Genomic DNA, 57,671 nt, shown 5'->3' with positions numbered 1-57,671 from the left:
GCGCAATGCCGGCAACTACTAGACAAGACCATAGGGCCCAGCCAAGAGCCGGCCCCGGAGCTAGGAAAAGATGTAACCCATGCTGCCCCACACCGGGCTGCAGTCAGGACCCGCCCGGGAACTTTGCGGAGCCGGCCTGACAGGAAGCGGATACCCGACCGAGAAGCGGTATCCAGAGTTAATAATGTATGTACGCACAGGGACCCCAAATGGTGCCCTGCAAAGCGTGCCTACTGCACGGCGATAGTTGAAGGGCACGCCCTCCCCTACCCCGTGAACACCAATGCCTGCGAGCTTCAGCGGTGTTTTTGCCTTTGCGCAACGCAAGGAAAAAATAGACGCATGAAGAGAATGCTGATCAACGCAACCCAGCCGGAAGAGCTGCGTGTTGCACTGGTCGACGGCCAATGGCTGTACGACCTGGATATCGAAAATCGCACCCGCGAACAGAAAAAAGCCAATATCTACAAAGGTAAAATCACCCGCGTAGAACCCTCCCTGGAAGCCGCCTTTGTTGACTACGGTGCTGATCGCCATGGCTTCCTGCCGCTGAAAGAAATCTCCCGCGAATACTTCCTCAAACAGCCCAAAGACATCGAAGGCCGCATCAAGATCAAGGATGTGGTCAAAGAAGGCATGGAAGTGATCGTCCAGGTCGACAAAGAAGAGCGCGGCAACAAGGGTGCGGCACTGACCACCTTTATCAGTCTCGCCGGCCGATACCTGGTATTGATGCCGAACAACCCACGTGCTGGCGGCATCTCCCGTCGCATCGAAGGTGACGAACGCAGTGACCTGCGCGACGCCCTCTCCAGCGTGGAAGTGCCTTCCGGCATGGGCATCATCGTGCGCACCGCTGGCGTGGGCCGCAGCGGCGAAGAACTGCAATGGGATCTCAACTACCTGCTGCAGCTGTGGGACGCCATCAAAAAAGAGGCCGACGACTCCAAAGCGCCACACTTCCTGTTCCAGGAAAGCAACGTCATCATCCGCGCTATTCGCGACTATATGCGCGATGACATCGGCGAAGTCATCGTTGACGAAAACGGCGCATACCAGCTGGCTGCAGAGTTTGCCCGCCAGGTAATGCCGAACTACGCCAACAAGGTGAAGTTCTACGACGACAATATCCCGCTGTTCAACCGCTACCAGATTGAAAGCCAGATTGAGACCGCGTTCGAACGCGAAGTGAAACTGCCCTCCGGTGGCTCCATCGTTATCGACGTGACCGAAGCGCTGATCTCCATCGACATCAACTCCTCGCGCGCCACCAAAGGCGGCGACATTGAGGAGACCGCGCGCACTATCAACCTGGAAGCCGCGGACGAAATCGCTCGCCAGCTGCGCCTGCGCGACATGGGTGGCCTGGTGGTCATCGACTTTATCGACATGCAGAACAAGTCCAGCCAGCGCGAAGTAGAAAAGCGCATGGAGAAGGCCCTAGGTATGGACCGCGCCCGCGTTCAGGTCGGCCGCATCTCCCGCTTCGGCCTTCTGGAAATGTCTCGCCAGCGCCTGCGTCCGTCCCTGAGCGAAACCACCCACCGCGTATGCCCCCGCTGTAGCGGCCAGGGCACCATTCGCGGCACCAAGTCCCTCGCCCTCTCCATCCTGCGACTGGTTGAAGAAGAAGCGAAGAAAGAGCGCAGCGCAGAGATCCGCGCGATCACTCCGGTGAACGTGGCCACCTACCTACTCAACGAGAAGCGCAAGGCCATCTCCAATATCGAAGCGCGCAACAACACCCGTGTTGTCGTTGTACCGAATGCAGATTTGGAAACCCCGCACTTCGAAGTTCTGCGCCTGCGTGACGACGAGACCACCCTGGAAACCTCTTACAAGATTTCCGGCACCATCGAAGAGTCCGTTGAGAAGAACAAGGAAGACGAGCCCCAGCGCGCTCCGGCCCAGCCTGCGGTACAGCAGATTGCGCACACCGCGCCGGCACCGACTCCTGTAGCCAAGCCCAGCCCCAAGGCCAAGGCGAAAGAAGAAGCCAAACCCGGACTGTTCAGCCGCCTGGTCAGCGCGATCTCCGCCCTGTTCAGTGGCGAAGAAGAAGAGACCGACAAGAAGCACAAGAAAACCCGTGGCCGCGGTAAGAACTACCAGCAGCAACGCAACCGCAACCAGCGCGGTGGACGCGGACGTGGCCGTGGAAATCGTGGCGGCCGTCGCGATGACCAGCGCAGCGATGAGCGCAAGGACGATACCCGCTCCAAGCGCGGCGACAAGCGTCGTGACGACAGCGAAGCGAAAGAGCGCCGCAGCGAGAGCCGCGATGCCAATCGTGAAGGTGCACGCGACAGCGCTCGTGACAGCAACCGCGAAGGTCAGCGCGAAGGTCAGCGTCGCAGCCGCAGACGTCGCGGCGGTGATCGCCGCAACGAGCCGCAAACCACCGCAGCTGAGGTTGAAAGCACCAACCTCGACAACACGGCGGAAGCGGTAGAGTCCGGTGATGATCATCAGCGGCCCGCGCGTCGCCCGAGTAACGTACGCGGACGCCCGCAGCCCCGTCGTCGCGGCCGTCGCGGTGGTGACAGAGGCGAAGAAACTACCGCTGCAAGCGAGCAGCAGGCAAAGTCCGAGTCCTCCGCCAGCACCGAAGGCGAAGTGACTGCGAAGGCCGAGCAAGCCGCCGAGCCGCAGCAGCGTAAGCCGCGGGCCAAGCGTGAAGACAAGCCTGTGACCAAGGTTGAGCCAAAAGCTGAACAGCAGCAGGCTGAAAAGCCGACCGAACAACCCGAAAGCGATGCCAAGAGCCAGGAAAAGGCAAAGCAGCCGTGGGCTGACGCCCAGGTTCCTTCAGAGGTGAAGGCAGAAGCCACCACCGAAGAAGCACCGAAGGCAAAAGTAGAGTCCGAATCCCCCGTCGTGGAGGAAGCGACTCAGGCCGCCAAACCGGAAGTCACTGCAGAACAGGGTGAGCAGGAAGCCGCCAAGCAGCCTACAACCGAGACTCCGGTAGAGACCAAGGCCGAGGCGCCTGCTGAAACCAATGTCGCCCAGGCGCCAGAAGCAGAAGTGAAGGCCGAGGAAACCGCCGAAACCCAGAAAACTCACGTGGAAGGTGACTTCCTCGCGGAAGATCAGGAAGAAGTGGCAGCCAAGCTGGCTGGTGATACCGAGCAATCAGCAGAGACCGCTGCCGTTGCTGACACCAGCATCGAGGCCTCCAACGAAGAAGCGCCGCAGAGTGAAGCTGAAGCGAGCGCGCCTGCGACTAAGGCCACGGCGCCCAAAACTCGCACACCCGGCCGCGCCAGTAACGACCCGCGTATCAACCCGAAGCCTCTGGTTGATTTCAAAGTCGTCACTGCCCGTCCAGAAGTTGGCGAACTGCGCCCGCTCGATACTGCCCAACCGGCAAATATCGAGCACAGCCCTCGCCCACTCCAGCGCCCGGCCAACGACCCGCGCACCAAGCGCAGCGCCAGCGTTGAAAGCAACTCCGACTCCACCGAAGTAGGCTGACAGGAGTAGCGGGGATAAAATGGGTTGGCTGCTCAAAAATGCAGCTAACTCATTGAAGTTCCTAAAAAAAGTTTCTGCGCACTTGTACCCGCAAAACAGCTCGGTATAATGCGCAGCACAATTTGGTGGGGTGGCTGAGTGGTCGAAAGCGGCGGTCTTGAAAACCGTTGACTGTAACAGGTCCCAGGGTTCGAATCCCTGCCCCACCGCCATATAAAAGAGCCCGGCTATATGCCGGGCTTTTTTGTATGGTGCTGGGGTAGATTTGGATGAGAACCCTGATCGAGCCGGAGCGGGCACAGCCCGCGGAGACCAGCGAGCACAGCGAAGCTAATCCCTGCCCCACCGCCATATAAAAGAGCCCGGCTTCATGCCGGGCTTTTTTGTATCTCACAGGAAAAGGTTTCGCTGAGAACCCCAACCGAACCAGCAAAATTCTGCGCGCCCTACACCGCTCCATCATGTCAGTGTACTTAATGTGATGAAACATAAGTGCGCCAGGTGTATTCCCACCTTTAAAGCAATTCGAAAATCAAAGCCATCAGCATAAAGGTGCAATGCCTGCAATCGCTGCGATATCGCCAAAAGAGCTAAGCTCGTTACTGTCCAAGTCTGTAGGCGATACATATTTCTTCCGTCTTCTGCAGAGGATATAGAGGACAGGGAAAGCCCGATGAACTACACCGACCTCACCATTCTGGCGCTGTTTATTTTTTTATATTGCGTTATCAGTGGCCGCGCTGATCGCACGCCAATTAATGGCGCCTTGGTATACACGCTGTTTGGCCTGGCGTTTGGGGCCTGGGGGCTCGGGCTGCTCAGTTTCGAAGTGGATTCAGAGAACCTGCGTACGATCGCCGAGTTGACTCTGGCACTTGTCCTGTTTTCCGATGCGGCCAAGTCCGATCTCAAAGTGTTGCGACAGACGATCGCGGTGCCGAGGCGCCTGCTACTGATCGGCCTGCCACTGACCATTGCGCTGGGCATCCTGTCCGGCGTCTTCCTGTTTCCTCACCTTTCCTTTTTCGAAGTTGCCGTGCTTGCGATCATGCTGGCGCCCACGGATGCTGCACTGGGAAAAGCCGTCGTTTCCAATCCGGTGGTGCCGGCTTATATCCGCCAGGGGCTGAATGCCGAGAGTGGTCTGAATGACGGCATCTGTGTACCCATTCTCTACGTGTTTCTGGCGCTGGCCACCGGGCAAACCACCACAGAGGCCTCTGGCGGGCTGGCGCTCAAGCTGGTACTGGAGGAATTGGGTATCGGCGTCTTGGTGGGTGTCGGTTTGACCGCGCTGTTGACCACAATTCTGCGCGCTGCCGCGCACCGCGGCTGGATTATCGATACGTGGCAACAGTTGCCGGTGATTACCATGGCACTGAGCTGTTTCGCCGCGGCTCAGTGGCTGGGTGGCAGTGGCTTTATCGCCGCATTCAGTGGTGGATTACTGTTCGGACGACTGGCGCAAGCGGAAAAAAATGAACTACTGATAGCGGCCGAAGGTACCGGGGAGGTGCTGGCATTGCTGACCTGGGTCGCCTTCGGGGCTGGCGTGGTGAGCAAAGCCCTACCCCAGTTAAACTGGGAAGTTGTGCTGTACGCCATCATGAGTCTGACGGTGATCAGGATAGTGCCGGTGTATTTGTGCCTTGCGGGAACCGGAGCGAACCTGCGCGAAAAGATGTTTATAGGCTGGTTTGGCCCTCGTGGGCTCGCGAGTATTGTATTCGGCGTGATAGTGATGGATCAGCACCTGCCGGGAAATGACACGCTGACGCTAACGGTAACGGTCACCATCCTGCTGAGTGTGATCGCGCACGGAATCACCGCCAACCCCTTTGCCACGCGCCTGGGGCGAGATGACGCTCCATCTGGCGGCGCAGCGCCTTAGCGATGCCCCCCTTAGTGATTTTTCCGGCATTAAAATCCAGGGCCACACGCGAGGCCCTGAAAACAGCACTGGCGCTGGTGTTGACCTACTGGATCGCTCTTCAGGCCAACTGGGACAAACCTATGTGGGCGGGGCTGGCCGTGGCGCTGGTCAGCTTGGACTCCCTCGGCCTATCCCTGAACAAGGGATTGATGCGCATGCTCGGCACCTTGGTCGCTGCGGTCGTGGCATTGGTACTGGTGGGGCTCTTTCCTCAGGATCGATGGCTATTCATGGCAGCACTCTCTATGTGGGTGGGTTGCTGCACCTATCTGGCACTGGGATCGTCGCGCGCCTATTTCTGGCAGGTCTGCGGATTTGTCAGTGTCATTATTTGCGTGGGCGCCGCAACGTCACAGGGCGGTGCATTTGAAACCGCGGTATTGCGTGCGCAGCAAACCGGTCTCGGAGTACTGGTTTACAGCCTGGTAGCCATACTGTTATGGCCAAGTCATAGCGGCGACAAATTCCGCGACACCCTTGCAGCGCTGCACCAGAAACAGCGCGCGCTTCACCAGAAAATTATTTCGGCACAACAAGGCGTACTAGATATCGCAGACACAACCGCGCTTGCCGGAGAACTGGCTGCGGCCCATCGAAATCTGAGGAGCCTCCTCGAAGCGGCAATCGCAGACAGCTACGACGTCTGGGAAGCACGCAATACTTGGAAGCAGTACCTTGCCCGTTGCGAGGCCCTGACCGAATGCCTTGAACAGCTGGCCTTACTCGCACCGGGGCAGGCCCTGCAGCGAATAAAAACGCTAATTCCTTCATTACCTGGGTTTGACCTGACGATTCAGCAGCGCTTTGGCGCGCTCTTGGCGCCCCCGAAAACGTCCTTTGAAGGCGCAGACGAAGAGCCACTGACCTTGAGCGTGGAAAAACCAGCTGTGGATTCGCTGTCGTTTTACGACGCCGGAAGTTTCGCGGTGGTTCGCCGCCAGCTCCGGGAACTCGACAGGATAACGCGCGAACTGTTATCGCTGCGCACATCCATTGATGGCCACGAATCAGCTGAACAGCAAACTGTACCTGCCTACGAACCCTATTCGAGCAATACCGAGGGCATGGCCAGTCGTTTTTTCGCGGTGGATGGAGATCGTCTGATCGCGACCCTCCGGGTTATTGCGACCCTGTGGGCCGCTTACCTGATTTACATTTATGTGGAAGGTGTACCGGCAGGGTCGGCGCTGGTTACCCTGACCGGATCGCTGGCAATGGCGCTGGCAACAGTACCGCAGGTCGCGCCCCTGCGGCTGGTCTTGCCGGTACTATTGGCCACGACGCTGGCGGGGCTGATCTATTTGCTGGTTATGCCGAAGCTGTATGCCTTCTGGCAACTGGCGCTGCTGCTGTTTAGCGTCAGTTTTCTTCTATGCCGGCTTTTCGCTAGCCCGGCAACGCAGGGCGTAAAGGCATTGGCTTTTTCCATGTTCATTTCGGTCTGCAGCATCCAGAACGCGCAAACCTATAGTTTCATGGCCATCGTCAATATTTCGATGGCCTTTGTCATGGTTTTGCTGTTGCTGTCTCTGGCGGCCTACGTTCCCAACTCGCCAAGGCCCGAACAGGTGTTTCGCCGCCATCTCAAACGTTTCTTCTGCACTGCGGGGCGCATGACGCTGAGCTGCGGTAACACCGCCGGTGCGCGGGGGCACTATAGGTTAGGGAGAGGTGCGTCAGGAAAAAGTGCATCAGGGAAAAGCTGGCGGGCGAACTCTCTATATCAGGCGCTGACTACACTTCCTGTGAAAATTTCCGAATCCGCTTCCCGTGTGCCTGCGGGGCTATTGCCCGGCGCGTCGCGCGATATGTTGGATACATTGATTGGGCGCATCAGTGCGCTGGCCTTCTTCATGCAGACACTGGCGTTACATTCCACGAGAGATAACCTGGAGTCGGATGCACTGCGACAGTGGCGAAAGTCCGTTGCCAACGCTCTGTTCGAGATTGCCGCGTCGCTTGGCGAGCCGGACAAACAAGTGGATTACCGCGCGCTGAGCGCGCACTTGCAGCAATTGCTGGATGATATGGAATCCAAGGTACGCAGGGATGTGGCGCAGTTCGGTGCCCCCAGTGCCGACGAAGTCGAACTATGGCTTTGCCGCGCAGGACTGCTCCGCGGGATAGGCCTGGCCCTGGTGGATGTCAGCCGGGTGGCCGGTAAATTTAATTGGACGCGATGGGATGAGCAGCGTTTCTTTTGAACGACGAGCGGAGCGAGTCGATGCCAATCCCTCATGAACTTTCCATCGCTGGTATCTACCTGTCTCCGTTGCTGGTTGCGTCACTAATTGGATTGCTGATTGCACTTGCCGCAGCGCGACTACTTGACCGGTATCGACTGTCCCGCTACTTCGCGCACCCCGCGCTCGTACTGACGAGTATGAGCGTGATTTTTACCTTGCTTGTGGGAACTCTGTTGATCGGAATCTGACCTTTGGCCGTGCCAACAAGAATACTGTATACATCGCTGGTTGTGCTCGCAGCCGCAGTTGCCGCGCTGCTCTGGTACTGGCACGCATTGCAAAACCCCTGGACGCGGGATGGCCAGGTGCGCGCGGCGGTTATTCAGGTAACGCCGAATGTTTCCGGTCAGGTAGTTGAGATGGGCATTAAGGACAATCAGTTTGTCGCGCAAGACGCCCTGTTATTCCAGATTGATCCGCGTCCATTTGTCGCACGACTGGAACGGGCGCGTGCAGAATACGACCGTACCGATGACAATTTTCTGGCACAGGAGCAGAACGTCGCATCGATGGCGGCGCAGCTCGAGATGGCGAGTGCGGCAGTCATTCAAGCCGAAAGTGCGATTCGCGAGGTCGACGCGGTCATCCAGAAAAATGAGGCAGAATTGCAGCGCCAGCAGCGCCTCCTCCCACAGCGCGCGACATCGCAGAAGCAGGTTGAGCGCGCGCTGGCAACACATGCCGTTTCGCTTGAGCAGCGCAAGGGGGCTGAAGCGGCATTGGTACAGGCTCGCGCGAACTATACCAGCGCGTCCGCACGACTGGATGAAGCCCGCGCGACCCTCGGTGAACTGGGGGATGCCAACCCAAATATCCGCGCGGCACGCGCAGCACTCCGTGAGGCGCAATTAAATGTTGAATTTGCCCGCGTCACCGCGCCGGTCTCCGGTTTCGTCACCAACCTGAATCTGCGGGTCGGCAGCCACGCCGTGGCGAACCAGCCGGTGCTGGCACTAATAGACTCCGGAAGCTTTTACATCGAGGGCTTTTTCCGTGAAACCGCCGTCGCGAGAATCCAACCGGGCGACCGCGCAGTGGTGACCTTGATGAGTTATCCCGATCAGCCGTTGCGGGGACGGGTGGAAAGCATAGGCTGGGGCATCGCCCAGCAGGATGGCGCCACCGGGCGTGACCTGTTGCCGGAAGTCCGCCCCACGTTTGAGTGGATTCGATTGGCACAGCGCGTGCCCGTGAAAGTCGTCCTGGACAAACTGCCTGAGGGCGTCCTGCTGCGTGTCGGCACCAGCTGCTCCGTGCAGGTACTCGGGGGTACCGCAAAACCGGATGGCGCCGCACGTGTTTCGGAACAGCGCTAATCATCCGCCTGGGTGCCGCGGGCGGGCAAAACCGCCAGCGACCGTCATTTTCGCCCCAATGGTGATCGTCGCCGCCTCCATAGCCGGATGCACGCTCGGCCCGGCTTATCATCCGCCTGTTGCACCGGCGGCCGACAGCTGGATCGAGAGCGGCAACACGGAAATCAACGCCAATGCGCGGGTGACACCCGCCTGGTGGGAGAAGGCTTTTTCCGATCCGCTGCTGGATGAGCTGGTGGCCGTGGCATTGGAGCAGAACCTCAGCCTGCGCTCTGCCACCCTGCGCATGATGCAATCGCAACAACTACTGGCTATTGCGGTGGGCAACCAGTTTCCTCAGTTGCAACAGCTCAACGGCTCGGCCGCCCGCTTCAAGGAAAACAACCTGATCCTCGAGTCTTACGATATTGGCTTCAACCTGTCCTGGGAGCTGGATATGTGGGGGCGCTTTCGCGGCGAGGTGCGGTCCGCTGCCGCATCCATGGAAGCCAGCGTGGCGGCCTACGACGGAGTACTGGTATCGCTGGTAGCGCAGGTGGCGCAGGTCTACGTGCAGATCCGCACCACCCAGAGTCGGCTCGAGGTCGCTCGCCAGAATATCCAGCTGCAGTCACAAAGCCTGCACATTGCCCGCGCCAAGGCCAATGCCGGTGAGGTAAGCGACCTGGATGCCGAGCAGGCGGAGTCGTTGCTGTATAACACCAAGGCAATTGTGCCAGGACTGGAAAGTACATTGCAGCAGCTCAAGAATTCGCTCGCCGTACTCCTGGGGCGTACGCCCTACTCCCTGGGTGGATTGCTCGACGCGACCGCGGCTATTCCCACCGTGCCACCTCAGGTTGCGGTCGGGATGCCGCAGGATTTGCTGCGTCAGCGCCCGGACATCCGTGTTGCCGAGCGCTTGTTGGCAGCACAGGGGGCGCAGATCGGTGTCGCGCGCGCTGAGTTGTATCCATCATTTTCGATCGCCGGCGCGATCGGCTCACAGGCTGTGGACATTGACAGGCTGTTTGAAGGAGAAAGCGAAACCTGGAGTATCGCGGGTGGCTTCGCCTGGAACCTGTTCAATTACGGCAGGCTAAGAAGCAATGTACGGCTGCAGGACGCGCGCTTCCAGCAATTGCTGGAGGACTACCGGCAAACCGTCCTCGAGGCTCAGGCGGACGCCGAGAATGCCATTGTTGCCTACCTCAAGTCACACCAGCAGCTGGCGCTGATAGAGCGTGCGGCCGCCGCATCACGACGTTCGGTGGAGCTGTCCACCGCGCAATACACCAATGGGCTGGTGGGTTTCAATACCGTCATCAACACGCTCACGTCAGACGCGGACCAGCAGGACCAGCTGGCGCAGTCCCGCGGCGCGGTTGCGGCCAACTTGGTGCAGGTATACCGCGCATTGGGCGGCGGCTGGGAAGTGCGAGAAAACCTGGTGCCGGTTGAACTGGTGCCACCGGAAACCCGCGACGAAATGCAGCAGCGCACTGGTTACTGGCACAAGGTGTTCCCGAAATGAACACTGGCTAGGATGAGAATATGCTAATCAAGGTTCTGTTAATCGCCTCGGCACTGCTGGTGGTAAACACGATGATTCACGCCGTGGCCATGATTCTCGCCATCCGCTGGAGTCGACATATTGCCGGGTTACATCCGACACATCCATTTCTCCCCACCGGCAGACCCATGGTGGTTTCCGCAGTGGTTCTGCTGATGTTCTTTGCCTCGGTTGCCGAAGTGATCACATGGGCTGTGGTATACGGCTGGCTGGGCGCATTCAGTGAAGCGGAGGCTGCACTCTACTTTTCCATGGTGACATACACCACGCTCGGTTACGGCGATATCGTGCTGGAAAGCAACCTGCGCTTACTGTCATCGTTTCAGGCCGCCATCGGCATCATTATGTTTGGCTGGACCACCGCGGTGGTATTGGCCGTTGTACAGCGGCTTTACCGGAACACTGATGGAGAAGCACCATAGCGACTCGGTATGTGAGATAGCTGGCAGCTATTGCCAGCGTCCCCCAATCCTGGCGGAGAATCACATCCCAACCTGGTCTGGTGTCTTTTGGAAGCCAGTCATCGCATCCAACACATATCTCAAGATTCATTTCCGGCACCAATTTGAACGCCGACAAATGAATACACGCTAAATTCAGAGTGCTCCTGACACCAAGGGTTATCCGGAATGAAAGCGTCAACGCAATGGTGGCTGAACATCTTCTCTTCAGCCTTACTGAGCACCTGCCTATTGCCCCCCACCTACGCGGAACAAGAATTTACATCCATGCAGATGAAGGACGTGGCGCCGGTGACTGTCGAGATTGACGTAGATGCCGCCGCAAAGCGATTGTCCAGGGCAGCACAGTTCCCAACGATTTCCAACCAGGACCGGAGCGACTTCGACGTTAAAGCATTCGAGGGATACCACCGCTATCTGGAAGAGACTTACCCAAACGTACACAAGACCCTGAAACGGGAGAAACTGGGAAAACCTCGGGCTTACAGCCTGCTCTACACCTGGGAAGGCAAGGACCCCTCGTTACCGCCTGCGGTGTTTATGGCACATCAAGATGTAGTACCTGTCCCAGAGGAGTCCCGGGATCAGTGGAAACAAGATCCCTTCTCCGGGGCAATCGTTGATGGCTATATCTGGGGGCGCGGTGTGTTGGATGACAAGAACCAGATTCACGCAATCCTCGAAGCCACAGAGATGCGCATCAAGGAGGGCTTTCAGCCAGAGCGCACCATCATGTTCGTTTTCGGTCACGACGAGGAGGTCGGTGGCCCTGAGGGCGTGAAACATGTGGTCGACGTGCTGGAACAGCGGGGCCTTAAAGAAATTGCCTTTGTCATCGATGAATCTGCACCGCTGATACCGAACCTATTCCCCGGCATTGAGGAAAACTCCGCACTTATCGGCATTGCCCAAAAAGGCTATCTAAGCCTGGAGCTTGCCGTTAACGGCGAAGGCGGCCATTCGTCCCAACCTCCTGCCCAGTCCAACATCGGTATCCTGGCCGCTGCCATTGCCAGGCTCGAGAAGGCCCAGTTCCCCTACAAAATCAATCAGGCGGTGCGCTACCAATATCGCTTTATGGGGCCTGAAATGGATAAGGAGAAGCAGCCAATGTATGAGGCTGTTGCTTTCGGTGATGACAACAAAACCACTGAACTCGAGCAGGCATTTATCGACGAGATGGCCGAGGATCAGGTAACCAGGGCCATGCTCCATACCACCATCGCGGTGACCATGTTCAATGCCGGCATCAAGGACAATGTACTGCCGCCGTCAGCCACAGCCGTTGTCAATTTCAGGATTGCCCCTGAGGACAGCAAGGAGACGATCATAGAACACGTGGAAAAAGCGATCGATGATGACCGAATCACCATCAAGGATATCTCTGCCTCCACACCCCCTACCAACATCGCCGACCCGCACGGCAAGGGTTACAAGATGCTCGAAAAAACCATTCGCCAGACCTGGGGGAATGATTTGATTGTCTCGCCCTTCTTTGTCATTGGTGGTTCGGATTCAAAGCACTTCCAGGCACGGCCGTTTGCACCAAATGTCTACACCATTACTGCAATACAGCTTGAATCAACAGCTGAGTTTGCTGGCTTCCATGGGGTGAATGAACGAATCAAGGTGGATGAATATGGCAAGTCCATCGCCTTCTTTTACCAATTGATGGGTAATTTGAATGACCTTTAATTCAGGGCATGCATTGGCCTGTCCCGCTCTTGACCTGAAATCCCCCAGCACCCATTCAGATCTAGCCCTGACAATTTCACAGCAAACATTCAATTTAACGGCTTGCCAACACTGAACCCAGAGTGGTCAAGGAAGGTCGCGTTAGTTACGAAAAAGTTACTAGCCATATGACCATCTGTGGAAACGCTTCCCCCGTCACTACCCGAAGGCCCTGCGCTGGTCATTCAGTGTTAGCCTGCTTGTGAGCTGGGGCGTATCCGCATTTGCCGCGCAATTAAAAAACGACCTACCCCAACTCTACGAGGCTATTTTTCGTGGATCAATGCTGGGTCAAAATCCCCATTTTGAAGAACTGGAAATAGAGGCATGAGCTAACGCCAAAAAAGAAAGTGCGGCCGTAAAACACATCTTGGCTAGGCCACCCGCAATCTATTGGCAACCCTCCAAAAACCACAATCTGATTCCGATGGTCGACTTGAAATTCTGCAGAAAAATACGCATCTGAGTCCCAGCGCATTGAAATTTCACCGCGCTCACCAGAAACACGAACTAATTTAGGTTCAATTTGCGCAAAGCAGCCGACAATATCAGCTTGTGCAATTTTTGGGATTCGATACGTAGTCCCTCTTAAAGAAACCGCCAAGTACTCAGGATTTACGCTCGGAATTTTTTTCAGGTCGCGAAAAAAGTCATCTCTCTCTACCCCCCGCATATGAAAACCAAGTAGGGTTGCTGAGAGACAAGCCAAGAATATAAAAAACTTTAAACTATTGGACATTATTCAATCATTCTTGGGATTTTAATAAGACTGTATGGGGCTTGGTGAGTATCGACTCATGCGATCTACCCCTGCTAGACTACGCCCTGATATCGAGTCTTACCAGCTCCCTAGTTTCTCATCCTTACCGATCACTCCGAACCCACATCAGGCTACCCAAAGCCCCAAAATTGATTCCTTTTTCTAGTGAAAAGTCCAATCCGCGAGATTATTCGAGATACAAGATTAAATATCAGAAGATTGATCCACTCTCTTCTATTTTGGTTTACCGCTAGAACTCAACTTTTGAACTCACTCGCAATAATTGAATACATGCAATAGCTAATACCGTTAAAGCTGGGATCTTTATAATAGACACCCAACTTTGGCCTATCATAATTTATTCCTTGATTCCCCAAGACGGCGACCTCCTGCTCATGGAACAAAATTAAGTTCAACCTCAAAGAACCTCCATCCCGAAATAAGACATCAAACTCAGCAGTCAAACCACCAGTACGCACGAGACGCTTTTTGACACCCCCTAAGCACTGAGCCACCTCCTCATACCTCATTGGATTGAGAATTTTCTTATTGCCGTTAATTTCAATACTCACCTGATTAAAATCACGATAATCGAGCTTCGATAAATCATCTAGAAACTGATTTCCTTCCCGAGCCCAATTGATACTTCCGAGAGATACGAGCACAAAAAAAATAAAGACAAAAATGCCCCTCTCAACCTTATTGAACTTCAAAATTCATCCCCATAGAACTTTTCTGGAAAAGTATCAACCGCCTTGCCTGTAATGGTCAACCACTACTGGACAGCAAATTCCATCACTGTGCACAACGCCGACGGACACCTTGAAGCGGACGAACAGGGCTTCAACAGCTACAACAACTATTCTGCCATGTCTACACCACAACGACTTCCGTGTAAAAGCATACAACGAAGAACCATTACTGAGTTCGCCGGGCCCTTGATGTGAAGGAGAGAATCAAAGTGGAAAATTACAGGGAGACTACCGCCTTCTTTCGCTAGCTGATAAGAATTCTGATAGATTCTTGGTTCAACACAGCTGACTAAAAACGTAGGTCCGACTGAGAGGCACTGAATGGCCATATATGCTTCATTCCCCGCGATACTGGCATTGTGCTTCATTTGTATCACTCTCCCATATTGGCGCATTTTCCAACAAAAGGGTCACCCGCCAATATTGAGTGTTTCGGCCGGCGTGGGTCTTACCTACGTGTTTCTCGCTCTTCTGCCAAAATTGGCTGAAGTCCAAGCTTCATTTCAGTCCGGCGATACTCAGGAACCGCTACTAGCAATCGGACTCCAGGCATACCTAGCTGCCCTGGCTGGGTTCGTCATTTTTCTTCTCATAGCAAACCAAGGATTCTTTGAAGACGCTGATACGCCGGTCCAGAGCACGTCATTGGGCGAGATGGTGGTTTTTCTGGTGTTTGCAATTTACTACATCCAGATTGGCTTTCTGCTGGGTGAATGGCCCTTGGTCAATTGGTTTGCGTATCTCGCACTAACGTTTGCTTTCGGCATGCACCTGGTGGGCATCAATTATCACTTATTGAAACGTTTCCCGCGCCGATACCCCAAATTTTTGCGATGGCTGTTCGGCGTCTGCTTGCTAGTAGGCTGGGGAGCATCCGTATTTGCTGAGCAATTGTCCACGCTAGTGAAGCTCTCGACAATGTTCGTCGCAGGAGGAATCATAATCACCGCATTAAGAGAGGAGATTCCCAGCCAGAAAGATGCAAATATTCCATATTTCCTGGCTTCGGTTTTGGCAACCACCCTATTTGTTGTGGCGACTGAGGCGCTGCTACTAAGTTAAGGCTGGCAAGCTTACTCAGTCATACATTAAAAATTTCATCTGCCTTGGCGTTGGACAGGATTAGTGTACCGGCTGAGGGTGCGAACTAAGGCGTAACACCAGGCACACGATTAGAATCAGCGTAAGGAGCAATATGCCACCCGGTAGCCAACCGGAAGCCAGCAAAAAGGGCACCGTGAATAGCATGATCCAGCAACGACTGTCTTTTGTGGCGAACTGGTCCCGTACGATCCATAAACCAAGTACATAGGTTGCCACAGCCATAGCTGTGGTCATCGAGGCCACGCTGGAGATTTCCCCTTTTGCGCTGATATCTTCTACCGCGACAACCAGACCGGAACCCACAGCCGCACCACCGGCGAAAATAAGAAAGTGTCCGTATGCCCATACGAACACATGCTCTAACTTCTCTGACGCAAGATGCCCATCCACAGAAAAATAGAGCCACCACATACAAAATGCGAGCACCGCACCGCAGGCAAACACAAGCAAGTATCGCCCCCAGAAACCGGTATGAATAGCTTGTGAAAGCGCCTCACTACTCCCTAGCAGTACTTCCCCCAGTACGATGATATTCAACAAACCAAATCGCTCAACAATATGGTGTCGGTGCCACTGAGTGCTACCGGCCTTTTCCCCCAAGAACGGGATTACCATTTCAATGCCGATACCCAGCAGAAAAAACTCGGTAAATAGAGCGTCTTCTCTAGGAAACCAAAAGACCAGCCACGCCCAGTAGACCTGCATCAGAACCTGCCCGCCCGCATAAATCAGCGCAGTGGTACGGTAACAGGGTTTCGCCAGTGCCACCCGCACCCACATGGAGGCAAAGACGATCCGCATAACAAGGTAGCCGCTGAACATATAGCGCAGATCATGACCTTCAAAGAATCCGCGAGTGCTGGCCGCGATGAACAATGCCCCCAGCATCAAAACCATCACAGTAATCCGGTAGGCCACATCGTCGTTATCAAAACTGGAGGCGAACCAGGTGAACAGGTTCCAGGGCCACCAGACACACCAGAAAACCAGCAGGAACTTGATCAACCCGTCCTGCCAGTGCCCGGCGGAAATCGCGTGCCCAAGACCGTGGGCAGCCGCAGCGATCGCGATCACGAAAACCAGATCAAAAAGCAGTTCAAGCTGCGTGGCGGAACGATGCTCTTCACTTCGGCTACGTGGCAACAAGGGACGTAAGTATCTCGACATCCTCATCGAAGCTTCTCTATGGATTGCGGCTATTTGCAGCATAGCCCCAACAAACTTCCTATCTGGCGGGAAGACGCACCTGCTGCAAAATGGGAGTCGTACTATTAAGGCATCACTGGCGATGTTGCCGCCATTTCACTTAACCCCGGCCCCCGCTACCAACAAAATAGCTGCACAGCTGCCCCAGGAGCCAACCCATGAAAGCAATGATCATAAATTCCTACGGCGCCAGTGACGTCTTCGAGCCTGCTGATATACCAAAGCCGAACGTCAGACCCGGGCACATGCTGGTGAAAATAGCCGCTACGAGTGTGAATACCGTGGACACAATGATCCGCCAGATGGGAAAGGAACTTCCTCTGTCCCCTGACCTGCCCGCCCTGTTGGGAATGGACTTTGCGGGCACCGTTGAAGAGGTTGGTGAAGGTGTATCCAGCTTTAACGTTGGCGACGAAGTGTATAGTTGCCGCGGGTGACCTCGCGGACATCCCCAGGGCACTGGCGGAGTACATGGTCGCGGACGCCAGGCTGGTGGCCCTGAAACCCAAGACCATCTCGATGCGCGAGGCTGCCGCCCTCCCCCTGGTTGGCATCACGGCCTATGAAGGCCTGACTCGCGCCAACGTCGGCAAGGGGCAAAAGGTACTGGTACACGGCGGTTCCGGCGGTGTCGGGCATGTGGCTCTGCAGCTGGCGAGATCCTTTGGCGCCGAAGTCTATTCAGCGGGCGGCGGTGACAAGCAAACAGCCCTGATAGAAGCGCTGGGCGCTACGCCTATTAACTATCGGAGTGAATCGGTTGAAGACTATGTCGCGAAGCACACAAACGGGAACGGATTCGATGTAGTTTTTGATTCGGTTGGCGGCGCCAACCTAACCAAGTCCTTCGGGGCGGCCGCACTGAATGGCCAGATTGCGACGACGGTTTCCATGCTGGAGCTCGACCTGAACCCAATGCACTTCAAAGGCTTGTCATTGCACGCCGTTTTCATGTTGATACCGATGCTACACGACTACAAGCGTGAAGAGCACGGACACATTTTGCTCGAGTTGGCGAAGATTGTAGATTCCGGCCAATTGCGACCTATCGTAGACGACACACCATTCAGCCTCGAAGACGCCGGTAAAGCCCACGACCATCTCACTAATGGTGATGCTATCGGGAAAGTTGTGATTTCTGTACCGTGACCTTCGCACTATGCGCGGATAAGGATTGGCCACAGCTCCAAAAGATAGTCGACCCGCCTGTTTGGCCTGGACATCTACTACACTGATGGGATTCTCTTCGCCACTCTGCAAGCATGGATCCCATAGAGGAAGCCACCTCCACTACCGCACAGTTTCTGGATGCAGAAAGCATCAGCGCCTTCGCAATTGCTCTCGGCCTGGGCCTGCTAATCGGCCTGCAACGGGAGCGCACTACCGACCGCCTCGGTGGCATCCGCACATTCCCCATGATCGCGCTATTTGGCGCCCTCACTGCACAACTGAGCCTAAACCCCGGCATGAGCTGGCTGATGCTAGCTGGGCTACTGGCAATGACGGTATTGATTCTGCTCGGCAATCTGGACCGGTTTCGCGGTAAAGACGATCACCTTGGCGTAACCACAGAGGTAAGCGCCCTGCTCGTATTCCTGCTTGGCGCCTACCTTGTACTTGGAGACAAGGCTTTAGCGGTCGTTGTCGGCGGCACCATCGCAGTGCTACTGCAGTTCAAACCCGGCATGCACGCATTCGCAGAAAAACTTTCGGAGAAAGATCTCCGCTCGATCATGCAGTTTGCGGTATTGTCATTAATTATCCTGCCAGTGCTACCCAATCACACCTTTGGCCCCTATGACGTTTTAAACCCTTTCTCCATCTGGCTACTCGTAGTTTTGATCGTGGGCATTGGCCTCGGTGGTTACGCCGTCTACAAAATCGTGGGCCGCCGAGCGGGCATCTTATTGGGCGGACTGATCGGTGGGCTTATTTCTTCTACGGCCACCACAGTCGCTTATGCCCGAATGGCGCGCAAACAACAAAAAGCCGTCGATCTTGCAGCTCTGGTTATCCTTATCGCTTCTACAAGTATGTTTATCCGCATGTTTGTTGAGATTACAGTGGTCGCGCCACGTATCCTGGGTGCACTCCTTCCGCCACTGGCTTTGCTATTCGCGGTCAGTCTGGTCCTCTGCGCCTTCGCGTACCTGCGCATTCAGCAGCGGGATAGCACCATGCCGGAGCCAGGCAATCCCGCAGAATTGAAGCCGGCGCTGATATTTGGCGCGCTCTATGCCCTGGTACTACTCACCATCGCCGCGACAAAAGAACACTTCGGTAACCAGGGTATCTATGTGGTCGCATTAATTTCCGGATTTACCGATGTGGATGCAATCACTCTATCTACGGCAAACCTCGCCGGATCCGGTGCTATGGAGGTGGATACGGCCTGGCGCGCAATGGTCATCGCGAGTCTCGCCAACCTTGCGTTCAAGGCAGGTGCGGCTGGCTTTCTGGGTGGTTTACCCTTGTTACGCGGCGTACTGGCATTGTTTGGGGTTCCGTTAGTCGCGGGGCTGGGACTGCTCTGGTTGTGGCCTTAGGAGATTGCCACGTAGGGGGTTGCGCGCCTGGCGTTCCGAGAACGGGGTGACGATTACAAGACCGATGCCGAGTAGAAAAACGCGACAACAGAGTTTCGCAAAAGGCATGAATTGAATGGCAACTTGCCTGTAACGAGATCGCGCGGGGACGGCCTCGGAACCATCGTTCCGGTGCTGAAATCGACTGCTATGCTACTTGCACCGAATCCCCCTCTAAGGCGCCCCTCTCTACTTCCAACGATCCGCCGAGATTCATGCTCGCGTCACCAGCCCTGCTCGGCACGCTTTTTACCTAAAGGAGTATCTGTCGATGACCAATAAGCCCGAACTTCTGATGCCGGGAAACTGCCAGCTGATCTTTATCGACCAACAGCCGCAGATGGCGTTTGGCGTGCAATCGATTGATCGGCAGATGTTAAAGAACAATGTGGTAGCGCTCGCCAAGGCTGCGAAAGTATTCAAGATCCCAACCACCATCACCACTGTTGAGACCGAGAGCTTCTCCGGACACACCTACCCGGAATTACTCGCGGTATTTCCGGATCACCCTCTGCTTGAGCGCACCTCGATGAATTCTTGGGACGACCAGAAAGTGCGCGATGCGCTGGCGAAAAACGGCCAGAAGAAAGTCGTGGTCTCCGGACTCTGGACCGAAGTCTGCAACAACACCTTTTCCTTCGATGCCATGCGCGAAGGTGGTTATGAGATCTACATGGTCGCCGACGCTTCCGGCGGCACCAGCAAGGAAGCACACGACTACGCTATGCAGCGGATGATTCAGGCAGGCGTGGTTCCCGTCACCTGGCAGCAGGTAATGCTGGAATGGCAGCGGGATTGGGCGCACAGGGATACCTACGATGCGGTGATGGAGATCGTCAAGGAGCACTCTGGCGCCTACGGGATGGGCGTTGATTACGCCTATACCATGGTGCACAAGGCGGACGAGCGGGTGAAGCACGGACCGGTACAGGAGCCGGTTGCTGCAAAGAAAAGCTGACAGGCACAAATTTACGATGTACAGGGCTGGTGTCGGTTGAAACCTGCCACCTATCCGAGAGAGCCGTGACATGGACGATACAACCGACAACAACTCGAAGCGACGGACCGCCGGCGTGTCCCGCAGAGACGTGGTCAAAAGTACCGCGGCTCTGGGCATGTTCGCCCTGTTCGGTCCACTTGCCAGACAGGCCGCATGGGGAGGAGAAAAATCCGTGGCAGATACAATTCTTCGCAATGGGATTATTACCACCCTCGACCCACAAATGCCGGAGGTCACGGCAATCGCACTGCATGATGGGCGCGTGCTCGCTATCGGGGGCGACAAGGAAGTCATGCAACTGGCCACAGATAGGACGCAGGTTATTGATCTTGCCGGCAAGCGCGTTATTCCTGGCCTAAACGACAGCCATACGCACCTCATTCGTGGCGGGCTGAATTACAACATGGAGTTGCGCTGGGAAAATGTCCCGTCACTGGCTTACGCCCTGCGGATGCTAAAGGAGCAAGCCGCACGGACCCCTGCACCGCAGTGGGTGCGGGTTGTCGGCGGCTGGTCGGAATTCCAGTTCGCCGAGAGGCGCATGCCCACACTGGATGAGATCAACAAGGCTGCGCCCGATACGCCGGTTTTTATTCTGCACCTGTATTCGCACGCCCTGCTGAACCGCGCCGCCTTAAAAGCCGCAGGCATCGATCGCAACACGCCAAATCCACCCGGTGGCGTCATTGAGAAGGACAAGAAAGGCGAACCCACGGGAATGCTGATAGCCAAGCCATCGGCTTTGATTCTCTACTCGACCCTGTCCAAAGGGCCCAAACTACCCCTGCAAGACCAGATTAATTCCACAAGACACTACATGCGCGAGATGAATCGCCTCGGCATTACCTCTGTGATTGATGCTGGCGGCGGTGGCCAGAACTATCCGGACGATTATGAGGTGGTGCAAAAGCTCGACGAGGATGATCAGCTCACCGTGCGCATTGCCTACAACCTGTTTGCGCAGAAGGCAGGCTCCGAACTCAGCGATTACGAGCGCTGGGTCGAAATGACGGAACCGGGTGCCGGTTCGGCCATGCTGCGCATGAACGGCGGTGGTGAAAACCTGACATGGTCGGCGGCGGACTTCGAGAATTTTCTTGAGCCACGCCCCGATCTGGCTCCCACCATGGAGAAAGAACTGGAGCCCATCGTCACTCTGCTTGCGGAAAATGAGTGGCCATTCCGTATCCACGCAACTTATAACGAATCCATCGACCGGTTTCTTACTCTGTTCGAGCGTGTCAATGGCAAAACCCCGTTCAAGACCCGCTTTATCATTGACCACGCGGAAACCATCAGCGAGCGCAATATCGAGCGCATCAAGGCGCTCGGCGGCGGTATTGCCACCCAGCACAGGATGGCATTCCAGGGCGAATATTTCGTCGACCGCTACGGCGCGGAAGCGGCAAAAACGACACCGCCGATCGCAAAAATGCTTGCCATGGACCTGCCGGTGGGCGCAGGTACCGACGCCACACGCGTAGCCTCTTATGACCCCTGGACCGCACTTTACTGGCTTGCCACCGGCAAAACCGTTGGCGGGCTGAGCCTCTACGACCAGGAAGACATATTGGATCGCGCTACCGCGCTGCGACTGTGGACCCAGGGTTCGGCCTGGTTTTCGGGGGAGGAAAAGGTCAAAGGTTCGCTGACTCCGGGTCAGTATGCCGACCTTGCGGTGCTCTCGGATGACTATTTCAAGGTTTCCGACGAAGCGATCAGAAGAATCGTTTCCGAGTTGACCATTGTGGGCGGCAAGATCGTCTACGCGGCCGGCCTTTTCTCCAAATTTGATCCTCCGCTGCCTCCAGCCAGCCCTGACTGGAGTCCGGTCAACCGTGAACCTTCACCGGCCATGCGCCAGGCGGCCGTCGCGGGAGCGCAAATCCAGCAGCGGGCGGCGCGCGCCTGCAGCGATGGCTGCGCCAGTGCCTGCACGCTGCATGGTCATAACCACCAGATTGCCTGGAACTCACCGATTCCAGTGCGCGACCCAAGGGATTTTTGGGGCGTGCTTGGTTGCTCTTGCTTTGCCATGTAAGCACGCAGGCATTTTCCGGTGACAACGGACGAAACCACAGCCAGCCATTCCGCGTGGTCGCCCTTCAAGCATTTGGCGTTCGCGGTGCTGTGGACCGCCACGGTAATCTCCAACATCGGCACCTGGATGCACGACGTCGCCTCCGGCTGGCTGATGACCTCGCTGTCGCCCTCCCCCCTCATGGTGGCATTGGTGCAGGCAGCAACCAGCGCCCCCGTATTTCTCTTTGCCCTCGCCGCCGGCGCCCTCGCGGATTTGCTCAGTAAACGTAAATTATTGATCGCTGTCACTATCCTGATGTTTTGCAACACTCTGGTGCTTGCAGGTCTAGTACTCGCAGATCGGGTAACCCCGTCCGCACTACTGGTATTCACTTTTCTCAACGGCACCGGGGCGGCATTTGTGGCTCCGGCGTGGCAGGCCATCGTGCCGCAGTTAATCCCACGCAGCGATCTGCAATCCGCGATTGCACTGAACGGCGTGGGCATCAATATCAGCCGGGCAATCGGCCCTGCGCTTGCCGGCGCAATCATCGCCGCTGTGGGTATCGCATGGCCTTATCTGATGAATGCCCTCAGCTTCCTCGCCGTTATCGCTGCACTTTTATGGTGGAAGCCGCCGACTGCGCCCACCAGCGACTTGCCGGCCGAACGTTTTCTCAGCGCAATGCGTGCAGGACTGCGCTACGTCCACGCGAGTGGCGCCATGCGTGCGACACTGGTGCGGGCGGTGGCCTTTTTCCTGTTTGTCAGCGCCTTCTGGGCTTTGCTACCACTGGTCGCGCGCCAAGAATTAAAGGGAGGGCCACAGCTATACGGATTTATCCTCGGTGCAGTAGGTGTGGGCGCGGTGGCCGGCGCCCTATTCCTACCGAAGCTTGCAAAGAAATTTTCAGCGGATCAGCTCGTGTGGATGGGGACACTGGGGACCGCACTGGTGCTCGTCGTTCTAGCGCTAGTAAAACGCACCGATGCCGCAATAGGGGCCAGCTTGCTGGCGGGCGTATGCTGGATAACGGTTCTGTCGCGCCTCAACATTTCGGCGCAACTGGCGCTGCCGGACTGGGTGCGTGCGCGCGGGCTTTCGATATTTATCACCGTATTCTTCGGAGCCATGACGATTGGCAGCATCCTCTGGGGGCAAACTGCCTCCAAGATCGGCATTCCTTTAACCCAACTGATCGCCGCCGGTGGCGCCATTATCGCGGCCTTGTTGAGCTGGCGTTTCAAATTGCTTCAGGATGAGAAATTCAATCACTCGCCGAGTGGCTATTGGCCGCAGCCGGTGGTGGCAGATGAGGTTGCGCTGGACCGGGGCCCTGTCATGGTCACCGTGGAGTATCGCATCGCCCCGGAACATACCGCTGCATTCATGGATGCCATGCATAACCTGAAAGCCTCGCGAGAAAGACATGGGGCTTATGCATGGGGTCTTTTCGAAGATGTGACCGAGCCCGGCAAAATGCTGGAGTACTTCATTGAGGAGTCCTGGGTAGCGCACCTGCGCCATCACCAGCGCGCTTCTGTATTGGACAGTCAGATCCAACAGAACGCACTTCAGTTTTTACAGCCCAATACGGAACCCGTTGTGACACACATGCTCGCACCGGAGCGGAACCGGCAAGTTCCCTCCAGTGAGACTCCGGAGCCCGGCACACTGCAATGAGCGTACGGCACGGTTGCGCTCCCGCATGACGACCTCCACCCCGAAAATTGGCGAACGCAAAATGGCCAAGGTGCTTTGCCGCGCATTAACACTTGCTATGGCGCTTTCGTTATCTTTCGCGGCCGCCGACGAGTTACCTCCACTAAAAAAGCTGCGCTACGAAGAAGACTATTCTGCGCTTCTGGAACAACCCACCCCACATTGCTGGCCGAATTGCTGGAAAGCGCTGCCGCTCTACAACCAGCATGGCGGCTTTCTCTCAATCGGCGGAGAAGTACGCCAGCGCTACGAGTACACCAACAACCCGACTTTTGGGCAGGACCCGCAAGACCGCCACGGCGTGTGGTTTCAACGTTACTCGCTGCTGGCAGACCTACACTGGAACTCCCAGTTTCGCCTATTCGCGCAACTCAACAGTGCGCTCGAAACGGGCCGCCGCGAAGGACCAAGTCCGGTCGATGAGGATCAGTTGAGCTGGCAAAACCTGTTTATGGATATTTCCTGGCGAACCGGAGACAACCAGTCCCTGACATTACGGCCTGGACGCCAAGAGGTCGTCCTCGGTTCGGGGCGCCTGGTAGACGTGCGCGAAGGCCCGAATGTTCGCCGTACTTTCGACGGCGCACGCGTGTTTTTCCTTAATCCAACCTGGCGCCTGGACCTGTTGGCAGCACGCCCGCGAGAAGACAACCCAGATATATTCGATGATGGAACCAACCATCAATTTGCCCTATGGGGGCTTTACACGAGCGGCGACCAGTTATTCAATTTTCCCGGCAAAGTCGATCTGTACTATCTCGGTTTCGAGGACAAAACGGCGGTGTATGTACAGGGTACCGGCAATGAAAGACGGCACTCTTTCGGAATGCGGATCTGGGGGGAACAAGCCAACTGGATTTGGAACTGGGAAACTCTGTACCAGAACGGGACTTTTGCTCATGGCGATATCCGGGCCTGGACGCTGGCGACAGAAACCGGCTATCGCTGGAACGATGTGAACTGGAAACCGCAATTGCGCTTGAGCATCAATATCGCCAGCGGTGACGACGACCCATTCGACCCAAAGTTGGGCACATTCAACCCAATGTATCCACGGGGCAACTACTTTTCTGAAGCCGCGGTGTTCGGACCACGCAATTTTTACAACTTCCACACCTTTCTCAATTTGATGCCCCATGACGCTTGGTCACTGACCGCCGACCTGAATTTCTTCTGGCGCCTGGAGACGGAAGACGGCTTGTACAGCCCGAGTGGACAGATCATTCGTCGTCCCAATGGGAGCGACAGCCACTTTGCTGCCAGTGCGCTCTCGCTTACGGCGGAATACACCTTTTCACGCGGTCTCGTATTCACTGCCATCCATACTTTTGGCCATCCAGAAGCCTTTCTGGAGGAAACCGGACCCAGCGATAATCTCGACTTTACCGAACTCACGCTGCAATACCGGTTTTGACCGGTCACTCGTCTGACTTCCGACCATGGTCTATACATTGGCCGTGTCTGCACTCATGATTCAGACCGAGTGACTCAGGTGCCGGGTGCTACTGACCACGGTGTCGGGGAAATGACCCAGCAGTGCCAGAAATTGCGCAAGATTCGACTAGGCTAAGAGAAAGCCGCGCCCTTATAGAGTGCGCTCCTCACGAGATGAAACTATGAAAGGGAAGCATGCCTCAGTGCTCTTCCTGGCGGCTTGCGTCGCCGGTGTCTGTGTCGGCCTGGGACTAATTTACTACTTCGACCTCGACGACCAGATCCTCGCGGTCCTGCAATGGCTCGAAAACCAGGGCTGGCACGCCAGTTTACTGTTCATTCTGATTATGGCGGCCGCCATCATTTGCCTGGCGCCAGGGGTAATTTTCACCATGGGGGCTGGCTTTGTATTTGGCGTGATAAAAGGCACCGTACTCGTGGTTGTCGGAACGGTGCTCGGTGCCGCAATTGCCTTTCTTATCGCACGCTATCTGTTTGGCCCGAGACCATCCAAATGGATCATGTCCAAAATCAAACCGGATAACATCGGTGAAATTATTCGCGATGAGGGCTGGAAAATGGTGATGTATACCCGCCTGGTGCCTCTATTCCCGTTCAAGCTTTCCAATTATTTCTTCGGCTTAACACCTGTCCGCTTCAAGGATTTCGTGCTGGGCAATTTTTTCGGCGTTATTCCGCTCACATTAACCAACGTATACATCGGGTCCATCGCTTCCGATCTCACAACACTTGGCAGCAGCGAGGTTGAGCGAACGCCGGTGGAGTGGGCACTCTATGCCACGGGCTTTGTATTGGCGATCGTGGCGTTGGTGGGGCTAACCCGCATGGCACGACGTGCGCTGGCACCACTGAAGGAGCAACGCCAGCGCGATACCTAGCTGACACAGGGGGCGTCACGCCCTCTTCTGATTGTCTAACCTAAAGAATGACGCCTGAAGTAATTCAGATCCCCCAATTGACCCATGGATAGCCAGGTACGGGAGTGGCGTGAAATTTAACCCACTATGGTTGGTGGTCATCTGTATCACGACGGTTGGCGTGGTGCTGGGCCTCCTACACTACTTCGATTTAGATGACCGTCTCATCGAGTTGATGCAGTGGATGGACACGCTCGGCTGGCAGGCTGGCGTTTGGTTTATGCTGGCTATTGCCGTGGCCATTGTCTTTCTGTTCCCCGGGGTGATATTCACTATGGGGGCAGGTTTTGTGTTCGGCGTGATCAAGGGCACCATCTATGTTGTGCTCGGTACCGTGCTCGGCGCCGCGATTGCATTCTTGATATCGCGCTACCTGCTCGGTGAGCGCGCTTCCAACTGGCTGCTGTCAAAGGTAAAGCCCGCCAACCTGGGAGAAATTCTGCGCGACGAAGGTTGGCGGATGGTGATGCTGACACGCATGGTCCCGTTGTTTCCATTCAAGCTGTCGAACTATTTCTTCGGTCTGACCCCGCTGAAATTTCGGGATTTTTGCATCGGGAACTTCATCGGCGTCATTCCCATCACAGTGAATAACGTCTACGTGGGCTCGATTGCCGCTGACCTGGCGAGCATTGGCACAGAGCGCAGCACCCGCACAAACACAGAGTGGGCGCTGTACGGCCTGGGCTTCTGCCTCGCCATCATTGCGATTATCGGCCTCACCCGAATGGCTCGCCGCGCCCTCAATCAGAAAATCGACGAAGGAGAGCTCTGATGCCCTGGATGAAATGGCTTCCCTGGCGGTTCTTCGTGCGAAAATTCGCCACCTCTCATGGATTCCTCGATCCGCTTACCCTGATGGCAAGAATGCAGAGATTTGCAGAGCCCTCTGAAGTAAGCGAACCGATAGAACTGTTGCGCGCGGGCGCGATTTTTCATGCACGCGCGCTGATCAACAGTAAGGTGATTCAGCACAATCTCGACTGGGTATGGCCCTATTGGATTGAGCGCCAGTTCGACCCCGCCGATGTTTCGTTCATTCCGCGCGCTTTTTCCATTACCCACTGCAACCTCAGCCATCGCAACTGGACAGCGGTTGGCGTGCCAGACAGTGAGGAAATGCCGATTGTCGATCCCCGCGGGCTGCTGATCCCCCACTACGACGGCTGGTCCATCGACAGCTGGGTGATCGGCGACGATGGCAGCGCCCTCTACCCGTCGCAAAGAGACGATGTTGACCAGCAGCTGGTGATGGACGATAAACTTGGGGTTGCCATCGATACCACCTCGTCCACAGAGTCCGCCGAGCTGAACTGTCGCGTGTGGGCGGAACTGAGCGACCGTAACAACAACTGCCACATGCGGCTGCGAGCGCAGCATCAGAGTGGCGGCTGGCTGGTGGTGTCCCTCAGGCCCTATAACCCTGAAGGGGTCGCCTTTGTGCACAAGGTGGTGCTTGGTGAAAACCGCGATCAGTGGCTGGTGGACGGCCGGAACAAGGTACTGTTTGATCGAGCGGTCGACCGCCACCATGCTTCCGACTATCGCCGCGGGGACATCTCTCTCTACCTGCGCGATGAATCCAATGAAACCCATGCGGAATGCGATGTGGGCATGGCAACAGCCGCGGCGCTATTTCGTATCGAGCCAGGCGAGACCGTCGACACGCTGTTGACGATCCCGCAGCACTGCAAGCTCACCACCCGCAACGCACGCACCAGCTGGAAGGAAAACCTGCAGAAACACTGCGTCATGAGTGTGCCCGACAGGGAAATGCAGTTCCTCTACGATGCCGCAGTGCGCTCGCTGATTTTGCATTCCCCCCACGACGTCTATCCCGGGCCCTACACCTACAAGCGATTCTGGTTCCGCGATGCGGCGTTTATGATCCAGTCGCTACTGCATGCGGGATTGCTGGACCGTGCCGAACGTGCGCTGGAGCGCTTCCCGTCGCGTCAGAAACGCAATGGCTATTTTCACTCGCAGGATGGCGAGTGGGATTCGAACGGCGAGGCCCTGTGGATCATCGACCAGTACTGCAGGATTACCGGTAACAATCTGAAAGCGGAGTGGGTAGACCCGGTTCTGCGCGGGACCCAGTGGATCCATAACAAACGCCTGCCGAAAGATGGCAGCCTGACCGGCGGACTATTGCCCGCGGGGTTCAGCGCGGAGCACCTTGGGCCCAACGACTGTTATTTCTGGGATGATTTCTGGGGTATTGCCGGGCAGTTATCCTCCGTCGCCATCTGCCGCCGCGAAGGACACACACAGGATGCGGACATCTTCCAGCATCAGGCCGATGACTTCATGCTCACCGTAGACCAGGCACTGGAGAAATGCGCCGAGCGCCTGAATCGCCCGGCCATGCCCGCCTCCCCCAAGCGCAGGCTGGATGCCGGTGCCATCGGCTCGATTGCCGCAGGCTACCCGCTGAAGCTGTACCCGGAAGACGATCCGCGCCTGCTGGACCTGGCGGAATTCCTGATGGAGAACTGCTTTGTTTCCGGTGGTTTTTTCCAGGACATGATTCACTCGGGCATTAACGCATACCTCACTATTCATGTTGCTCAGGTATTACTGCGCGCAGGTGATCGCCGCTGTATTGACCTGATGCGCAACGTGGCCAAACTGGCCTCTCCCACCGGTCAATGGCCGGAGGCGATACACCCGCACTCTTTCGGCGGCTGTATGGGCGACGGCCAACACGCGTGGGCGGCGGCGGAATGGGTCACCATGCAACGAAATTGTTTTGTACGCGAAGAAGGTGACACCCTGATTCTGGCCTCTGGCCTGCCTCCGGAATGGCTGAATGACACCGGCGCGCAGAAACCAATCCGCTTCGGTCCGGCTCCCACGCATTTCGGATCTATATCTCTGGAAATCACTCCGGGGGAGAAGCCCCGCATCTCCTGGACCGGGAAATGGCACGGTGAGGCACCGACAATTGAGGTTCGCGCCTTCGATTATCAGCCTGTGGTCGCCGAGAGCGGTGTTGAAATGCTGGAGTTGCAGCCCAAGTGAACATCGTCATGCTCACCAATACCTACCTTCCCCATGTGGGCGGGGTAGCACGCTCTGTGGATGCTTTTTGCCGGGAGTACCGCAAACGCGGGCATCAGGTGCTCGTTGTGGCGCCCGAGTTTTCGGAGAAAGTAGAAAACGAAAAGGATGTGGTGCGCATTCACGCGATACAGAATTTTAATGGCAGCGACTTTTCCGTCGCCTTGCCGCTTTCTGGAGAGCTGACCGAGCAGCTGGACTTTTTCGAGCCGGATCTGGTGCACTCGCACCACCCCTTTCTGCTGGGTATGACCGCCCTTCGCATCGCCCGTGGCCGCGAACTGCCGCTGGTGTTTACCCATCACACACTGTACGAGCGCTACACCCATTACGTACCCGCAGATTCCGAAGCGCTGAAGAGGTTTGTGATCGAACTGGCCACGCGTTATGGCAATCTCGCAAGCATGGTGTTCGCACCCAGTGAAAGTGTTGCCGACCTGCTGCGAGAGCGCGGCGTCACTACGCCGATCAATGTGGTGCCGACTGGGGTGAAACTCCAGGACTACCAGAATGGCGACGGGCCGGCCGCACGCGCGCAGTACGGCATTCCCGAGGAAGCCTTTGTAGTCGGCCATCTGGGTCGACTGGCGGAGGAGAAAAACCTCGGCTTTCTGTCTGAAGCGGTGCTGGAATTCATGGTGCGCAATAAACATGTGCACTTTCTTGTGGTTGGAACCGGCCCCATGCAATCTCAAATCGCCGACCTGTTCACCGCCCAGGGGATGAGCGATCGCCTGCACCTTACCGGGACGTTACAAGGCGAAGCTCAGCGGGATGCCTACAGCGCGATGAATGTGTTCGGCTTTTCCTCCACCAGTGAAACACAGGGCATGGTACTCACCGAAGCCATGGCTGCCGGCGTGCCCGTGGTCGCACTGGACGCAAGCGGCTGCCGGGAAGTCGTTGACGACCGGATCAACGGCCGCCTGGTACTGAAGCACAGCACCCGGGATCTGATAGCCGCGCTGCAATGGGTCTACGACCTCCCCGAAGACGACTATGAAAGACTGTGCAACTCAGCACTGATTACCGCAGAGCACTTTTCCATGGAGAACTGCGCCTCTGCGGCGATCAAGCACTACGAATCACTGGTGCACCAGCATTGGCCGCTGGACGACTCTCTCTACGCCCAGTGGATGCGCTTGCGCAATATGATCGGCGCGCAGTGGGAAATACTCGAGGGTGTCACCAGCGCCGCCACCGCCGCGCTGGATCCGGACCATTCCGGAAAAAGCGGCACACAATAACCACCATAAACCGAAAACTGTAATGGACTGCTCCCCATGATGACCCGTATCGAGAGCACCCTGCGCCGCTGGCGCCGCCGAATCAGCCGCAGCGAGTGGCTGGCGCGGATGCTCAAGCTACAGATCAATGAACGGGAACCGGATGCACCGGCGCTGGTACTGATCCAGATTGATGGTCTCGCCCGTCCGCAGCTCGACAAGGCACTGGCAGACGGAAAAATGCCCTTCCTGAAAAAACTGATCGAGCGGGAGCATTACCATCTCGACCATATGTATTCCGGAGTCCCTGCCACGACTCCCGCGGTGCAGGCGGAAATTTTCTACGGTGTAAAGGCGGCTGTACCTGCCTTCGGGTTCATGTCCACTGACTCGCAGGAAATGCTGCGAATGTATGAATCCAACGCCGCCAATAAAGTCGAGAAACAGCTAACCGATGCCGGGCACGAACCGCTGCTGAAACATGGCAGCTGTTACGTGAGCGTATTCCGTGCCGGCGCAGAGCACGATGAATCGCATTTTTGCCCCGCTTCTCAGGGCTGGGGGTCGTCCCTGAAAGAAGCCGGCCCACTGGCGCTAATTATGATGGTGCTGGCAAACCTGTGGAGCGTGATACGCACCCTCGGCCTGTTGCTACTCGAGTTTGTACTGTCGCTGGTGGATTTTTTACGCGGTCTTGTCTCCGGCGAGGACTTTCTGCGCGAGCTGATGTTTATCCCCACGCGTATCGCCATCACCATTCTGATGCGTGAGCTCTCCACCGTTGGGGTAAAAATCGATATCGCCCGGGGTCTGCCGGTCATTTACATCAACCTACTCGGCTACGACGAGCAGGCCCACCGGCGTGGCCCCAGCTCCAAGTTTGCGCACTGGACGCTCAAGGGTATCGACGATGCCATCGGGCGAATCTGGCGCGCCGCACACCGCTCGTCGCGCCGACACTACGACGTGTGGATCTACTCCGACCACGGCCAGGAAGACAGCATCCCTTACGAGACGCAACAGGGGCGCAGCTTCGCCGATGCGGTAAGCGATGCGCTGTCTGAGTTGCCGGAGAATCCCAAAGGCTATCGCGCCAGCGGAGAACAGGGCGTGCAGCTACAGCGGGTGCGGCTATTTGGCGGCCAGTGGGTGCAGAAGCTGTTTCCAATCAAAGACCCGGAAGATCGCCTTGAGGGCGAGGCGCCCATGGCCCTGTCCGCCATGGGCCCCCTCGCCCTGCTCTACAACATCCATTGCAAGGGCACCGCGCCGGAAAAAATCGCTCAGCTGATTGTCGAGAAAACCCACGCCCCGATGGTGCTCTATGAGGACAAGAGCGTAACCGAGCCAGGCCCCGATGGCGAAGCCCTCACCAAAGTGCGTGGCTGGTGGCGCCATGGGGCCATTTCGCTGCCGGAAGATGGCCTCAAAATCATGGGCGAGGAACACCCCTTCGCGAGTGAAGCCGCAGAAGATTTAGCCAACCTCTGCCGCCACCCGGACGCCGGCGACTTCGTCGTAAGCGGGTGGTGCGCCGGGCACCAGAGCATCAGCTTTGCCATAGAGTCCGGCAGCCATGGCGGCGCCGGCCCAAATGAAACCCATGCGTTCGCACTCATGCCGGGCGACATCCACTTTCCAGACAATGGACTGGATCACTGGCGTCCGAAGGATATCCGTAACGCGGCGCTTGAATTCCTGAAGGCGCAACCGGCACAGCAATTAAAATCACCACCCGCAGTCAGCTTCTCGCAGGATGCCTCGACCTCATCCACCGCGCAAAGCACAACGGCCAACGCATCCTTGGCCGCGGAACCGAAACAGCCGGATCCCGATGAGAATGCATCCGCACAAAAACAGGTAACCAGCAAAAACCTGCGGGTGATGACCTACAACGTGCATATCTGCAAAGGCATGGATGGCAAGATATCGCCAGAGCGGATCGCGCGCGTCATCGCGCGCTACTCGCCGGATATAGTGGCACTTCAGGAAGTAGACGTGCGTCGCAAACGCACCGGAAAGATTGACCAGGCGCATCAGATCTCGCGCCTGCTGGCTATGGACTGCCACTTTCAGCCGGCCATGCATCTGGAAGACGAGCGCTACGGGGATGCCATCATGTCACCGCACCCACTGCGCCTGATCCGCAAAGATATTCTTCCCGGCCCTTCAGAGCGTTCCTTCCATCACGGACGCGCGGAGCCCCGCGGCGCACTGTGGATGGAAGTGGACTTTCACGGTACGCCCATTCAGATCTTCAACACCCACCTCGGACTGTCCAAAGGCGAACGCCTGAGGCAAGTGGATGCGCTGATTGGTGAGGGATGGATGGGCGGTGCAGACTGCCCGCGCCCAAGGATACTGGTCGGCGACTTCAACGCCCTGCCCGGCTCCAGCGAGATCCGCAAGCTGACCGAAGTCCTCGACGACACCCAGCTCAAACTGCCGGGCCACAAGCCCAAAGGCACATTTTTCAGTCGCCTGCCAAAGGCACGCATCGACTATGTGTTTGTGGAGCGCGAGCTGGCGGTCAACAACATCCATGTGCCACGCAGTGAGCTCACCCGCCTGGCGTCAGACCACCTACCGCTCATCGTCGATATCAAGGTCGACGTGAGCGTTCAGGACGACCACTAAGTTTCCGCCTCACTGAAACAGTGCGCGGACCTGAGCCTCACGGGATGGACGCATGCCGGTGGTACGACCTTCCTCGATAGCGATCTCCAGGGGGATGCCCTTGCGCGCACGATAGATAGCCCAGGCCGCACCCACGCGATTACCACTGCCGCAGTGCAGCAGTATCGGCGCCGCATCCTGGTCCTCCAACAGCTCTGCCAGGCGGGCAATCTGCTCGCCGGTGGGCGCGCCTTTGGCAATCGGCAGGTTCACATAGGTCATCCCGGCCGCCTCCACCGCAGTGCGTTCTTGCTCTGTTCCCTCTTCCGGCGTGCGCAGGTCAATGATCGTACGAAAGCCCTTCTCCTTGAGAGACGGCACCTCCTTGAGATCTATACTGCCACCGGTGGCAAGAAAGGGACGCAGGCGATTGTAATTCGCCACTTCCGCCCCCATCTTGTCTCCAAATGGGACCTGGGTGGACTCCGCGGTATCTGCCGCCTGAGCGTGACCCCAGGTGGTGGCCAGTACGGCCAGCATGATGAAAGAAAGCAGGGTTTGTAGTGATTTCATTTTCTATACTCCCGTTTGCGCGCTATTTTGCCCCAAATTTTGTAATACAGTCGAACCCAGCGCCTACTTGAAGGTCTAAAGCGCTGGTTATATGATCCCGAAAGATTTCATATTCACTTCCAGGAGACGCTAATGCGCCAAGAAGTCTATACACAGTCCGCCGGAGCGCTGGATCGCTCAGAATCCGCCAAGGTACTGCGTAACACCTATGCACTGCTAGCCATGACTGTACTGTTTAGTGCGGTCACCGCAGGTGTATCCATGGCCATCGGCATGGGCCGCGGCATGAGTCTGATCTGCTCCATCGCCGCCATCGCCCTGGTATGGTTTGTGCTGCCACGCACCGCAAACTCCGCTTCTGGCGTCGGTGTGGTATTTGCCTTCACCGGCCTGCTGGGCGCCTCCCTCGGCCCAATGCTGAACCATTACCTGGGTCTCGCCGGCGGCGGCCAGATCGTAATGCAGGCACTGGGTACCACCGCGCTGATCTTCTTTGCCCTGTCCGCCTATGTGCTGACCACCCGCAAAGACTTCAGCTTTATGGGCGGCTTCCTGTTTGTTGGCCTGATTGCGGTACTGGTGTGTGCACTGGGCCTGATCATCGCCAGCTTCTTCGGTGTACACATGCCGTTGGCAAGCGTTGCCCTGAGCGGCGTAATTGCCCTGCTGTTCTCCGGCTTCATCCTGTATGACACCAGCCGTATCGTGAACGGCGGTGAGACCAACTACATCATGGCCACCACCTCACTGTACCTGAACATCCTGAACCTGTTCACCAGCCTGCTGCACATCTTCGGCTTCGCCTCTGGCGACGACTGATCAGCCCGCTGAGCAAGTTCACACAGTGCCCCGCTCCGCGGGGCATTTTTTTATCGGTACGCAACGCGGATCTGCCATGAAGTTCACCCTGGTCGTCTACGGCGCCCCCCACGCCTCCGAGGGCGCAGCAACCGCTCTTCGGTTTGCCCGCGCGCTTTTACAATCGGACCACGGCATCTACCGGGTATTTTTCTATGGCGACGGCGTGCACGGTGGAAGCGCCCTCTCCGCCCCGCCACAGGATGAGCAGAACCTGCTAGGTCAGTGGCAGGAGCTGCAAAGCGCACATGACCTGGACCTCACCATCTGCATTGCTGCTGCCCAGCGCCGGGGTGTACTGAGCAGCAGCGAAGCCTCGCGGCTGGAAAAGCCGGCGGGCAATCTGGCGGACGGTTTCGAACTGGCGGGGCTCGGTCAGCTGGCGGAAGCTGCTGCGGTCAGCGACCGCCTTGTGACCTTTGGAGGCTAAGCGCATGCCCCAAAGCAAATCCATTCTCGCCCTCTGCCGCCACGCCCCTTACGGTAATGCCCTTGCCCGCGAGGGACTGGAAGCCGTGCTCGCCTGCGCGGCTATGGACCAGATTCCCGAAGTGCTGTTTATCAACGACGGCGTTTTCCAGCTGCTGGAACAGAACCCCGAAGCCATCGGTGAGAAGAACCTGCGCAGAAATCTTCAGGCTTTGCCCATGTTCGGCGTAGAGACCCTGCATATCTGTAAAAAGAGCCTGGAGGATCGGGGATTAACGCCAGACCAGATTACCGTCGCCGGCGCGGAGCTGAAATTTCTGGACAACCCCGGTGCATTTATTGCCAACTTCGACCAGGTACTGAGCTTTTGATATGACCCTGCATATTGTTAATCAGTCTCCCCACGCCAACAACGCGCTCGGCGACTGCCTGCAAGCCTATGTCGAGGGCGATGCACTATTGCTGATCGAAGATGGCGTATACGCTGCGACGGGCCAGCATGACTTGCCGGAAAGCAATGTCTATTGCCTGAAAGCCGATGCCGAAGCGCGCGGGATCTCGATCAAGTCCCCCATTGAAGGTGTCGACGAGGTACGCTGGGTATCCCTATGTACCGAGCACAATCCTATCGTCAGCTGGTTCAAGTGAGTGCAATGAGCAACCTGATAATAGACGGGCGTGAGATCCCGCTGGACAAAGAAGGCTTCCTGCGTAACCTGGAAGACTGGAGCCCGGCAGCGGCCGAGGCACTCGCGGCGCAGGAAGGTATCGAACTGACCGAGGACCACTGGGATGTGATTCGGCTGCTACAGGCGTTTTACAAAGAATTTGAGCTGTCCCCTGCCATGCGTCCGCTGGTGAAATACGTCGGACAGCACCTGGGGCCGGAGAAAGGTCGCAGCATCTTCCTGATGAAACTCTTCCCCCCTAGCCCCGCCAAGATCGGCAGCAAGATTGCCGGATTGCCCAAGCCGACCAATTGTCTCTGAGTCACAACCTGCTAAAAACCCTATACGCCTGCTGTTTGGGTAGCAGCTTGCCCTGCAAGCGAATCTACCGTGTGGGCCTTTGTTCGCCTGCAAGGCAAGCTCCTATGGGGAGTGTTGTTTAACTTCCAAGATGCGCAATCACCCGGCGCTTGCCCGCATGGTAGCGGTGTTCCCAAAGGTATATTCCTTGCCAGGTTCCCAAGGCCAGGTGTCCGTCAATCACCGGGATACTCAGGCTGCTCGCGGTCAGCGCGGCCTTGATATGCGCAGGCATATCGTCAGGCCCCTCTAGCGTATGCGTGTACAGCGGGTCATTTTCTGGCACCAGCCGGTTCAACCAGTTCTCGAGGTCCACCCGCGCACTGGGGTCGGCATTCTCCTGAACCAGCAGGCTCGCGGAAGTATGCTGTATAAACAGCGTACAGAGGCCGTCGCCGCCATAACTCTGACCTGCCAGCCAGCGCTCTACCTCCCGGGTAAATTCGTGCAGCCCCTGGCCGCGCACTACAATTTCCAGCTGACCTACGGCCATTGCCCTACTCCTGTCACTCTTCGCGTATAATCCGCGCCCGATTCAATCCACCTGTTACGGCTCTTTCTCATGGCTCTTCACCGCGTAAATACCGACGACTACCAGCAGCAACTGGACCAGAAAGTAGACCGTCTGCGCGAAGCATACACCCCGTTCACCAGCCTGACCCCGGAAGTGTTCCCCTCCCCACCCAGTCATTATCGCCTGCGTGCGGAATTCAAAATGTGGCAGGAAGGCGGCCGCGTGGACTACGCCATGTACAAACAGGGTGAATACAAAAAGCCGTTTGTGATTGAAGAGTTTACCGTGGGTTCCCGGCGTATCAACGAATTGATGCCACCACTGCTCGATGCCATCAACCAGAGCGAGATATTGCGCAAGCGGCTGTTCTGCACCGAGTTCCTGACCACCCTCAGCGGTGACGCCCTGATCACGCTTATCTACCACAAGCCGCTGGATGAGACCTGGGAACAGGAGGCGCGTGCACTGCAGGACCTACTGGGCGTGCCCATTCTTGGCCGCTCGCGCAAGCAGAAGCTGGTACTGGACCGGGACTATGTCATCGAGAAACTGGACATTGACGGGCGCACCTATCAATACAAACAGGTGGAAGGCAGCTTCACCCAGCCCAATGGTGAGATCTGCCGCTCCATGATCCAGTGGGCGCGGAGCTGCTGTGAAGACGAATCCGGGGACCTGCTGGAGCTCTACTGCGGCAACGGCAATTTCACGATCCCCCTGGCGGAAAAGTTCCGCAAGGTGCTGGCAACGGAAATTTCCAAGGTGTCAGTGAACTCAGCGCAGGAAAATATCGCGGTAAACGGCGTGGATAATCTTTCTATTGTGCGCCTCTCGAGCGAGGAGTTTACCCAGGCCATCGACAAGGTGCGCCCGTTTCGCCGCCTGAAAGATTTCGACCTGGACAGCTACGACTTTTCAACCGTGCTGGTTGATCCACCCCGTGCGGGGCTGGATGCGGATACCTGCGCGATGATTGCGCGCTATCCGCGTATTTTGTACATCTCGTGCAATCCGCAGACACAGCTGGAAAACCTTGAAGAGCTGACCAAAACTCACAAGATTGAGCGGTTTGCAATTTTCGATCAGTTTCCTTACACAGATCACACCGAGTCGGGCGTTCTGCTGGTCAGGAAATAATCTCAAGAAAGCGACTGTAAAAAAGATCTTAACAAGAGTCACCCACAACGGCTCACTGTATAGCACTGGATCCCGGCATTGCCGGGATCCACATCAGAAATTCCGCCCAAGAATCCGCTTGGCTGCGTCCAGCGCAAAGTCCCGGTACTCGGATTCCACCCTCGCCATCTCTTTCTCGAACGCAAACTGTTCTTTGCGCGACAGCTTTTTCCAGTCCTCGAGAATCGGGATGTGGCTGGTCTGGTCCGCCACCTTGTAAAACGCCACGAATTCCTCTTTAACCGTCGGCGCCACCTGCAGGGAATCCAGCAGCACGCGGATCCGCAGCGAGGCTTCTGTTACCCCGACACCTTCGTCGAGTAGCGTTTTGGCAATAATCTGAATACTGGTGTTCACGCGTTCACGCTGCGCCTCGGCCGCCGCGTCAATTTCCTCCAGCCGCTGTTGCTGGCGTTTGCGCGCATTGCGCAATTCCAGGCAGTAGTAGGTCGCCACCGCAGACAGTACAAAAATGATGAGCCCGGCAATTACCAGTATCCATACAGGGACTTCAGTCATGGGAGATACACCTTCAACAATGCCAGCCCGAGGCTCGCAGTAACAATAGAAAACAGGGTGCTGATCGCGACGATATTGGCGGCAAGTTGGCTATTCCCACCCAGCGCGCGCGCCATGATAAACGATGCCGATGCGGTAGGTGCCGCCGCCAACAAGAACAGGATTGCCAGCGCCTGCCCATCAAGCCCGAACACCAGCCCGACACCTACAAGCACCGCGGGTACTACCAGCAATTTAAACGCACTGGCCATAAACGCGCCGAAGGAGCTGCGGCGTAACATACTGAGATCCAGGCTGGCGCCAATGCACAGTAGCGCCAACGGCAGGGTCACGGAGGCCAGGTATTCTCCCGTCTGCACAATCATCTGCGGCAGCTGGAGGCCGACCGCCTTCGCTATCAAAGCAAGTACAATCGCCACGATCAGCGGGTTGCGCAGAATATCCTTGCCGAGTTTCGCCCAACTGAACTTCGCTTTCTGGCTATAAACCGCAAACAGAGCCACAGCGGCAACGTTATAAAAAATGGTGATCACCGCCATCAATAGTGCGGCCTGCGCAAGCCCCGAGGGGCCATAGGCGTTCGCCGCCCAGGCGAGCCCGATAATACCGAGGTTGCCGCGGAACGCGCCCTGGATAAAGGCACTGCGATCGCCATGCTCCAGTGGTCGCGCGAATACCCACGCAAGGGGCACGGTAAGTACCGTGCCGATCAAGCCAGCAAGCAATAACGGCCACTCATCACCGAGACGCGCTTCAGAGGCGAAGATATTGAAAAACAAGAGTGCCGGCAGGGTAACCAGAAATACCAGCTTGGAGGCGTCGTCAACAAAAGACTCACTGAGCAGCTTGACTCGCGCGAGCCCGTAGCCCACCAGCAATGTAAGAAAAATCGGCGCGGTAACCGAGAGCGCGAAGGAAAATGTTTCCAGGATGGCGTCCAAGGCTTATTCCACTTCGCTCTCTGCAAGTTCTTTTACCGCTTCTGTCTCTCGCTCCGGCGCCGGCAGTTTGTGGCTGTCCTCCGCCTTCTCCCGCAGGTCCGCTGCAATCTGCTTGCGGGTCTTGGCACCGAGCTTACGCAGGCTGTCGATGCGCTTCACCGCATTACCACGGCCAGTGGCCAGGCGCTTGTAAGTCTCCTGGAAGGCCTCATCGGCCTGGCGGATACGGCCGCCCAGGTTATCCAGGGATTCCAGCACCAGCGCGAACTGGTCGTGGAGTTTGCCGGCTTCATCGGCAATTTTTTCCGCGTTTTTGTTCTGCTTTTCGTACCGCCAGATATTTTCTACGGTGCGCAGGGTCGCCATCAGGCTGGTGGGGCTCACCAGTACGATCTGACGCTCATAGGCGTAGCGGAACATCTCCGGGTCTGCCTGCATGGCGAGCATATAGGCCGCCTCGATGGGCACGAAGATGAACACGAAATCCAGGGTGCGCACCCCTTCCAGCTGCTCGTAGGCTTTCTTGTTGAGCCCGGTGATATGGGCACGCAGGGAGTTGACGTGCTGCTTGAGAGCCTGGGTACGCTCTTCGTCGGTCTCGGCGGAGGCATAGCGCTCATAGTCCACCAGCGAAACTTTGGAATCGATAATCAGGTCCTTATTTTCCGGCAGACGCACAATTACATCCGGCTGGCGGCGGCGCCCATCCGCAGTGCTGTCTTTCAGGGAAACCTGGGTTTCGTACTCGCGCCCCTTCTGCAGGCCCGATTCTTCCAGAAGACGTTCCAGTACCACCTCGCCCCAGTTGCCCTGGATCTTACGGTCGCCCTTGAGCGCTGAGGTCAGGTTCAGGGCCTCGTCACTGATACGCTGGGTCTGCTCACGCAGAGCCTTGATCTGACCCAGCAGGCTATTGCGCTCCGCATTCTCGCGGTCGTACACATGCTCCACCCGCTTGCGGAAATCGCCGAGCTGGCGCTCCAGCGGATCCAGGCTCTTGCGCAGGCTGTCTTCGCTGCGGCGCTGGAAGGCCTGCTGCTTCTCTTCAAAGATTCGGTTGGCGAGGTTTTCGAACTGCTGGGTCATGGCAGCTCGAGTCTGCTCCAGCTGCTGTTTCTGCTCTGCAAGGGCCGCCTCACCCTTTTCCACCAGCACCTGATAGCGCGCCAGCTGCTGGGACTTGCTGCCCGACTCATCCCGCAACTGCTGTACCTCCAACCCCAACTTGGCCTCGCGCTCCAACGCGCTGGCCAGCTGCGCCGCCCCGATCTGCTGCTCTGCCTGCAGTGCGCGCAGCTGACTCAGCAGCCGCGACCGCCCGGCCCACACCGCCAGCAACAGCACGGCGAATACCACCACGCCGGCCACAATGGCTTGTTCCAGGGAGATTTGCAGGGGAAACCAGGTCATAGAAATCACTTAAACTTATTAGAAGTCGCCGGCTCAGGTATCCTTACCGGCGCCAATCCAATACGGGACACAGGCATTAGCGGGGAAGCAGGACTTTAGATGCCAAACACAAGCGGCCATTTTAACAGGGCCCCAAGTGCATTGATATTCGATTCCGGGGTCGGGGCGATCAGTATCGCGCGGGAGATCCGCCGTCAGATCCCAGGCCTGACCTTACACTTTGGTGTCGACAACGGATTCTACCCCTACGGCAACAAGTCCGAGGAAGCCCTTCGCCCGCGTATCGTCCAGTTTGCCAGGGCCATGATGGAAAAAAGCCAGGCGGACATGCTGGTAGTCGGCTGCAACACCGCCAGCACACTGGCGCTGCCAGAGTTGCGCGAAGTTCTCGACCGGCCGGTGGTCGGTGTGGTGCCGGCCATCAAGCCCGCCGCTGCCGAAACCCGCAGTGGCACCATTGCCCTGATCGCTACCGAGGGCACCGTCAACCGCATCTATACCCGGGACCTGATCCGGCAGTTTGCCAATGGCCAGCGGGTGATCAATGTCCCGGCGCCGGAGCTGGTCCGGCTTGCAGAAGCCAAACTGCGCGGGGAGACGATAACCGCCGAAGACCTGGCACCGGTACTGCACCGCATCTTCGATACCGCCGGTGGGGACAAGGTGGACATAGCCGTGCTTGCCTGTACCCATTTTCCTCTGCTGCGGGAAGAACTGGACACTTTTGCACCACGACGTATTCGCTGGCTCGACTCAGGGACCGCCATTGCCCGTCGCGTACGCTGGTGGCTCAACGAACTTAACATGGATCTGCCGGACCGCCCCGCACCAAGCATGCTGCTGACCAGCGCAGAAGACACAGACCAGCGGATTGCCCTCGCCTTCTCGGAGTTTACTCCGGAGTGCCATGTAGTTACCGACTGCGCAAAATAACGAGATACACGCTCCAAGGTTGACACCGCGCCGCTAACACGAGACTGTCAAAAGGCGATAATTTCTGCTTTTGACAATGCAACACCAGCACCCTAAAACACAACAACAAGCAACGAATAATCAGGCCCACCAATCCCATGCTGCAACCGGCATTTCCCGTACTGGAAATCTTTTCACAACAGCCCGACGGTGCTCTGCTGCTGACACCCAACAACCGTCTGCGCAATCGCTGCCAACAGGTCTTCGCCAGTCACCAGCCGACTAACGCCTGCTGGACACCGCCACCGGTGGAATCCCTGCAGGGCTGGCTCGACAAACAGTGGTTCCAGTTGCAACAACAGGGCTGGCAACCCGCGCTCAAACAGGTACTCAATCGTGAGCAGCGCCAGCTGCTTTGGCAAAAGGCCCTGGACGAGGCGCTGGACCGCGCATTACTGAACAGTACGCAGCTCTGTCGCGATGCCGACACCGCACTTTCCCAGCTACTGCAATGGAAATTGATTGAGGACCTCAACCAGCTTGATAGCGCCCTCGAACCGCTGCTGGATCAATTTGCCCTGTCACTGGATCTCACCGCCTTCCCGTTGTTTGCCATGATTCGCGCATTTGCCGCGCAGATGCTGCCACACAATGCCATCACGCCGGACCAACGGGATGTCCTGATCCTGCGAGCATTCGAAGAAGGCGTTCTGGAAAAACTACCGCACATCGACACGGCCGGGTTTGCGCAGATATCGCCTTTGCACCGCTCGATCATCGACAGTGCGGCAACCGAGGTTGTGGACCACGCGGGGATGAAGCGCAGCGCGCGGATCGCCGCAGCTCCGTGCCAGAACCTGGAGCAGGAGCTGGTACAGGCCGCGCGCTGGGCCGCTGACAAGCTGCAGCAGAATCCGCGCGATAGCGTGGGAATCGTAGTCAACAACCTGGGGCAATGCCGCGGCCTGGTAGAGTCGGTGTTTGCCCGTATTCTCGAGCCGCAATTCCTCGACCCCGCACAACCGCGATACACCCTGCCCTTTAACTTTTCTGCCGGTACGCCGCTGGCACAGACTCCAATTGGCAGCGCTGCGCTGCAATTGCTCGATCTGCTGGCAGACGAGTGGGACTACTCGCAACTGCGCAACCTGCTGTTTAACCCACTGTGGGGCGGCGAACAGGAACTCTGCCTACGCACGGCGCTATTCCGCCGGCTGCAGAAAATGGAGCTGCGCCGCGTGGACGGTGCCACACTGCGCTATTGGGCAGAGCGTATTACCGAGGAGCTCCGAGCTCCAGACGCGCAACTTCCCGCTCCTGAATTGCCCGGGCAACTGGAAAAACTTGGAGACTGGCAGCGCCGCTGGCAAAAAGCACCCGCAGAAATCTGGGCCGCACGTTTTTCGCAGGTACTGGAAACCCTGGGCTGGCCCGGCAACCGCAACCCGGACAGTCAAGAATACCAGCAATTGATGCACTGGGAGAGTGCCCTGGAGGACTTCGCCGGGCTATCCGGATTCTCCGGTACCCTGACCCTGACCCAGGCCTTGCAGCAGCTGCGCCAAATTGCAAACCGCACCCCCTTCCAGGCTGAGACCCGTGATGGCCCGCTACAGATTCTCGGTGTACTGGAGGCCGGCGGCCTCGCGTTCGACCACCTGCGCCTGGTGGGTTTTGGCCAGCAGCAGTGGCCCACAGCACCCGCGCCCAACCCTTTGCTCCCCATTCAATGGCAAAAGCACTGGAAGATGCCGCGCGCCAGCGCAGAGCGCGAGCTGGAGCTTGCCCGCGAGCTAACCCACGACCTGCTGAACGCCAGCACCGATATCGTGGTCAGTTATGCCGCAGAAGAGGACGGCGTCCACCAGGGACTGAGCACCCTGTTTGGCGAACTCGAATCCACCGCAATACTGGATACCGACGCGCTTTCGACACATCTGCACGACCTCACCGATGCCGTCGTCTTAGAAAAAGTACCGGACGCGCAGCTGCCACCACTACTGCCCGCGGAATGCGAGCGTGTGCGCGGCGGCGCGTCGGTTCTGAAAGCCCAGGCGCTTTGCCCCCTGAACGCACAATTGCGCTACCGCCTGGGTGCACAGCATTTTATGGAGCCAACCGTCGGACTCAGCCCCGCCGAGCGCGGCAATGTCGTTCACCAGGTACTGGCAGAATTCTGGCAGGCATGCGGCACGAGTGAAAAACTGCACGCAATGGGAGAGCAGGAACGCACCGAACAGATCCATTCTGCGATCGAAAGTGCGCTGCGCAGTGCGCGCAAAAAACACGGCCACCTTCCCATCGGTTTCTGGGAGATCGAGCTGCAGCGGCTTGAGCGTCTGGTGCAACAGTGGCTAGATCTTGAAACAAACCGCCCAGCATTTACCGTGGAAAAAATCGAGTGGGACCAGCAGGTGTCCATTAACGGGCTGCAGTTCAATCTTCGCCTCGACCGTTTGGATACTCTCGTTTCCCAAGCTGTCTCAACCAGCGACATTGCCCCACAGGCACTGGTCATTGATTATAAAACCGGGCAACCAAGCATCAACGACTGGCTGCAGAATCGTATTCGCGAACCTCAGCTCCCCCTGTACGCACTCTTTCAACAGAATGCCCATGCCATCGCCTTTGGCCAGGTGCGCACCAGTGACTGCAAATGGAAAGGTTGCGGTGAACTACAGCAACCCATCGACGGCATTAAAGCGGTAGCCGACACCCAGAAGGACTCCCCCTTCACTACATGGCAGGATCTGGTGGACCACTGGCAACAAGGCCTCGAATTGCTCGCCGGTGAATACAGCAATGGGGTCGCCACCCTGCAGTTTGACCGCAAACAGGACAACACCAATCAAACGGAACTCTGGCCCCTTAACCGCTGGCCGGAGCGGGAGCAGGCAGCGCAATGAGCCACGCAGCAACACCAGAACATACTTTGTCGCAGTCCAAGCAGCCCATCGATGCCGATGCCCGCGCCCGCGCGCTGGATATCACCAGGAGCTTTGCCGTTTCTGCACCTGCGGGCTCCGGCAAGACCGGCCTGCTGACCCAGCGCGTGCTGAAATTACTCGCCGCTTGCCAGCAACCGGAAGAAGTACTGGCGATTACGTTCACCCGCAAAGCCGCTGGCGAGATGCGCGAGCGCCTGATCGAAGCGCTGCAACATGCGAGAGACAACGAGCGCCCCGATAACCCCCACGACGCCATCACCTGGGATTTGGCCCGCGCCCTGTTGGCGCGGGATCGGGGGCTGAAGTGGCAACTGCTGCAAATGCCCCAGCGCCTGCGAATACAGACCATCGACGGCCTGTGCCGCAGCCTCGCCAGCCAGCTACCCATCGAAAGTGGCCTTGGTGCTCCTGGAGAGCCGCTGGAACAGACCCAGGTCGCATTTGAAATGGCCGTCGTGAATCTGCTCAAGCAGCTGGACGGGGACAAACCGGATGAAGCGCTGCAACAGTTGCTGCTGCATCTCGACAATGACCTGGGCCAGTTGAACAAGCTGCTGCAGATACTGCTCGAAAAACGTGACCAGTGGCTGGGGCCCATGCTCGACGTCGGTCAACAGGGCTCGCAGGATTACTTTCACTTCGCCATCGATGAGCTTGTGAGCGAAAACCTGTCGAGTCTCGCTGAACAACTAAAGGGATACGGCGGTGAACTGGCAGAGCTCGCACGCTATGCGGCGAAGAACCTGCAGAAAGACAAGCCCGGCCACCCCCTGAGTGTCTGTGCAGACCTGGATTCACTCCCGGGTACCGACAGCAGTGACTTGCCACTTTGGCTGGCGCTGACCGAGTTGCTGTTAACCGGAACGGGCACGCCACGAAAGTCCGTGGACAAACGCATCGGCTTTCCGCCAGTCGATAAAAAGGACCCCGAAACCGCACTCGCCGACGAATACAAGGCCCGCATCAAGGATCTGCTTTCGGAAGTTGCTGCCAACGATGAACTGCTCGCCGCGCTCAACGAGACGCGCAAGCTACCCAATGGCCTGCAGCAAAGCCAGTGGGAACTGCTGCAAGCCCTGGCCGAGGTGCTCCCCAGGCTGGTGGCGCAACTCAAAGTCGTGTTCCAGCAGCTTGGCGCAACCGACTACACCGAGGTCGCCCAGGCCGCACTGATCGCGCTTGGCAACAGCGACGCGCCAACGGATCTGGCCCTGAAGCTCGACCTGCAGACTAAACACATATTGGTGGACGAATTCCAGGACACCTCGCAGATGCAGCTGCAGCTACTGGAAAAACTCACCGCCGGCTGGGAGCAAGGTGACGGGCGCACACTGTTTATCGTGGGTGACGGCATGCAATCCTGCTACGGGTTTCGCAATGCCAACGTGGGCATCTTCCTCGACGCTCGAGCCCGCGGCATCGGCCACGAGGACAATCGGGTAGCACTGGAGCCCCTGGACCTGCAGGTGAACTTCCGCTCGGAAAGCGCGGTAGTGGAATGGGTCAATGACACCTTCGCACGGGCATTCCCCAGCGAGGACAATATCAGCCGCGGTGCGGTGAAATACCTGCAGTCGCACGGATTCAAAGGCAGCAAGTGGCCGGCACCGGCGGTGAACTTTTACGGTTGCGTCAACGACGACAACCGCGACCTGGAAGCGGAACAGGCGGTACGCCTTGTGCAACAGTTGCGCGCGCAGGACCCAGATGGTCGCGTGGCAATACTGGTGCGCAAGAAAAAACACCTGGGCCGTATTCTTCCCGCGCTCAGCGCCGCCGGCATTCCGTTTCAGGCGCCTGACCTGGCCCCGCTCGCCAGCAAGATGGTGGTGCTGGACCTGTTGAGCCTCACCCGCGCCATGTTAGACCCCAGCGACCGCATCGCCTGGCTCTCGGTATTGCGTGCGCCTTGGTGCGGCTTGCAACTGCCAGACTTGTTCACGGTGGCCAACTACGGCAACGGCAACGGCAGCCCCGGCGAACAGTCGTACAAGGGCCCGACAGACACCAGCGCAAGGCCAATTCTGCAGACGCTTCAGGACTGCGCCAGCAGTATGGTGGAAATCCCGCTCCTCAGCGAGGATGGCAAGCATCGCCTGCAACAGTTCGCCACGCCACTACTACAGGCATGGCAGCAACGTGGACGCAAACCACTTCGACTCTGGATTGAAGGGCTTTGGCTGGCGCTGGGTGGGCCGGCTACGGTTGCCCACAAGTCCGATCTGGATAACGTACAGGATTTCTTCCAGCTGCTGGAGAAGTACGATACCGGTAGTAGCATCGCCGACTGGGCGCAGTTTCAACACGCGCTGGAAAAACTCTTCGCTCGCCCCGGCGACGATGCAAGCGTGCAGGTAATGACGATTCACAAATCCAAGGGACTGGAATTCGAGCATGTGCTGATTCCCGGCCTGGACCAGGGCGGCAAGCCCGGCGGCGACCAATTGTTGCGCTGGGCCGAGTGGCTGAACAGCGCCGGTGAAAGCCGCTTCATGCTCGCCCCGAAAAGTGCTCGCGGTGACAGCGACCCGCTGTTTGACTACCTAAAACACGACAATAACGAACGCGAACGCCTTGAAGGCACCCGCCTGCTCTATGTCGGTTGCACCCGCGCTATTCGATCGTTGCACCTGCTGGCTTGTGTGCAGCGGGATGAAAAGAAAGGCACCCTGAGGGCGCCGGGTTCCGCCTCGCTCCTCGCCGGTATCTGGCGAACCATCAGTGATAATGAAAATTCCGACTGGTGCCAATGGCCAGAAGCACCCGAACAGGTAGATCAGGCGGGATCTTTCAGCGGCGATTACGATTATCTTTTGCGCCTGCCGGCCATCTGGCAAGCGCCGGCCCTCCCCCGGCGGGAATTTCTGACCGAATACCGCACCCCCGATTACCGCCCGCAGGAAACCGACGAACCGAACCTGCCGGAGATGGGCCAGGTTGCCCAGCGCTGGTTCCGCCACTCCGGTACTGTGGCCCATGAAACCCTCGCCACATTGAGTGAAAACGCAAACTGGAAGGAAGTGGCTCCGCACCAGCTCGCCGAATCCCTACGCCCCCTGTGGCAGCTGCGGTTGAAGCAGCTGGGTATAAACGGCAGCAAGCTAGTGGATGCAATGGAGAAAGTGGAACAGGCGATCCTGCGCACCCTCTGCTGTGAACAAGGGCGTTGGGTACTGGATTGCGACCATGAGGCATCTGCGGCTGAACTGGAACTGCACAGTGGCGGTCGCCAGCTGCGTAGATCAATCATCGACCGCACTTTCGTGGATCGGGACGGCAGCCGCTGGATCATCGATTACAAGACAGCCGAGCCCGCCGGCGAAGAGAGCCCGGACCAGTTCTACGCCGAGCAACTCGAACGCTACCGTAAGCAGCTAGATGGCTACCGCAAACTGTTTTACCTGCGCGGTGAAACCGCTATCCGCTGCGCCCTGTACTTCCCCTTGATGCAGGCCCTGGTGGAGCTGCCACCAGAGTAGTCATACAAAAAATACAGGCCCACCAGTCGGTGGGCCTGTCCTACCCCCGCCCCATTGAAGCCACCTGCGAAACAACCTCATCCCAAACAGCACCGCTTTAACCGGATAGAGTTCCCACCTTCGCGCGAAATTCGTGACATCTAAAACTGTTTCAAATGAAACCCTAGCCCTCTTTCCCGCCACTGGTTAGCATAACTGCCCCGCACAGCATGATTGCGGGCAAGGACGCGACCAAATTATTGAATAAGTAGTGACTTAAACATGACCACGCAGCAGTTTGACGACTTAAATGTCGTTTCCCAGGACATTCTGATTACCCCGGAAGCGCTGAAAACGGAACTGCCCGTCAGCGAGGCTGCCGAAGCTTCAGTAGCCGCCGGCCGCGCCGCAGTGCGCGATATTCTGGACCGTAAAGACCACCGTCTGATGGTTGTCATCGGCCCCTGTTCCGTTCACGACGTGGATGCGGCCATCGACTATGCCAAGCGCCTCCAGGCGCTGGCCGAAAAGGTCTCAGACACCCTGCTGATCGTCATGCGCGTGTATTTTGAGAAGCCCCGCACCACTGTGGGCTGGAAAGGCCTGATCAACGATCCGCACCTGGACGACTCGTTCAAGATCGAAGATGGCCTGCACATCGGCCGAAAGCTCCTGCTGGACATCGCCGAGCTGGGTCTGCCCACCTCCACCGAGGCACTCGACCCGATCTCCCCGCAGTACCTGCAGGACCTGATTTCCTGGTCCGCGATCGGCGCGCGCACCACTGAATCCCAGACTCACCGGGAAATGGCCAGCGGCCTCTCATCCGCAGTGGGCTTCAAGAACGGTACCGACGGCAGCCTGGAGGTGGCCATCAACGCCCTCCAGTCCACCGCCAACCCACACCGTTTCCTGGGTATCAACAAGGAAGGCCAGGTCGCCATCATCCACACTGCCGGCAATAAATACGGCCACGTTGTGCTGCGCGGTGGTAACGATAAGCCCAACTATGATTCCGTCAGTGTTGCGGTTTGTGAGAGAGAGCTGGAAGATGCCGGCCTGGTAGCGAACATCATGGTGGATTGCAGCCACGCCAACTCCAACAAAAATCATGAACTGCAGCCGCTGGTAGTGGATAACGTTACCCACCAGATCCTGGATGGCAACAAGTCCATTATCGGCATCATGGTGGAGAGCAACCTGAAAGCCGGCAACCAGAAGATCAACAAGGACCGCAGCCAGATGGAGTATGGGGTTTCCGTTACCGACAAGTGTATCGATTGGGAGACTACCGAGAAGCTGCTGCTGGGTATGGCTGAGCAGCTGCGCGAACCGCTGAAGGCGCGCAACGGGTAAAATTTGCGATATCCTACTCCCCAGAAAAAAAAGGCCGGCATTGCCGGTCTTTTTTTATCTATCGAAATCACGCATCAGCAGTAATCAGGTAACAGTTATGAGTAATTCCCCCGCATTCGCAAGATTTGAAGACAGCGGCAACGTGTGGCTGTCTAAAGATGATGCACCAAGCTTAGACCTGACGGACCACGGCATCACCCCAACCGTACTCGCCACAGAAGCAGAGGTTGGCCTGGCCATGCTGGACGAACTGTACGAAACAGCAGACTCGAAAGATGGTGATATCAATATCGCCCTGCTCGGCGGCCGCGGCGCCCAGGCACTCCACCGCCTGCTGGGAGAGCTGGCCAAGACATCAGAGCAGGATGCACTACTCGGCCGATTGAATGTTTTTACTCAGGATGCCCTGGCCCCCATGAGTATGGGCAACTGCTTCAGCTTTGTGCGGGATTTCGAGCGCATTCTGGGCGCGGATTTTTTCAGAAAAATCAAAAGCTTCACTCCGATGCAGACCGATACCGGTGACCTGGAAGCCGGCCTGATCGCTTATCTGGACAAGCTGGAATCCCTGGGTGGTCTGGATATCTTCTTCATTGGTCACGGCCCAGAGCAAAACCAGGCCTCCCACCTCGCCTACATTAAGCCCTTCTCCGGTGCCAAGAGCCACCATGTAGCAGGTGTAATCCCGATTTCCAGTAGCATCCTGGAGCACCATATCAGCAAGTTCAAAGCTGGTGGCAGCGAAGTGAATGAGCGGGATGAGGCCGAATGCCGATCCGCGCAGTCCATTCTGACACTGGGACCCGCTGCGATACTACAGGCGAAAAAAGTTGTGCAATCTGTAGTCGATGCCGATTCTGCCCCAGCCAAGATCCAGACTTATGCGAATGTCCTGAATAGCCGTTTGAGCTCAGATTTTGAAGAGGCCTTGCAGCAACTGAATGCGAACCCTGGGATGTGGATCAGGCTTCACCCTAATACCAGATCGTTTGTACTGCCGACTTTGGAAGTGTAATAACAAGCACCTGCCCTCAGATAGCGCATCGCTATTTTTGACCAAAGAGAACGATCAACTTGGAAAATTACTTCCTATTAAAAATGATACATATCCTGAGTGCGGTGGTCGTTGCGGGTACCGGGACGGGCATCGCCTTTTTTATGTATATGGCTAATCGGTCGGCAAACATTGCCGCGATTGCCGTCACGGCGCGACATGTCGTGCTGGCAGACTGGATATTTACTGCACCAGCCGTGGTAACTCAGTTTTGGACCGGCCTGCTCCTGATGCATAAGCTCGGGTACTCATTTTCCTCGAGCTGGTTTCATGCTGTGCTTTCGCTTTTTCTGTTTATCGGTGCATGCTGGTTACCCGTACTTGTGCTGCAGTACCGACTGAAGTCACTGGCTGAGGCCTCGCTTGCCTCGGGTCAGCTTACACCAGAATTTAGCAAGCTCATGCGCTACTGGGTTGTGCTGGGAATACCTGCTTTCGTAGCAATATTGGTTATATTCTGGCTCATGGTGTTTAAACCGTTACCGGTCATTTAGTTACCAAGGTGGATTCTGGCTACGATTTAACTATAAGTATCCTAGCTACATGTATCACAGTTACCATTCTTGTATGAAGAGATATAACAATGTCCGATACACAACTTGCGCAGATTCTCTGCCCCTCCTGTATCACCCCAAACCGAGTGCCTCGACAGCGAGGGGTGATCGACCTCTTTGCGGCAAATGCCGCGCGCCGCTGATCACGGGCCATCCTATCAATGCCAGCGATGCTAATTTCCGCCGCTTCATCGATAAGAGTGACCTGCCGGTGGTAGTAGATTTCTGGGCGACCTGGTGCGGCCCATGCCAGCAGTTCGCGCCAGTGTACAGCCAGGTGGCCGATGAGATGGCGACACAGGCAGTGTTCCTCAAACTGGATACCGAGGCCAATCAGCAAACTGCCGCCACCTTCCAGATTCGCTCCATCCCTACTCTGATGGTATTTCACCATGGCGCCGAAATTACGCGGCTCTCAGGCGCACTTCCGAGGCCGCAGCTTTTACAGTGGCTGGGACAGCATTTGCCCAAAAACTGACCTAGCATCAACCCTGAGCCCGCTTTTGCACGGTAGACGCCCACCCCGCCTAGCCGCGCTATTTAAGACTTAAAGACGCACTACAATTTGGGAAATTTATTCGTAATCAACTAAATACGATTATCTTTTTTAGATAGAGAGGAAACGACCATGCGGGATGAACAAAAGCTGAGGTTTCTGAAAATCGCACTCGTAGTATTCGGCGTCATCTTCATTGCCGGGATTTATGCAATGATGATGTGGATCTTTCCATCCGGATGGGGCTGGACGCCCCGGCAACCGGAATACGAACAGATGATTATGGGTATCTATGCCACTCTTGGTGTGTTCCTGATCCTGGCGGCAAAAGACCCACTGGCTAATGCAAGCCTGATATGGTTTACGGTATGGTCAAGCATTGTTCACGGGGGAATCATGCTGGTTCAGGCGATTGTCGACGAGACAGAACGGGCCAACTTACTGGGTGATGTACCGGCGCTCTTTTTAGTCGCATTTGTTCTCTGGTATCTGATGCCGCGCGGCCGTAAAGCCTGAAATCGGCGAACGACTGAACACCCTACCAGCGGGTCTGTTGCAAGATGGCGGCGTTAGCCGCCTCCTTGCCCATGTGCCTTGATCATCTGCGTAACCTGCTTTGCCAGGTCGTTTGGCACAGGAAAATGCAAGTTGTACTGGGCGATTTTCCACTCCTCACCTTCTTTTACCAGCACCCCTGTTCCGCGACACTCACCATACGATGCGTTATCGAGGAGCTCATCAAACCAGGCCACATCACCGTGAACCACGATGCTTCTGTCTCTCGGCACGTAGGTCCAACCCTTCCCCTGGCTAAAGTATGGCTGCGTGTATTTCTTGAACGCCTCCACCGGCCACCGCTCGCTGGCATCGGTGCCAATAAAGACACCGTCTTTACTGAACAAACCAAAATATGCGTCGAAGTCGGCGTTAGCGGCCGCCTTATGAAAGCTGTCGAGCTGCGCGGCAACCGGTGCCTCTTGTTTTCCTGCCGCTTCCGGTTCGGCCACTGCTGGCCCGGAAAGCAGCACAATAACGAGAGAGAAAAACCATACCCGCAATTTTTGATCGGCAGTCATTAATCTTTCCTTTAGAAATCCTATTAAAACGTTTTAAGGTTCACCCGTTTATATAGAGCAAAAACAGAAATAGGCCTACAAACCACAGTAGCAGCCACAAACTGCGCCGATACCAGTTACAGCTGGCCTCTTCACGCAAGTGGTGACGGATCGCCTTCTCATACAGGTCTGCGCTGGAAGCAGACGTGATTGCATCAACCGGGGCCAGGCGCCCTAGCTGTGCCAGCCCCACCGCCACAACCACCGTCACGACAAAACCGATAACATTCCACCACAGCCAGGAGATGTCCGGAAGGAATAGCCAGCATGCGCCATTGATTACAATTCCGCAGAGCAAACCTACGATAGCGTGTGGCCCGAGCACACGCCGCGCGACAAACCCGAGTGCAAACACCGCGAGAATAGGCCCATTTGCGAGGGAACCAATTTTATTGATAGCTTCCAATACCGTGGTAGCGATGTCATCGACGAAGAATGCCATCACCAGAGTGATGATACCCCACAGGGTCGTCAGCACTCGCGACAGTATTAATTCCTGGTGCGCGCTCCAGCTACCCTTATGAAAGCGACGCACAAAGTCTTCCATGGTCGTGGCACTTAACGAATTAAGCACAGAATCCAGTGAGGACATAGCGGCAGCGAAAAGCGCAACCAGGCTCAGCCCGACCAGACCCACCGGCAGCACATTGATCATGTATAGCGGCACCGCCAGGTTATATTCGGGGCCGCTGCCGGAGTCAGGCAGTGCAGCGATGAAGCCCGGGTGCTTTGTAGCGTATACGGCAATACCCACACCTACCAAGCAGTACAGGAGCACAAGCGGGAAGCGCAACAGGCCGTTGATCAACAGCGCATTATTCGTGGCATCGATATCCCGGGTACTCAACTGCCGCTGCACCTGGCTCTGATCACAGCCGTAATACGAAACATAAAGAAACAACCCTCCCAGCAACATGGGCCAAAACGCAAATGTCTCGCCATCGCCAAAGCCGTGGTGTGAAAAGTCCAAGGTCGTCTTGCGGCCAGCATCAAATGACTGCCACATCTCCGTGAACCCGCCGCTGGCATCGACAAGAAAGATCAGCACCAGTAGCAGCATGGCGGCCAATATCAGTAACTGCAGTACATCAGAATAGATGACACCGCGGATGCCCCCCATCACGTCGTATACGACGGTAAACGCACCAAGCAATAACACGGATTCGGTGAACCCCAAACCGGTAATCAGATCAATTACCAGTGAAATACTGTATACAGTCACCGCAGTAGCGAAGGCCCGCACAAACAGGAAAAGGCCACTCAGGGTAAGCCGTGTTTCGAGGTCAAATCGTCGCTCAAGGTATTCATAGACCGATACCAGCTGGAGATGACGAAACAGCGGCATCACAAACAGGATCAGTACCACCATCGCCAGTGGAACCGCCAGCTCGTATTGCAGCCATAGCAACCCGCCACCGGCCGCAAAAGCCACAAAGGCGGGGGCGCCGAGAATACTGTTGGTGGAACACTGAGTAGCCATGATAGACAGGCCCACCGGCCAGGGTCCGACGTTGCGACCTGCAACATAGTAGTCTTCCCTGCTCTCCTGGCGACGAGCGAGCCAGTACGCCATCCCCAATAGGCCCACGCAGTAGGTCGCAATAATCGCCCAGTCGATCCAGGAAATACTTTGGCTCATTTCAGTCCATGAGAGATTTGGGTTTCCAGGCGTTCGATGCCGGACTGTAGAGGAGTAGCCTAAAACCAGGCAAGCAAACCCCTGTTAACCAATGAACGAGCTGTTAAAAAAGCTCAAAATGGCCCGATACCGGAAACAGACACTTACGCAGTCTTGTTCTGCGCACTAAGCGGGACATCCTTTTGCTGGCTGTATTTTCTGTAGGTGTAGGCAATACAACACCAGGCTATGAGAATCGGATAGATTACCGTCTGTTCCAGGGTCAATCCAACCCCAATGCCTATGCGCAATACAGCCATCGCTGCGAATGTGAATGCAAGAATCATTCTAACCATATGCCGGCGGATCCAGAAAGATCGGTCTCGCTCGACTTTGCGAAACAGCAACAAGTCTTCAACCAGAAGAAAAGCAAAAGTCGATGCCATTAGCATGGGACCAACTAGCGGGGCCGCAGCGCTCGTCAAGCTCCGAATCACTTGCATTGCTGCAAACGTAAAAATCAGAAGCGGAATGACAATAAGAATACGATCCCAGATTACGGCGTACTGGCGGTCCTGATGAAATGCATTAACAGCACTTGGCACCATATACATGACCCCCACTGCCAGCAAAACTGCCAGCGGAAGAAGTTTATCGACAGCAAACACCAGTGTTGTGATCGCAACAACCACCATCAAATAACTGAATACCTTCCCGGTCAGAACGTGGCGCCGGTTCCCTTTTCTTGACGAAATGGCAACAATGCCGGCAAAAAATGCAATAAACCCTAGAGCAACATGAAGGACGTACACTATGGGGTGATATGGATCCGAAAACATTTGCGATGCCCTCGTTATTGTTAGTGGCAAGGCTAAAGTAACGGGTAATTTTCTGAGCCGTCAATCAAGACATCAAACTCTACAGCTGAATAATGTCAGAAAATACAGGGCTGGCAGTACTGCAGCGCGAGGGCGTCGAACTATTACAAGTCCGCTTCCTGTATAGATCATCCGAGATGTTTTCAGTTTCAATACCGGCGGCATATTCGTTCGCTCGCCCTCATACTCTTAACTCTCAGCCCCTGGCGACTTGAGCTTGCGGCCGAAGGGAGGAGCCCCTAGAATTCCCCTATGTGCGCCGTACTCATTGAAATCTTGTATTAAAGCGCGCTTCCCAACGTTCAGACAGCCAGCCTTGACTGGTCTTAGCTTGTACGACTATCTCACTAGTTTGCTGGAGGACCTCGACGGCGTCCAGCAGCACCCCAAGTATCACCCCGAGGGCGATGCCCTCTTCCACTCTCTTCAGGTTTTCCAACTCGCCCGTGAAGCGACTCAGGATCCATTGCTATGGGCCGCGGCGTTATTGCACGACGTCGGCAAAGCCGTGGACAGCCGGCAGCACGCGGAGCTGGGTGCCGAGATGCTTACCGGAGTTGTAAATGCCCGCATCGTCTGGCTGGTGGCCCACCACCTCGACCTGATGCGTATTCCACAGCGCACCCGTCACAAGTACACCGGAGAACGCCGATTACAAGAGTTGCAACTGTTGCGCCGCGTCGATATTGGTGGGCGCGACCCGGATGCCCAGGTAATGGGAATAGACAGTGCCATTGCATTGCTGAAACCACACCATTTACTGATCGCGGCCTGAATCCGCCAAAAGAATGAAGAAACAGCAAAGAATTCGCCAACTGATCACCAGGGAGGCGGCACGACTGATGTACGAAGAAGGAGTAAGCCAGTATTTTGATGCCAAACGCAAGGCGGCCAAGCGGCTGATTGGAAAACAGTACCGGTTCGCCCCCAAGTATCTCCCCTCCAATGGTGAGATTTCAGAGGCTCTCTACGAGCTAAGTCAGCTCAAAGACCCTGAAGACCATGAGGAGCGCCTTTTCCGCATGCGCTGTCGCGCAGTGGAGGTGATGGAGGAGCTGGAGCCGTTTACACCGCGCCTGATCGGCTCTGTCAGTACCGGCCGTATTCGCGAAGGGAGTGATATTGATATTCACGTGTTCTGTGACGAGATCGAGGAACTGGAGAATTATCTCGATACCCTCGGATGGCACTACGCTCGAGAGGCCACTACCATCAATGTGAATGGCCGAATGATTGAGTATCAGCACATTCACCTGGACTTCGATTTTCCGGTGGAGCTCTCCGTTTACCCACTTTCAGACCTGCGCATAGTCAGTCGGTCCAGCACCGATGGCAAACCGATACGCAGGCTGTCTGTCAGCAAGGTGCGACAGTTGATCACCGACGAACACTGGTCAATGTATATCAAATCCGGCCTAAGCCGGTGAGCTGACAGTGAGCTGGTAAAGGCGGCTCACTGAGCAACTGACCTGTGATTGGCTGCCGCCTTATTAACGAGTGGCCGACTGAATTAATTGGAATCCAATATCCAGACTTTTTCGTCGGCCGGACACTTTCCTTTCAAACCGCCGGGTACGGCAACTGCATCCACCAGTGTGCAACGGTAGTGAGAAGCGTAGTGCTGTAAAACTTCGTCATCGCTCACGCAGAAAGGTGGCCCCGGCATCAGGTCCTGGTCGTACTCAAATGTAACTAGTAACTGTGGTACCGCAGAAGTCATCTGCACCAGGTGCCGTGTATATTGAGCGCGCATTTCCTCCGGCAAGGCAACCAGCGCCGCACGGTCGTATACCGCATCGACCTCCCCCAACAGTTGCCCTGTCAGCTCGAATATATCACCTGCAAAGATGTCCAGGCCTTCAGAGTGAAAGCGCTTCAACGATGACCCAACGGCTTCCACCTGCGGTTCGACGCCAAGTTGTTCAAATAACTGCCTGACGGCGAGCTCGCTGAGTTCTGCTCCCACTACCCGATACCCTTTACCCAGCAGCCAGGCAATATCCAGGGTCTTGCCACACAAGGGCAAGAATATCCGGCTGCCCTTATTCTGCCCGAGACCACTGAAGTGCTTCACGAGCAATGGATGTACTTCACTGTTGTGAAAGCCGATTTCGTTTCGCTGCCACTTGTCGTGCCAGAACTCATGTTTCATTGGGTTACTCCACTTCCCTATCAAGCGGCCGATCTCAGCGCCTAATGATTGATATGTGAGGAAATCATTCTACAAAAGAAGCTGCTGTGCAAATATTGATCACCACAGGCCGATAACCGGCCACATGTTCGATTATTTAGAATAATAAGTCCCGATATTTCCGTTTTTAATCCAATCCAACCAGACGGATACTGCCGCCATCACAGACAACTCGATTGAGGTAGCCAATGAAACTTCTCGTAGTGAAAAGCAGTGTATTTGCCGATGGGGGCCAATCTACCGCCCTGGCGGAAAAATTTGCCCGTGCGTGGCGCGAAGTGTCCCAGGATTTGGAAGTTGTGGAGCGGGATGTAACCAGCAATCCGGTCCCTCATCTGGATGGCGAACGCATCGGCGCTTTGTTTTCCGCCCCGGAGCAACGAACGCCGGAGCAGCAGGCCGTTGTGGACTTCGCCGATGCGCTGCTTGAAGAGGTAACCACTGCAGACGTCATTGTACTCGCCGTGCCGATGTACAATTTTGGTGTACCCTCTC

The 57,671-nt window shown here is 56.6% G+C and carries 50 protein-coding genes and 1 tRNA gene (1 of these 51 running past the window's edge); 39 read left to right on the top strand and 12 right to left on the bottom strand.

Translation table 11 applies throughout. The features are described from left to right. Positions 1-342 precede the first annotated feature (342 nt). From rne to LC059_RS06550, 9 genes are all read left to right on the top strand, one after another. The gene (gene rne / locus LC059_RS06590; RefSeq protein WP_226703015.1) at positions 343-3,477 is read left to right on the top strand and encodes a ribonuclease E; all 3,135 of its coding nucleotides are present in this window, start codon (positions 343-345) and stop codon (positions 3,475-3,477) included. 124 nt (positions 3,478-3,601) lie between these two features. Continuing rightward, a tRNA-Ser gene (locus LC059_RS06585) sits at positions 3,602-3,689 on the top strand. Positions 3,690-4,150: 461 nt separating this feature from the next. Next, the gene (locus LC059_RS06580) at positions 4,151-5,368 is read left to right on the top strand and encodes a cation:proton antiporter (protein ID WP_226703014.1); all 1,218 of its coding nucleotides are present in this window, start codon (positions 4,151-4,153) and stop codon (positions 5,366-5,368) included. Between the two features lie 14 nt (positions 5,369-5,382). Continuing rightward, on the top strand, positions 5,383-7,614 hold the full coding sequence (locus tag LC059_RS06575) for an FUSC family protein (RefSeq protein ID WP_226703013.1): 2,232 nt from the start codon (positions 5,383-5,385) through the stop codon (positions 7,612-7,614). 20 nt (positions 7,615-7,634) lie between these two features. Further along, positions 7,635-7,844: a DUF1656 domain-containing protein gene (locus LC059_RS06570; protein WP_226703012.1), complete on the top strand. Its 210-nt coding sequence runs from the start codon at positions 7,635-7,637 to the stop codon at positions 7,842-7,844. 9 nt (positions 7,845-7,853) lie between these two features. Further along, positions 7,854-8,972, top strand: coding sequence for an HlyD family efflux transporter periplasmic adaptor subunit (locus LC059_RS06565; RefSeq protein WP_226703011.1), 1,119 nt, complete (start codon positions 7,854-7,856; stop codon positions 8,970-8,972). A gap of 58 nt (positions 8,973-9,030) precedes the next feature. Then, a complete protein-coding gene (locus LC059_RS06560; protein WP_226703010.1) occupies positions 9,031-10,485 on the top strand; it encodes an efflux transporter outer membrane subunit in 1,455 nt (484 codons plus the stop codon). Between the two features lie 20 nt (positions 10,486-10,505). Continuing rightward, the gene (locus LC059_RS06555) at positions 10,506-10,946 is read left to right on the top strand and encodes a potassium channel family protein (protein WP_226703009.1); all 441 of its coding nucleotides are present in this window, start codon (positions 10,506-10,508) and stop codon (positions 10,944-10,946) included. Positions 10,947-11,153: 207 nt separating this feature from the next. Then, positions 11,154-12,680, top strand: coding sequence for a M20 family peptidase (locus LC059_RS06550; protein ID WP_226703008.1), 1,527 nt, complete (start codon positions 11,154-11,156; stop codon positions 12,678-12,680). Between the two features lie 319 nt (positions 12,681-12,999). On the opposite strand, the gene LC059_RS06545 is transcribed toward LC059_RS06550, so the two are convergent. Continuing rightward, positions 13,000-13,458: a hypothetical protein gene (locus tag LC059_RS06545; protein ID WP_226703007.1), complete on the bottom strand. Its 459-nt coding sequence runs from the start codon at positions 13,456-13,458 to the stop codon at positions 13,000-13,002. Between the two features lie 278 nt (positions 13,459-13,736). After that, on the bottom strand, positions 13,737-14,192 hold the full coding sequence (locus tag LC059_RS06540) for a hypothetical protein (RefSeq protein ID WP_226703006.1): 456 nt from the start codon (positions 14,190-14,192) through the stop codon (positions 13,737-13,739). Positions 14,193-14,552: 360 nt separating this feature from the next. On the opposite strand from LC059_RS06540, the gene LC059_RS06535 reads away from it, so the two are divergent. Continuing rightward, positions 14,553-15,293 (top strand): hypothetical protein, encoded by a 741-nt coding sequence (locus LC059_RS06535; RefSeq protein ID WP_226703005.1) that lies wholly within the window; start codon positions 14,553-14,555, stop codon positions 15,291-15,293. A gap of 60 nt (positions 15,294-15,353) precedes the next feature. Here LC059_RS06535 and LC059_RS06530 read toward each other — a convergent pair whose 3' ends face one another. Then, on the bottom strand, positions 15,354-16,544 hold the full coding sequence (locus LC059_RS06530) for a low temperature requirement protein A (protein ID WP_226703004.1): 1,191 nt from the start codon (positions 16,542-16,544) through the stop codon (positions 15,354-15,356). A 155-nt stretch (positions 16,545-16,699) separates the two neighbouring features. Between LC059_RS06530 and LC059_RS06525 the strand changes: the two genes are divergently transcribed. The 12 genes from LC059_RS06525 (at position 16,700) to LC059_RS06470 (ending at position 33,169) form a co-directional block, all read left to right on the top strand. Then, positions 16,700-16,978: an alcohol dehydrogenase catalytic domain-containing protein gene (locus LC059_RS06525; protein ID WP_226703003.1), complete on the top strand. Its 279-nt coding sequence runs from the start codon at positions 16,700-16,702 to the stop codon at positions 16,976-16,978. Beyond that, positions 16,947-17,690, top strand: a complete 744-nt coding sequence (locus LC059_RS06520) for a zinc-binding dehydrogenase (RefSeq protein WP_226703002.1) — start codon at positions 16,947-16,949, stop codon at positions 17,688-17,690. The genes LC059_RS06525 and LC059_RS06520 overlap by 32 nt, the downstream gene beginning before the upstream one ends. Before the next feature lie 113 nt (positions 17,691-17,803). Continuing rightward, the gene (locus LC059_RS06515) at positions 17,804-19,087 is read left to right on the top strand and encodes an MgtC/SapB family protein (protein WP_226703001.1); all 1,284 of its coding nucleotides are present in this window, start codon (positions 17,804-17,806) and stop codon (positions 19,085-19,087) included. Between the two features lie 310 nt (positions 19,088-19,397). Further along, a complete protein-coding gene (locus tag LC059_RS06510; RefSeq protein WP_226703000.1) occupies positions 19,398-20,084 on the top strand; it encodes a hydrolase in 687 nt (228 codons plus the stop codon). A 70-nt stretch (positions 20,085-20,154) separates the two neighbouring features. Further along, on the top strand, positions 20,155-22,167 hold the full coding sequence (locus tag LC059_RS06505; protein ID WP_226702999.1) for an amidohydrolase: 2,013 nt from the start codon (positions 20,155-20,157) through the stop codon (positions 22,165-22,167). An 18-nt stretch (positions 22,168-22,185) separates the two neighbouring features. Continuing rightward, positions 22,186-23,832 (top strand): MFS transporter, encoded by a 1,647-nt coding sequence (locus LC059_RS06500; protein WP_226702998.1) that lies wholly within the window; start codon positions 22,186-22,188, stop codon positions 23,830-23,832. 25 nt (positions 23,833-23,857) lie between these two features. Next, positions 23,858-25,285: an alginate export family protein gene (locus LC059_RS06495; RefSeq protein WP_226702997.1), complete on the top strand. Its 1,428-nt coding sequence runs from the start codon at positions 23,858-23,860 to the stop codon at positions 25,283-25,285. A gap of 202 nt (positions 25,286-25,487) precedes the next feature. Further along, entirely contained in the window at positions 25,488-26,204 is a 717-nt protein-coding gene (locus tag LC059_RS06490) for a TVP38/TMEM64 family protein (protein ID WP_226702996.1), read from the top strand. A gap of 109 nt (positions 26,205-26,313) precedes the next feature. After that, positions 26,314-27,018, top strand: a complete 705-nt coding sequence (locus LC059_RS06485; protein ID WP_226702995.1) for a TVP38/TMEM64 family protein — start codon at positions 26,314-26,316, stop codon at positions 27,016-27,018. After that, a complete protein-coding gene (locus tag LC059_RS06480; RefSeq protein WP_226702994.1) occupies positions 27,018-29,267 on the top strand; it encodes a hypothetical protein in 2,250 nt (749 codons plus the stop codon). The genes LC059_RS06485 and LC059_RS06480 overlap by 1 nt, the downstream gene beginning before the upstream one ends. Then, positions 29,264-30,553, top strand: coding sequence for a glycosyltransferase (locus LC059_RS06475; protein ID WP_226702993.1), 1,290 nt, complete (start codon positions 29,264-29,266; stop codon positions 30,551-30,553). The genes LC059_RS06480 and LC059_RS06475 overlap by 4 nt, the downstream gene beginning before the upstream one ends. Before the next feature lie 36 nt (positions 30,554-30,589). Beyond that, positions 30,590-33,169, top strand: coding sequence for an endonuclease/exonuclease/phosphatase family protein (locus tag LC059_RS06470; protein ID WP_226702992.1), 2,580 nt, complete (start codon positions 30,590-30,592; stop codon positions 33,167-33,169). A gap of 9 nt (positions 33,170-33,178) precedes the next feature. Here the strand turns inward: LC059_RS06470 and LC059_RS06465 are convergent, their stop codons facing one another. Next, positions 33,179-33,721 (bottom strand): fused DSP-PTPase phosphatase/NAD kinase-like protein, encoded by a 543-nt coding sequence (locus tag LC059_RS06465; RefSeq protein ID WP_226702991.1) that lies wholly within the window; start codon positions 33,719-33,721, stop codon positions 33,179-33,181. Between the two features lie 132 nt (positions 33,722-33,853). Here LC059_RS06465 and LC059_RS06460 point away from each other — a divergent pair, with 132 nt between their 5' ends. From LC059_RS06460 to LC059_RS06440, 5 genes are all read left to right on the top strand, one after another. Beyond that, entirely contained in the window at positions 33,854-34,540 is a 687-nt protein-coding gene (locus tag LC059_RS06460) for a Bax inhibitor-1/YccA family protein (protein WP_226702990.1), read from the top strand. A 76-nt stretch (positions 34,541-34,616) separates the two neighbouring features. Continuing rightward, a complete protein-coding gene (tusD, locus tag LC059_RS06455) occupies positions 34,617-35,009 on the top strand; it encodes a sulfurtransferase complex subunit TusD (RefSeq protein ID WP_226702989.1) in 393 nt (130 codons plus the stop codon). A gap of 4 nt (positions 35,010-35,013) precedes the next feature. Next, positions 35,014-35,379: a sulfurtransferase complex subunit TusC gene (gene tusC / locus LC059_RS06450; protein WP_226702988.1), complete on the top strand. Its 366-nt coding sequence runs from the start codon at positions 35,014-35,016 to the stop codon at positions 35,377-35,379. Position 35,380: 1 nt separating this feature from the next. Next, the gene (gene tusB / locus LC059_RS06445; protein ID WP_226702987.1) at positions 35,381-35,656 is read left to right on the top strand and encodes a sulfurtransferase complex subunit TusB; all 276 of its coding nucleotides are present in this window, start codon (positions 35,381-35,383) and stop codon (positions 35,654-35,656) included. A gap of 5 nt (positions 35,657-35,661) precedes the next feature. Further along, a complete protein-coding gene (locus LC059_RS06440) occupies positions 35,662-35,997 on the top strand; it encodes a TusE/DsrC/DsvC family sulfur relay protein (protein ID WP_226702986.1) in 336 nt (111 codons plus the stop codon). Positions 35,998-36,115: 118 nt separating this feature from the next. On the opposite strand, the gene LC059_RS06435 is transcribed toward LC059_RS06440, so the two are convergent. Then, positions 36,116-36,529 carry a secondary thiamine-phosphate synthase enzyme YjbQ gene (locus LC059_RS06435; RefSeq protein ID WP_226702985.1) on the bottom strand — a complete coding sequence of 138 codons (414 nt, stop codon included), beginning with the start codon at positions 36,527-36,529 and terminating at the stop codon, positions 36,116-36,118. Between the two features lie 69 nt (positions 36,530-36,598). Between LC059_RS06435 and trmA the strand changes: the two genes are divergently transcribed. Further along, positions 36,599-37,687: a tRNA (uridine(54)-C5)-methyltransferase TrmA gene (gene trmA, locus LC059_RS06430; protein WP_226702984.1), complete on the top strand. Its 1,089-nt coding sequence runs from the start codon at positions 36,599-36,601 to the stop codon at positions 37,685-37,687. 93 nt (positions 37,688-37,780) lie between these two features. Here the strand turns inward: trmA and LC059_RS06425 are convergent, their stop codons facing one another. The 3 genes from LC059_RS06425 to rmuC are packed head-to-tail and all read right to left on the bottom strand — an operon-like array spanning position 37,781 to position 40,596. Further along, entirely contained in the window at positions 37,781-38,245 is a 465-nt protein-coding gene (locus tag LC059_RS06425) for a DUF2489 domain-containing protein (protein WP_226702983.1), read from the bottom strand. Then, entirely contained in the window at positions 38,242-39,186 is a 945-nt protein-coding gene (locus tag LC059_RS06420; protein WP_226702982.1) for an AEC family transporter, read from the bottom strand. The genes LC059_RS06425 and LC059_RS06420 overlap by 4 nt, the downstream gene beginning before the upstream one ends. Before the next feature lie 3 nt (positions 39,187-39,189). Further along, positions 39,190-40,596, bottom strand: coding sequence for a DNA recombination protein RmuC (gene rmuC, locus LC059_RS06415; protein ID WP_226702981.1), 1,407 nt, complete (start codon positions 40,594-40,596; stop codon positions 39,190-39,192). 99 nt (positions 40,597-40,695) lie between these two features. On the opposite strand from rmuC, the gene murI reads away from it, so the two are divergent. The 8 genes from murI to LC059_RS06375 all read left to right on the top strand — a co-directional run bounded on the left by murI (position 40,696) and on the right by LC059_RS06375 (position 51,890). Then, positions 40,696-41,529 (top strand): glutamate racemase, encoded by an 834-nt coding sequence (gene murI, locus LC059_RS06410; RefSeq protein ID WP_226702980.1) that lies wholly within the window; start codon positions 40,696-40,698, stop codon positions 41,527-41,529. Between the two features lie 137 nt (positions 41,530-41,666). Then, a complete protein-coding gene (locus LC059_RS06405; protein ID WP_226702979.1) occupies positions 41,667-44,414 on the top strand; it encodes a PD-(D/E)XK nuclease family protein in 2,748 nt (915 codons plus the stop codon). Beyond that, a complete protein-coding gene (locus LC059_RS06400) occupies positions 44,411-47,935 on the top strand; it encodes a UvrD-helicase domain-containing protein (protein WP_226702978.1) in 3,525 nt (1,174 codons plus the stop codon). The genes LC059_RS06405 and LC059_RS06400 overlap by 4 nt, the downstream gene beginning before the upstream one ends. Positions 47,936-48,196: 261 nt before the next feature. Next, positions 48,197-49,270, top strand: a complete 1,074-nt coding sequence (locus tag LC059_RS06395; RefSeq protein ID WP_226702977.1) for a 3-deoxy-7-phosphoheptulonate synthase — start codon at positions 48,197-48,199, stop codon at positions 49,268-49,270. A 97-nt stretch (positions 49,271-49,367) separates the two neighbouring features. Continuing rightward, positions 49,368-50,285: a hypothetical protein gene (locus LC059_RS06390; RefSeq protein ID WP_226702976.1), complete on the top strand. Its 918-nt coding sequence runs from the start codon at positions 49,368-49,370 to the stop codon at positions 50,283-50,285. A 59-nt stretch (positions 50,286-50,344) separates the two neighbouring features. Further along, a complete protein-coding gene (locus LC059_RS06385; RefSeq protein ID WP_226702975.1) occupies positions 50,345-50,818 on the top strand; it encodes a DUF2269 family protein in 474 nt (157 codons plus the stop codon). Positions 50,819-50,891: 73 nt separating this feature from the next. Next, positions 50,892-51,356, top strand: a complete 465-nt coding sequence (gene trxC / locus LC059_RS06380) for a thioredoxin TrxC (RefSeq protein ID WP_226702974.1) — start codon at positions 50,892-50,894, stop codon at positions 51,354-51,356. A 150-nt stretch (positions 51,357-51,506) separates the two neighbouring features. Beyond that, complete coding sequence (locus LC059_RS06375; RefSeq protein WP_226702973.1) at positions 51,507-51,890, top strand: DUF6632 domain-containing protein; 384 nt, start codon at positions 51,507-51,509, stop codon at positions 51,888-51,890. Between the two features lie 53 nt (positions 51,891-51,943). On the opposite strand, the gene LC059_RS06370 is transcribed toward LC059_RS06375, so the two are convergent. From LC059_RS06370 to LC059_RS06360, 3 genes are all read right to left on the bottom strand, one after another. Then, entirely contained in the window at positions 51,944-52,450 is a 507-nt protein-coding gene (locus tag LC059_RS06370) for a nuclear transport factor 2 family protein (protein WP_226702972.1), read from the bottom strand. A 40-nt stretch (positions 52,451-52,490) separates the two neighbouring features. Then, a complete protein-coding gene (locus LC059_RS06365) occupies positions 52,491-54,128 on the bottom strand; it encodes a sodium:solute symporter (RefSeq protein WP_226702971.1) in 1,638 nt (545 codons plus the stop codon). A 143-nt stretch (positions 54,129-54,271) separates the two neighbouring features. Beyond that, positions 54,272-54,946 (bottom strand): hypothetical protein, encoded by a 675-nt coding sequence (locus tag LC059_RS06360; RefSeq protein WP_226702970.1) that lies wholly within the window; start codon positions 54,944-54,946, stop codon positions 54,272-54,274. 355 nt (positions 54,947-55,301) lie between these two features. Here LC059_RS06360 and LC059_RS06355 point away from each other — a divergent pair, with 355 nt between their 5' ends. Together LC059_RS06355 and LC059_RS06350 are read left to right on the top strand one after the other, a co-directional pair. Then, positions 55,302-55,760, top strand: a complete 459-nt coding sequence (locus LC059_RS06355) for an HD domain-containing protein (protein ID WP_226702969.1) — start codon at positions 55,302-55,304, stop codon at positions 55,758-55,760. 13 nt (positions 55,761-55,773) lie between these two features. Next, positions 55,774-56,412: a nucleotidyltransferase gene (locus LC059_RS06350; protein WP_226702968.1), complete on the top strand. Its 639-nt coding sequence runs from the start codon at positions 55,774-55,776 to the stop codon at positions 56,410-56,412. Between the two features lie 83 nt (positions 56,413-56,495). On the opposite strand, the gene tmpT is transcribed toward LC059_RS06350, so the two are convergent. Then, positions 56,496-57,137, bottom strand: coding sequence for a thiopurine S-methyltransferase (gene tmpT / locus LC059_RS06345; RefSeq protein WP_226702967.1), 642 nt, complete (start codon positions 57,135-57,137; stop codon positions 56,496-56,498). Positions 57,138-57,364: 227 nt separating this feature from the next. Between tmpT and LC059_RS06340 the strand changes: the two genes are divergently transcribed. Continuing rightward, on the top strand, positions 57,365-57,671 hold the 5' portion of the coding sequence (locus LC059_RS06340) for an FMN-dependent NADH-azoreductase (RefSeq protein WP_226702966.1). The gene runs 296 nt beyond the window's last position; 307 of the gene's 603 nt are visible here — the first part of the coding sequence; its start codon is at positions 57,365-57,367; the stop codon falls past the right edge of the window.

Source organism: Microbulbifer elongatus, from assembly GCF_020524885.1.
Lineage (GTDB): Bacteria > Pseudomonadota > Gammaproteobacteria > Pseudomonadales > Cellvibrionaceae > Microbulbifer > Microbulbifer elongatus_A.
Note: the sequence above shows the minus strand (reverse complement) of the source record. Positions and strands in the feature narration are given on the sequence as shown.

What these genes read in the sequence shown, in the direction of transcription:
- LC059_RS06480 (WP_226702994.1), top strand. Translation starts at nt 27,018, where the DNA reads ATGCCCTGGATGAAATGGCTTCCCTGGCGGTTCTTCGTGCGAAAATTC.
- murI (WP_226702980.1), top strand. Translation starts at nt 40,696, where the DNA reads ATGCCAAACACAAGCGGCCATTTTAACAGGGCCCCAAGTGCATTGATA.
- tmpT (WP_226702967.1), bottom strand. Translation starts at nt 57,137, where the DNA reads ATGAAACATGAGTTCTGGCACGACAAGTGGCAGCGAAACGAAATCGGC.
- LC059_RS06505 (WP_226702999.1), top strand. Translation starts at nt 20,155, where the DNA reads ATGGACGATACAACCGACAACAACTCGAAGCGACGGACCGCCGGCGTG.
- trmA (WP_226702984.1), top strand. Translation starts at nt 36,599, where the DNA reads ATGGCTCTTCACCGCGTAAATACCGACGACTACCAGCAGCAACTGGAC.
- LC059_RS06370 (WP_226702972.1), bottom strand. Translation starts at nt 52,450, where the DNA reads ATGACTGCCGATCAAAAATTGCGGGTATGGTTTTTCTCTCTCGTTATT.
- LC059_RS06365 (WP_226702971.1), bottom strand. Translation starts at nt 54,128, where the DNA reads ATGAGCCAAAGTATTTCCTGGATCGACTGGGCGATTATTGCGACCTAC.
- LC059_RS06560 (WP_226703010.1), top strand. Translation starts at nt 9,031, where the DNA reads ATGGTGATCGTCGCCGCCTCCATAGCCGGATGCACGCTCGGCCCGGCT.
- LC059_RS06515 (WP_226703001.1), top strand. Translation starts at nt 17,804, where the DNA reads ATGGATCCCATAGAGGAAGCCACCTCCACTACCGCACAGTTTCTGGAT.
- LC059_RS06375 (WP_226702973.1), top strand. Translation starts at nt 51,507, where the DNA reads ATGCGGGATGAACAAAAGCTGAGGTTTCTGAAAATCGCACTCGTAGTA.
- LC059_RS06495 (WP_226702997.1), top strand. Translation starts at nt 23,858, where the DNA reads ATGACGACCTCCACCCCGAAAATTGGCGAACGCAAAATGGCCAAGGTG.
- LC059_RS06470 (WP_226702992.1), top strand. Translation starts at nt 30,590, where the DNA reads ATGATGACCCGTATCGAGAGCACCCTGCGCCGCTGGCGCCGCCGAATC.
- rmuC (WP_226702981.1), bottom strand. Translation starts at nt 40,596, where the DNA reads ATGACCTGGTTTCCCCTGCAAATCTCCCTGGAACAAGCCATTGTGGCC.
- LC059_RS06530 (WP_226703004.1), bottom strand. Translation starts at nt 16,544, where the DNA reads ATGCTGCAAATAGCCGCAATCCATAGAGAAGCTTCGATGAGGATGTCG.
- LC059_RS06350 (WP_226702968.1), top strand. Translation starts at nt 55,774, where the DNA reads ATGAAGAAACAGCAAAGAATTCGCCAACTGATCACCAGGGAGGCGGCA.
- LC059_RS06435 (WP_226702985.1), bottom strand. Translation starts at nt 36,529, where the DNA reads ATGGCCGTAGGTCAGCTGGAAATTGTAGTGCGCGGCCAGGGGCTGCAC.
- LC059_RS06465 (WP_226702991.1), bottom strand. Translation starts at nt 33,721, where the DNA reads ATGAAATCACTACAAACCCTGCTTTCTTTCATCATGCTGGCCGTACTG.
- tusD (WP_226702989.1), top strand. Translation starts at nt 34,617, where the DNA reads ATGAAGTTCACCCTGGTCGTCTACGGCGCCCCCCACGCCTCCGAGGGC.
- rne (WP_226703015.1), top strand. Translation starts at nt 343, where the DNA reads ATGAAGAGAATGCTGATCAACGCAACCCAGCCGGAAGAGCTGCGTGTT.
- LC059_RS06525 (WP_226703003.1), top strand. Translation starts at nt 16,700, where the DNA reads ATGAAAGCAATGATCATAAATTCCTACGGCGCCAGTGACGTCTTCGAG.
- tusB (WP_226702987.1), top strand. Translation starts at nt 35,381, where the DNA reads ATGACCCTGCATATTGTTAATCAGTCTCCCCACGCCAACAACGCGCTC.
- LC059_RS06395 (WP_226702977.1), top strand. Translation starts at nt 48,197, where the DNA reads ATGACCACGCAGCAGTTTGACGACTTAAATGTCGTTTCCCAGGACATT.
- LC059_RS06550 (WP_226703008.1), top strand. Translation starts at nt 11,154, where the DNA reads ATGAAAGCGTCAACGCAATGGTGGCTGAACATCTTCTCTTCAGCCTTA.
- LC059_RS06510 (WP_226703000.1), top strand. Translation starts at nt 19,398, where the DNA reads ATGACCAATAAGCCCGAACTTCTGATGCCGGGAAACTGCCAGCTGATC.
- LC059_RS06400 (WP_226702978.1), top strand. Translation starts at nt 44,411, where the DNA reads ATGAGCCACGCAGCAACACCAGAACATACTTTGTCGCAGTCCAAGCAG.
- LC059_RS06490 (WP_226702996.1), top strand. Translation starts at nt 25,488, where the DNA reads ATGAAAGGGAAGCATGCCTCAGTGCTCTTCCTGGCGGCTTGCGTCGCC.
- tusC (WP_226702988.1), top strand. Translation starts at nt 35,014, where the DNA reads ATGCCCCAAAGCAAATCCATTCTCGCCCTCTGCCGCCACGCCCCTTAC.
- LC059_RS06580 (WP_226703014.1), top strand. Translation starts at nt 4,151, where the DNA reads ATGAACTACACCGACCTCACCATTCTGGCGCTGTTTATTTTTTTATAT.
- LC059_RS06570 (WP_226703012.1), top strand. Translation starts at nt 7,635, where the DNA reads ATGCCAATCCCTCATGAACTTTCCATCGCTGGTATCTACCTGTCTCCG.
- LC059_RS06545 (WP_226703007.1), bottom strand. Translation starts at nt 13,458, where the DNA reads ATGTCCAATAGTTTAAAGTTTTTTATATTCTTGGCTTGTCTCTCAGCA.
- LC059_RS06425 (WP_226702983.1), bottom strand. Translation starts at nt 38,245, where the DNA reads ATGACTGAAGTCCCTGTATGGATACTGGTAATTGCCGGGCTCATCATT.
- LC059_RS06535 (WP_226703005.1), top strand. Translation starts at nt 14,553, where the DNA reads ATGGCCATATATGCTTCATTCCCCGCGATACTGGCATTGTGCTTCATT.
- LC059_RS06555 (WP_226703009.1), top strand. Translation starts at nt 10,506, where the DNA reads ATGCTAATCAAGGTTCTGTTAATCGCCTCGGCACTGCTGGTGGTAAAC.
- LC059_RS06460 (WP_226702990.1), top strand. Translation starts at nt 33,854, where the DNA reads ATGCGCCAAGAAGTCTATACACAGTCCGCCGGAGCGCTGGATCGCTCA.
- trxC (WP_226702974.1), top strand. Translation starts at nt 50,892, where the DNA reads ATGAAGAGATATAACAATGTCCGATACACAACTTGCGCAGATTCTCTG.
- LC059_RS06390 (WP_226702976.1), top strand. Translation starts at nt 49,368, where the DNA reads ATGAGTAATTCCCCCGCATTCGCAAGATTTGAAGACAGCGGCAACGTG.
- LC059_RS06440 (WP_226702986.1), top strand. Translation starts at nt 35,662, where the DNA reads ATGAGCAACCTGATAATAGACGGGCGTGAGATCCCGCTGGACAAAGAA.
- LC059_RS06405 (WP_226702979.1), top strand. Translation starts at nt 41,667, where the DNA reads ATGCTGCAACCGGCATTTCCCGTACTGGAAATCTTTTCACAACAGCCC.
- LC059_RS06360 (WP_226702970.1), bottom strand. Translation starts at nt 54,946, where the DNA reads ATGTTTTCGGATCCATATCACCCCATAGTGTACGTCCTTCATGTTGCT.